We start from the raw sequence: 56,957 nt of genomic DNA, 5'->3' as shown, positions 1-56,957 counted from the left end.
CGGCCTGGCCGTGCTCGAGGGCATCGAGCGGCTGATGAGCGCGCTCGCGCGCAGCGGCGCCGTGGGTCCGCGGAGCGTCGAGCTGCGCGAGATCGTGCGCGAGTACGTGCGCCACGTGTCGAGCCGCCACTACGAGCGCGGCTTCCTCCAGGCCCTCGGCTTCAGCTCCAGCCGGGCCAAGCGCGAGGTCAAGGCGCGCCGCGAGCTCGAGACCCGCCCGCGCTGGCAGCTCGACGAGCCCGGGGCCCAGCCCCACCCGCTGGCGAGCGTCGGCCTGTTCCCGCGGGCCGTGGGCTCGCCGGCCTCGCTCCTCGACCTCCGGCGCGCGCACGCGGGCGGGGTCTTGCTCGCCTGGGTCGAGCCCGACGCCGGCCCGATGCCGACCGGCATCGAGCGCGAGCTCTACCTGCTCGGACGCAGCGACCGCGAGCTCGTGCGCGCGCTCGTCGGCCAGGACTGCCTCGAGAGCTTCGCCGAGGAGCTGGCCTGGCTGCGCCGCCGCGAGGCCTTCATGGCGCGGCCCGAGAGCCGCCCGAACTTCGGCGTGCCGACCCTCGCCCGCGCCTACTTTGGCGGCGGCGACGAGGCCGACGCGGGCAGCCGCGAGCCGCTGCGCGGTGGCCTCGGCCTGCGCGAGTTTCGGGCCGCCGAGATCAGCGATCTCTCGACCGCCGTGCGCGTCCACTACCACCGCCGCGAGCTGTGCGACCTCAGCCTCGCGCTCCCCCTCCCGGGCCTGGTCGCCTGGGTCGACGGCGAGGCCCTCGAGACGACCCGCGACTTTGGCGGGCTCGCCCACCCCGGAGCCCTGCGCGAGCCGCTGCTCGCGACGATCCCCGCGCTGATCGAGCGCGAGCTCGACGAGGCCCGCGAGGCCGCCGACGCGCTCATGGCCTGCGAGTGGTGGACGCTGATCTCGGTCCCCAAGCTGGTCTTTGGCGAGCGCGCCTTGGTCACCAATTTTTGCGAGCAGCTGCGCGAGCACGGCCAGGACGCGGCGCTCGAGACCCTCACCGGGTGGCTGGAGATCCTCGAGCGCTACCCACAGACCGACCTGACCCGCGCGATCGGGCGCCTGCGCAGCGCGGGCGAGCAGCCCTCGCCCGAGGCGATCCGCGCCCAGCTCGGCCGGGCCACCGCGCGGGTCAGCGAGGCTCGAGCTCAGCGCGCGCGCCTGCGCCAGGCCCTGGTCCCCAGCTTGGGCCGGCTGCTCACCCAGCCCTGCTTTCGCGCCTTCGCCACCGAGCGCGGCGAGGTCGATCCGCAGCGGCGCTGGAGCTTCGCCGAGCTGATCCTCCACCTCGACCAGGGCGAGCCCCTGGCCTGGGTGACCGACAGCTTCACGCTGGCCCAGACCGCCAAGGTCGAGTTTGGCGTCCTGGCCCTCGACGCCGTCGAGCTCGCCCTGCTCCGGGACCTGTTTGGCGTCGAGGCCCTCGAGGAGATCAGCGCCTGGCTGCGCGGCCGCGCCGACTTCGAGCGCCGCCGGCGGATCGACGAGCCCCGCCTGGCCCGCGGCTCCGTGCTCGCTCTCGCCCCGCTCTCGGCGCCAGGGATCCGCGGCGAGAGCGGCCTGGCGCGCTCGAGCGAGGCCTCCACCAACGTCGTCCGCGTGCTCACCGAGGGCCGCGAGGTCACCACGCTGCGCTTCCCCGCCGGCCCGATCGCCTCTCTCGCCGTGGTCGAGGTCGAGGACCTCGAGGTGACCACCAGCCACGACGACGTCTCGGCCAAGGAGCGCGCCCGCCTGCGCAAGCTGGTCCTGCGCCGCGCGAAGAAGCTGCTCGGCGACTACGCTCTGGGCTTCGAGGACCTCGAGGGCGAGGCCAGGGCCGAGGCCGCCGTGTTGATCCGCGCGGCGCTGCGCAAGTGGCCGCCGGGCAGCGGGGGCTACCGCGCCCGCAAGCTCCGGTCGACCTTCTCCAAGCTCGCCGCGGCCCCGGTCTTCCCCGGCGCGCGCAAGCCCTGGTCCGCCGAGGAGCTCGCCGAGGCCGCGGAGCGCGGGCCCCTGATCACCCTCCACGCGCGCGACGAGCTCGAGCTGCCCGAGGGCCCAGTTCTGATCCTCGAGCGCGGAGACATCGAGCCGTGCCTGCGCGCGCTCTTTGGTCCGCTGCGCGACTACGGGGCCGAGCGCGCCCGCGTCCAGCGGGTCGCCGCGCGCAAGGCCGACGCGGCGGCGCTCCCGACCCATCCGCCCGAGGGCCTGCTAGTCCACGTCATGCTGGCGGAGGACGGGCTCGAGGGCTGGCTGGGCATCAGCGTCGGCGGCGAGACCGACCTCACCCTCGGCAACGACGGCCGCGTGCTCGGCCAGCGCCCCAGCGCCGCGACCTTTCCCCACACCGGCGCGCTCTCGCTACCCGACGATCAGGTCGACCCCGAGTGGTCGCGCGCCTCGCTGACCCGCGCGCAAGAGCAGCTGCTCGAGCGCCACGCCAGCAAGCTGTGGATCGAGCTCGCGCGCAGCTTCGCCCTGCCCGAGCACGCCCTGGGCACCGCCGAAGGCCGGCGGCGCTTCACCGCCACCCGCGACGGCCTGCGCGGGCTGTTCATGCGCCTGCACGGGAAGATCGGCGAGGCCTACGCGCGTCGCCGTCGCCGTGGTCGCGCGCCCACCGACCGCAAGCAGCAGGCCTACGCGGCGCTCCTCGAGCTGCCCCTGCTCCAGCTCAGCAACGGGCGGTGGATCAGCCCCGCGGTCGCGGCCCGCGAGCGCCCGCTCGAGCTCGCCCACCTCCGGCTGTGGACGGGGCCCTCGGCCGAGGAGCTCCTCGCCCAGCGCGAAGCCGAGGTCCGCGAGCTCGAGCGACGCGAGCGCGAGCGCGAGCGCGAGGCCGAGCTGCGCGCGGCCAGGGAGCGCGAGGCCGAGCGCCGCCGCGAGCTCCTCCGCGAGGCCAAGCTGCGCGCCGAAGAGCAGCTTCGCCAGCAACGCGAGCGCGAGCGCCAGGCGCTCGCGGCCCGCGAGAAGGCCAGGCACGAGCAGGCCAAGGCCGAAGCCGCGGCCAAGGCCGAAGCCGCGGCCAAAGCCGCGCTCCCGACCCCGGCCGCGCTCCTGCTCGAAGCCCTGCGCGAGGAGCTGCGCCTGGTCCGAGGCCAGCGCGAGGGCCTGATCTCCGAGCGCCACCTCGAGTCCCTGCGCCTGCTCGAGGGCATCGACGCCCGCCGCCGCGACCCGCTCTTTGCGACCACCGCCGACGGCCCGCGCCTCAACACCGCCCACCCGATCTTCGCGTCCGTGCTCGAGCGCTACACCGAGGACCCCGGCTGGCTGACCCTGCTCGCGTCCTCGGCCTACAGCTTCCTCAACATCATCTACACCGAGGTCCGCGACGAGCACGAGGCCGAGTTCCTCGTCGCCCACGCGGCCTATGTCGCTAGCGCCGTCGAGGCCGAGCCCTGAGCCGCGCCGAGCCGAGCCCTGACATGGCCCGCCCCGAGCACCCGATCACCATGGCGATCCGCTTCCTGCGCGAGCGCGAGGTCCCGTTCACGCCGCACCTCTACCGCTACACCGGCGGCGGCGCCCGGGGCTCGTCCGAGGCCCTCGACGTCCCGCTGATGCGCGTGGCCAAGACCTTGATCTTCGAGACCGGCGACGGGGATCCGCTGTGCGTGGTCATGAACGGACCCTTCGAGGTCGCCACCGGGGTCCTGGCCAAGACCATCGGCACCAAGAAGGTCACGCCCTGCGCCCAAAAGCGGGCCGAGGCGCTGACCGGCTACCGCGTCGGGGGGATCAGCCCCTTCGGCCAGCGCACGGCCATGCCGATCTATCTCCAGCTCGACCTCTTCGAGTTCGAGGCCGTGTTCGTCAACGGCGGCCAGCGCGGCTTCCTGGTCGAGGTCGCGCCGGCGCAGCTCGAGCAGCAGCTCGGGGCCGAGGTCATCGACGTCGCGACGACCCGCTCCTAGCTAGGAGCCCAGCAGGCCGCGGATCCGCGCCTGGGCGCTGAGCGAGGCGCTGTGCATCTGATCCAGGATGCCCGGAGCGTAGGCCGAGGGCAGCCGCGCCGAGGCGGCGTCGACCTTGCAAAACTCGGCGAGCACCCCGTCGAGGTCCATGGCCGGCAGGCGCCCGAGCAGCTCGCGCCCGCGCGGGCCGAGCAGGCCACGGGCGCCGCACAGCGCCAGGGCGATCCGGCTCTCCTCGATCTGACCGATGCACTCGAAGGGCGTGTGCTCCCCGAGGCCGACCATGTCGTGGAAGAAGGCGTAGTTGTCCGGGACCTCGAGCAGCGCCTCGGGGAAGATCGCCTCGACGACCTCGCGCGAGAGGTGGGCGCGGTAGCCCAGCCACACGTAGGCGCACTTGGGGCAGCGCCGGCACCACGGCTTGGCCACGTTGCAGGAGTGCGTGGCGAACAGCGAGTCCTCGTCGCGGCGCAGGAGCTCGAAGATCACCACGTCGTGGATCGGCATCAGCGCGCTGAACAGGCCGATGTCGGCGACCAGCTCCGCGCGCACGTAGTCGTCGAGCAGGGCCTCGGCCTCGGCGGACTTGCCCCACTGGTGGTTGACGTCCTCGCCGGTCGCCGCCCAGATCAGGTTGCCCTGGTTGGCGCTGGCCTCGTGACCGAGGACCGCGTAGCCGTAGCCGTGGGCGAGCATCAGCGGCAAGGCGGCGAAGATCGAGCTCGGGGTCTCGGCGGCGGTGATCGTGCGCACCCCGAGCTCTTGGCCGTAGAGCTCGAGCACCGGGGCGTCGAAGAAGTCGTCGAGGATGATCTGGCGGTGGCGCCTGGTCGCGGCCCCGCGCGCGACCAGGCCGTCGATCAGCGCGAGCTGGGGCGCGGCCTGGCCGTAGATGCTCGCGGCGTAGGCCAGGGTCGCAAAGGGGATCCCCGCGCCCTCGAGCAGCTTCATGTTGACGAGGCTGTCCTTGCCGCCGCCGCAGAACATCAGCAGCTCCTCGCGCTGACGATCCCGGCGCACCGGCGCGCCCCCGGGCGAGCGCGGCGTGTCGATCCAGCGCACCGGCGGCTCCTCGGGCAGGTCGTTCTCGTAGCGCCACTGGGCCCAGACCTTGTGGAAGATCGTCGACCACAGGCGCTCGAGGGCCTCGCTGTGGTGGCGCGCGTAGGGGCCGAGGCTCAAGGTCCGCGGGCGCAAGCTCGCTATCTTGTTGATCTCGAACAGCGCCACGTGCACGAAGAGGCGCTCGACCAGGTCGTGGCCAAAGCGCCCCTCGAGCTCGAGCAGGTCCGTGTCCGGGTACCAGTAGACGGTGGAGAACTCGAGCTCGTCGAAGCGAAAGCGCATCACCAGCTGGTGAGCGCTCCACGACAGCTGGGACAAGGACAGCTCACGCGCGCGCATCGGCACGCCTTATCCCATCAATGGCCGGGTTGAGGAAGGCCGGCGGGACCGACAGGGCCGCCGGGCCCGCCGAGCTGCCCCGGTGTCGGCCCCAGTGTCGGCCCCAGGCGCAGGCCCTGCGGCGGCTCGAGGCGCGTCGGCCCGGCCCCGCGCTCGACCTCGACGTTCCAGTGCACGTCCATGGGCAGCGCGAGCACGATCCCCGCGGCCTCGAAGCGGCGCAGGAGCTCGAGGTTGACCGCGGTCTTGGCCATGCACTGCTTTTGGTACTCGTTGGGGAAGCGCTCGCGCTCGTCCGGCGACCACTTGGAGACCGCGTACCAAAACTCGACCTCGATGTAGCCGTGGCCGATCTTGTCGACCGCCTCCCACGAGATCTCGTCGAGCATGTCCTGGTGATCGAGGACGACCTGGCGGCAGATCTTCAGGGCCTCGACGAGCTGCGCGGGCGTGGTCCGCGGGTCGAGGCGCGGACGGACCTCGAAGTAGTAGCAGCTCTGGCTGTCGATGTTCGTGACCATGCTGTTGGTGAACTGGGTATTGGGGACGGTGATGTCGCGTCCGTACCAGTTCTTGATGATCGTCGTCCGAAAGCCCAGGTGCTGGACCCAGCCGTCGACCCCCGCCACGGCGATGCGGTCGCCGACCTTGAAGGGCCGCTGAGTGAGGACGATCAACCCGCCAAAGAAGTTGGACACCGTGTCCTGAGAGGCCAGGGCGATCGCCACGCCGCCGATGCCCAGGCCCGCGAGCACGGCCGTGACCTCGAAGCCGATGCTCGCCAGCGCGCTCGCCAGGCCGATGGCCCACAGCAGCACGCTGACGACCGTCTGGAGCACCGAGAACACGTGCAGGTCGATGGCGGTCTCGGGGCGCCTCGCGTAGGGCAAGAACAGGCCCTGGTGCACGGCGTCGTAGGCCCGGACCAGCAGCCACGTGAGGATCACCCCCACGAAGAAGGTGGTGCCCTTCATCAGCAGCTCGCGGGTACTGGCCTGGAAGGTCAGGGACTCGAAGGCCACCCGCAGGCCGAAGACCATCACGAAGACCATCACCGGCGCGCCGATGCTGTCGGCGATGAAATTCGCGATCTCCCACTTGGTCCGCTTGGCCAAGCTGCGCATCAGCGCGCTCACCAGGCGGCCGAGGATCAGCGCGCCCACGACGATCCCCAGCGCGATCAGCCAGCGCTGCACGGTATTTCCCCAAATCAGGGTTTCCAGCCAAGACACGTCTGTTTCGGGCATCGAAGTCTATCCCTTGGTGTTTTCATATGACGCGAGCCCCTCGAGGCCTCGAGGAGCTCGCGTCACGACGGGCCAGACATTGCCATTTGTCCTCGAGATTGTCACGCGAAACACACCACAAAAAAATGTCGACGATATGTCGATGTGTCGATGTGTCGATGTGTCGATGTGCCGATGTACCAATGTCGCGCCTCGCCCTGGCGACACGAGTACCGACATCCCAGGAGCGCCGGCTTCGAACGGCCGCCTCGCTAGTGTGCGCGGCAGAGGACTTGAAGGGTCCCAGGCGCCGGACCGCCGGTTGCTGACGAGGCGCGAGGAGGGAGTTTGTCGGGCACAAATGACTGACGAGCAACGAAGTCAGCGGCCGGTGCTCCAAGCCTGGGGCCCTTCAAGTCCTCTGCCGCGCACACTAGCGTCCGCGGCGGCCGGCCCGCCGGCCTGCGATGCGCTCCCCACCCGTCCCCGCCCCACTTTCGAGATCGGTGTTTCGTGTTAGCTTGTCGCCCGCGGAGGAGCCCATGCCCAGCAAAATCCCCCCACGCTCTCGCTACGACGCCGTGCGGGCGCAGACGCTGGCCTTGTGTGAGCCGCTCGAGGTCGAGGACCACGTCGTGCAGACCATGCCCGACGTCAGCCCGCCCAAGTGGCACCTCGCACACACCACGTGGTTCTTCGAGGCCATGGTGCTCGAGCGCTTCGTGCCCGGCTACGCGGTCCACGACCCGGCCTACGGCTACCTCTTCAACAGCTACTACGAGAGCGTGGGCCCGCGCTGGAACCGTCCCCAGCGGGGGGTGCTCAGCCGGCCCACGGTCGCGCAGGTCCGCGACTATCGCCTCGCCGTCGACGCGGCCATGCGCGCCTTCCTCGAGCGCGGCGACGCCCCCGCCGAGGCCGGGCCGATCATCGAGATTGGCCTGCACCACGAGCAGCAGCACCAAGAGCTGCTCGTCACCGACACCAAGCACATCTTCGCCCAAAACCCGCTGCGTCCGCGCTACCACCAGCTTCCTGGCTCGGGCTCGGGCTCGGGCTCGGGCTCGGGCTCGGGCTCGGGCTCGGGCGAGACCCCGCGGGCCTGCGCCCAGACCTGGCGCGCCTTCGAGGGCGGCCGCCGCGAGCTCGGCTGGGACGCGCCCGAGTTTTGCTTCGACAACGAGCGCCCCCGCCACAGCGCCTGGCTCGAGCCCTTCGAGCTCGCCGGGCGCTGCGTGACCAACGGCGAGTACCTCGAGTTCATGGCCGACGGCGGCTACACCTCGCCGGGCCTGTGGCTCAGCGATGGCTGCGAGGTCCTGCGCTGCGAGGGCTGGGAGGCGCCGCTCTACTGGGAGCAGCGCGACGGCCAGTGGTGGCAGATGACCATGCACGGCTTGCAGGCCGTGGTCGCCGACGAGCCGGTCTGCCACCTGAGCTTCTACGAGGCCGACGCCTACGCGCGCTGGGCCGGGGCGCGCCTGCCCACCGAAGAAGAATGGGAGATCGCCGCCCAGGACCTCGGCCCGCGCGAGCCCCTGGCCACCCTCGACGGCGGCCGCCTCCACCCCCAGGTCGAGGGCGAGCCCTTCCGCCTGCTCGGCAACCTGTGGGAGTGGACCGCCAGCCCCTACCGCCCCTACCCGGGCTTTCGCGCCTTCGACGGCTCCCTCGCCGAGTACAACGGCAAATTCATGATGAACCAGATGGTGCTCCGCGGGGGCTCGTGCGCGAGCCCTGCCAACCACCTGCGGATCACCTATCGCAACTTCTTTCAGCCCGAGAAGCGCTGGCAGTTCACCGGCCTGCGCCTCGCTCGCTGAACCGGACGAGCCTCATGTCTGCAATCACGACCCTCGACCCCAGCAAACTCGAGAGCAACGAGCGCGAGCAGTTCGCCCTCGACGTGCTCATGGGCCTGAGCACCGAGCGCCGCTCCTTGCCCAGCAAGTACTTCTACGACGCCGAAGGCAGCCGCCTGTTCCAGAAGATCACCAGCCTCGCGGAGTACTACCCCACGCGCTGCGAGGCCGAGATCCTCCGCCAGCACCGCGACGAGATGGTCGAGCTGCTCAGCAGCCGACCCACGACCATCGTCGAGCTCGGCGCCGGCGACGGGACCAAGACCCGGATCCTGCTCGAGGCCTGCGCCAAGCGGAAGCTCGACATCGAGTACGTGCCCGTGGACATCTCCCGCGACGCGCTCGAGTGGCTGGTCGACGCCCTGCAAGACGAGCTCCCCGAGATCCCGACCCGCGGCATCGTCAGCGAGTACTTCGACGCGCTGCGCTGGCTCAACGTCGAGAACTCCGAGCGCCGCAAGCTCGTACTGATGCTCGGCTCGAACATCGGCAACTTCAACCCGGCTCAGACCCGGGTGTTCATGCGCACGCTGTGGAATTCCTGCAACCCCGGCGACCTCGTGCTCACGGGCTTCGACCTCAAAAAAGACATCGACGTGATGCTCGCGGCCTACAACGACCGCGAGGGCGTGACCCGCGACTTCAACCTCAACTTGCTGCGGCGGATCAACACCGAGCTCGACGGCGACTTCAACCTCGCCAGCTTCCAGCACTTCGGGACCTACAACGTGTTCTCCGGGGCGATGGAGAGCTACCTCGTCAGCCTCCGCCGGCAGGAGGTCTCGATCGGCGCGCTCAACAAGAGCTTCACCTTCGATCCCTGGGAGCCGATCTTCGTCGAGTACAGCTTCAAGTTCCTGACCTCCGACGTCGAGGACCTCGCGCGCGAGACGGGCTTTCGACCCGTGGGCGCCTGGCAAGACGAGCGCGGGTGGTTCACCGACGCGCTGTGGCGCGTGCACAAAGAGCTGGTCTGACGCGTCACCAGGCTCCGCCGAGCGCCTGATTCCGCGGCGCCGCGGCGCGCCATGGAATCAGGCGCCATTCTTGGTACCCTGGCCGCTCATGCATCCGATCCAGCGCGCGATCGAGTCGCTCCACGAAAACGAGCGCTGCCCCCGTCTGCACGTCGACGTGACCCACGCCCAGGCGGTCTGCCCCGACTTCGTGCGCGAGCAGTGGAAGCAGCAGCTGGTCATCGACCTCGACCCCAGCTACCCCCTCGAGCTCGCCTTCACCGAGGTCGGCGTCGAGGCAGACCTTTCTTTTGGCGGCTACGTCACCCGCTGCGTGTTCCCCTGGGACGCGATCTACGTGGTCGTCGACCGCGAGACCGGGCGCGGCCTGGTGTTCGAGGAGCGCATGCCCCAGGCCGTGCGCGAGCAACGGGGCAAGACAAAGGCCAAGCCAAAGCCAAAGCCAAAGCCCGGCCCCAAGCTCGTGGTCGAGGGCGCCGGCGAAGATAGCGGTGCAGACACCGACGCCGACGCCAACACGGAGGCCGCGACCCCGGCGGCCGAGGACCCCACGCTCACCAAGGTCCGCGCGGACACGAGCGCGCGCCGGCCTCGGAGGCGCAAGCGCAAGAAGACCGAGGACGACGCGGCCGCCAGCTCGACCAGCGGCACGAGCCTCGAGGCCGCCGAGGACTCTGGCGACGACGCCGCCCCGAGCGATGTCGAGGACCCGAAGGCCGACGCCGACGCCGACGCCGACGTGACCGCAGCCGCGGCCGACACCGACGAGCAGCCCGAGATCGACGCCAGCGAGCGCGAGGCCAGGAGCCGGCGCGCGGCCTTCAAGGTCATCGGCGGCGGCGGCGGCGACGACTGAGAGTCTGTGACTCTTTCCCCCAGGCGACGCACCTGAGGACGCGCGGGAAAGATTTACAGACTCGGAGCCGCCAGCACTGAGCGGAGCCGAGCCCGCTCAGCCGTGGCGCGGGACCAGCCAGTCGACCAGGCCCTGGGCGCCGGGTACGGCCTGCTCGCTCAGGTAGGCCTCGGCGCTGGCCTGGTACTCGGCGGACTCTCGCCCGCTGGTGAGCTCGGACAGGCGCAGGCGCACCACGGCGAGCATCGCCAGCTGACCGCGCTCGAGGAACTCGAGCTCCGCCGCTCGCCAGCTGCGGCGCGTGGCCTCGCGGTCGTTCATCAGCGAGTGCTGCGCGGCCTCGTGGATGTGCGCCTGTCCGCGAAAGAAGGGGTCTCGGTAGCGGTGGTGGCGCTTGCAGCTCGCGCGCACGCGGTCGAGGAGCTCGCGCCTCGCCGGCGCCTGCAAGGCCGCCCGGACGACGCAGCGATCTTCGGCCTGGGCGATGTAGTCGCGGACCGAACGCAGCCGGTGCAGCCCGTTGTCGCGCGCGCGCGCGGCGATGACCTCGACCTGGGCGAAGCCGGCCTCGAGCTCGCCCGCGAAGAGGTGCACGTCGAGGGCGGCGAGGTCCAAGGTCAGCCCGGGGAGCGTGAAGCGATCCGAGCGCCACAGCTCGCGCCCGAGCGCGAGCTGCCGCCGCGCGCCCTCGAGGTCGTTGTCGTAGAGCGAGGCGATCGCCGCCAGGCCGTGCAGCGAGGCGAGCTCGTGCAGGTTGCCGCGGGTCCGCGCCGCGCTCAGCCAGCCCGTCATCTCGCGGCGGAGCTCGGCCAGGTAGCCGCCAAGGATGCAGGTCTCGGCGTAGCGAATGGTCGAGAACACGCGCACCCAGTCGGCCCCGGGCACGCTCTCGAGGCGCGCGAGCAGCTGCGCGAAGCGGTCGCGGGCGAGGTTGAGCTTGGCCGAGAACCAGTCGGCCGTGGCCGCGGACAGCTCGATGGTCAGGTCGAGCTGGAGCTCGTCGGCGTGCGCGGCGATCTCTCGACACTGGATCTCGCAGGCCTTGGCGGCCTCGCTGCGCCCGAGCGCGGCCTTGGCCGTGCACGCGTAAGCGAGCATCAGCGCCAGACGCCTGGGCTCGCCGGCCTCCTGGGCGAGGACCAGGGCCCGCGCGTGCAGGGCCTGGGTCGTGACGAGCTCGGTCATCGAGATGCTCGACGCGACCATGGCGACCATGTCGAGGCGAGTGAGCAGCGCCTCGGGGACCTCCGCCTCGCTGCGCAGCGCGGGCGCGCGCCCAAACGAGCGCAGCCACAGCCGCGCGCGCTGACTGATGAACATCCACGCCGCGCCCCAAAAGCTGCGCGGCATGGACTCCCCGAGGGCCGCGAGCAGCTCGCGGCTGAGCGCGAGCCCCTCGTCGAGGCGACCCGAGCGCAGCAGCTGCTCGGCGGCCAGGCGCCGGAGCTCCCGGGCCTCGTCCCGCCCCACACCGACGGCCAGCTCGAGCAAGAGGTCGGCGGCCTCGGACCCGTGGCCGAGGTAGATCAGCTGATGCGCCAGGCCCAGCTGCAAGGACCGGCGACGCAGCTCGGAGGCGCCCTTGGGCAGCAGCTCGAGGGTCCAGCGATAGAGCTCGACGGCGCGGGCGAAGGCCAGGGCCCCGGCGGCCGCCTCCGCCGCCTGCTCGGCGTACTCGGCCGCTCGCTCGGTGTTGCCGCCCAGGGCAAAGTGCTCGGCGAGGGTCTCGAGGTCGGCCCCGGGGCCCGAGAGCGCCCCCGCCAGCTGAAGGTGAAGCCCACGCAGCTCGACGAGCTCGAGCTCGCCAACGACGAGCTTGCGGATCCGGCCGTGGGCCGTGTTCACCGCCAGCTTCGCCAGCCCGAGCAGCCCCGACTGCGAGGACTGATAGGCGTCTCGTGACGATGACGATGACGATGACGATGATGCTGATGACGCTGATGACGCTGACGCTGACGTGACGCCTCGGGCCTCGCCCTCTTCGAGGCAGGCGCGGACGAGCAGGCCGAGCCTGCACAGCTCGTCGATGAGCGCCTCGACTTGCGCCTGGGGCGTGGGGGCGAAGATCTCGACGAGCACCGCCACTGGCAGCGGCCCGCCGGCGATCGCCACCGCCGCGAGCAGCCGGCGGCTCTCGGCGTCGAGGCCGACCACCCGCCGGGTGACGAGCTGATCGATGTCGTCCTCGTCGACGTCGGAGCTCACGGCGCCGAGAACGAGCTGCTCGAGGTGAAAGGGGTTGCCGCGCGCCCGCTCGACGAAGGCGTGGGCGAGGTCGAGATCCACCGCCTCGCCCATGAGCCGCTCGGCCAGCGCGAGCCCCTCTTGGGTGGTCATGGGCGCGAGCTCGAGCATCTGCCCGTCGACACCCGCGAGAGACTCGGCCAGGCCCAAGCTCGCGAGGGTGGCCCCGCACGACCTCGGCTCGGCGCCCCCCTCGCTCACCCCCTGACACGCACCGAGCAAGACCAACACCCTCGGCGAATTCGGCGGACGCATCAGCGCCCCGAGCAGGTCCCCGCTGTCGCGCTTGGCCCACTGGAAGTCGTCGATGCACAAGACCACGGGCTTGCGCGCGCTCAGCCGCCCAAGCAGCTCGCGCAGCGCGATCGTGCCCAGCCGGCGCAGCTCCGTCAGCGCGCCGCCGCGACCCTCGAGCGCGGCGCCCTGCGCTGGCCACACCGCCCCGAGCACCGGAAAGATCCGGATCAGCGCGGCCACATTGCGCGGCCGGAGAGCCTCGCGCTCGATCTCCGAGAGCCGACACAGCTGGACCGAGAGCGCGTCGACGATCGCGTCGACCCCCTTGTAGGGGACGGACTCGCGCTCGAAGCAGCGCCCCGAGAGGATCAGCGCCCCGCGCTCGCGCCGGGCCCGAGCCAGGAAGCGGCGCAGCAGGGATGACTTGCCCATGCCCGGGGCACCTTTGACGAGCACGGCCTGGGCCGCGTGGGTCTGCGCGACGTCGCGCAAGGCCGCGTCGAGGACCTCGAGCTCGCGCTCGCGCCCCACGAAGGTCTCCCTGGCCCTGGCCCGCGCCATCACGCCCCGGCTCTGCTCGCGCTCGCGCGTGCGCGTCGGGGCGACGCCCGCGACCGAGTCTTCGATGTCCTCGAGGCGAGCGAGGAGCTCGAGCCCCGAGGGCCGCTGCGCCGGATCCCAGGCCATCAGCTGCATGCACAGCGCCCCGAGCTCCTCGGGGATCGCGGGGACCTTGGCGCGCGGATCCGGGAGCTTGCCCTCTTGCTTTTGCAGCATGATCTGCAGGGCCGAGCCCTTATAGGGCAGCTCACCGGTCAGGCACTCGTAGAGCATCACGCCCACGGCGTAGTAGTCGGCGGGCGTCCCGACCTTGCCGGCGACGGCCTGCTCCGGCGCCATATAGGCCGGCGTGCCGATCAGCGCGCCGTCGTGGGTCAGGCCGGCGTCGACGTTCGAGGGCTCCGAGACCAGGCCAAAGTCGAGGATCACCACCCGACCTTCGCGGGTGACCAGGACGTTCGAAGGCTTGACGTCGCGATGCAGACGCTGGGAGAGGTGCAGGTGCTGCAGCCCGGCGAGCAGCTGGCGGACGGCCCGGTTGAGCCGCACGAGGTTGGGGAGGTGCCGCTGGGGAGCCCGACCGCGGACGTAGCGGGTGAATTCGGAGCCGTCGATCAGCTCCATGGTGAAGAAGGGCTGCGTCCCCCGGAGCACGACCAGCTCGTGAAGGCTGATCAAGTTGGGGTGGGTGACGTCGGCGAGGGCTCGAAACTCGCGCTTGAAGCGATAGAGCGCCGTGGGGCTGACGCGACCGAGGACCTTGAGCGCGTAGATCTCTTCGCTCGGCAGGTGTAAGGCTGCAAACACCTCTCCCATGCCACCAATGCCCAAACGCTGCTCGAGGCGATATTCGCCGAGCTCCTGTCCAGGGGCGACGTCGGCGTCGATCCGCTCCGTGTCTCGCGTCCCGAGCTCGACGACCTCGGTCAGCAGCGGACCCGTCGATCGCGCCTTCGCGTAGCCGACGGTATCCAAGAGCAGATTTGAACTCTCCACAGTCACGATGTTTGCCAGCTACGAAGGCGGGTGATGCCCTCCCTTTCCAAGCTGGCACGAGTACATGGAGCGCGCGAGCCCCAACCTGCTCTTTGTCGATCTACACGCGCGAACGCGGCTCTACCTGCGCGTTCGAGGAGCCGCGGCGAGTCGCCACGCGCTCAGAGCAAGTCGACCGCTCCGGCCGCCGTGGGGCTCTCGTCGTCGCCGATGGTCTGCGTGTTGGCGTAGCCGAGGCGCCCGTCGCTGTTTCGCCCCCAGCACAGCAGCTCGTAGCCCTCGAGCAGCGCGCAGCTGTGCTCTTGGCCGGCGGTGATCATGATCGCGTGATCCCCCAGCTCGACCGTAGCGACGGCCGTCGGGAGCTCGTCGTCCCCCACGTTGCCGGCCATCCCCAGGCCTAGCTGGCCATAGTTGTTGGCGCCCCAACAACGCACGTCACCCGTGCCGAGCAGCGCACAATTGTGGCGGTCCCCCGCGGCGATGGCCACCGCCGGCCCACCCAGGGCGATCGGCTCGAGGCCCGCAGGGTGCTCGCCTTCGCCGTCTCCCCAATCCTCGCCATGGCCCTGACCAAGTTGGCCACGGTTGTTTCGACCCCAGCACACGACCTCCCCGGAGGAGAAGAGCGCGCAGCTGTGCTCGCCGCCGAGGGCGAGCTGGCTGACCGTCCCGGCGACCGTCGGCGGGTAGAGGTCGATGTCGCCGGCGTCCGAGGGCGGCTCGTTGTCGCCGATCTGATCCGTGCCGCCGTAGCCCAGCTGGCCGCGGGAGGCCGCCCCCCAGCAGCGCGCCTGACCGTCGCTGGTCAGGGCGCAGCTGTGCCTGCGCCCGGCGACCGCCGCGGTCGGCGTGGCGCCCACGAACACCAGGGGCGCGGCGGAGGGCAGCTCGTCGTCGCCCACGTAGTTCCCGAGGCCGCCGGCCCCTCCCAGGCCCAGGCGACCGTTGAAGCCGACGCCCCAGCAGCGCAGCTTGGCGCCCTCGAGGCGCGCGCAGGCGTGATACTCGTCGACGCTCACCGCCAGGGGCGTGCCGCCGAGCTCGACGGCCGCGAGCTCGGCGAGGGTCTCGTCGTCGCCGACGCTCTCGGTGTCGCCGTAGCCCAGCTGACCAAAGTCGTTTTGACCCCAGCAGCGGACCTGGCCGTCGACGAAGCGGCCGCAGCTGTGAAAGCCGCCGAGGGCGATGGACTCGATCGCCAGGGGCAAGACCAGGTCGCCGGCGCTCGCGGGGGTCTCGTTGTCCCCGATGTTTTCGGTGTTGCCGTAGCCGAGCTTGCCGTAGCTCCCGCCGCCCCAGCAGCGCAGCCGCCCGCCCTCGATCAGCGCACAGGTGTGCTCGGCCCCGGCGTCGATCTGGAGGATCTCGGTGCGCGTGCAGTCGTTGTCGCAGCCGTTGCCGTCGATCCCGTCGGCGTCGTCGCACTGCTCACCGGCGTCGAGGGCCCCGTTGCCGCACAGCGCCACGCACACCCCCGCGCTGCACATGAAGCCCGAGTCACAGCTGCCGGGGGTACACGCGCAGCCCTCGGTTCCACAGTCCTCGCCGCTGCCCTCGTCGCCGGACTCCGCCCCCTCGGTCGCGCAGATCCCGTGTTCACAGACGAGCCCGGGATCGCAGGCGCCCCCGGGAGTGCACGCGCAGTCGAGCGCGCCGAGGTTGCAGGCCCCGTCCGCGGACGACTCCGTGTCGCCCGAGTCGACGGCGCTGCCCTCCACCACGGGGCCGCAGCCGAGCGCGAGCATGACGGCGAAGAGCGCGAGGTGCCTGCGTGCCATGGCAGGCAGGATATATCAGCTCAGCCCCACTTGACCGGCACGCCGTCGGTCAACACGGCCTCGGCGAAGTGCTTTTGCGCGGCGACCATGACCATGACCACGTCGCCCACCGTGCCCTCGCCCACGTCGATGATGATCGCCCCCTTGTTGGGGTAGCGCTTCTTGACCTTGGCCAGCTCCGCGGCCAGATCTTTCCAGCCCGTGCCGGTGATCTTGGGCGTGAAGCGCGGGTGCGCGGCGCTGATCTCGAAGCTCTCGCCGGCGCCCAAGGTCACGCGTAGGCCCAGGGCGCTATCGCCAGGCGCCACGCGAACCCCGCCAGGCGGGAGCAGATAAAAGGGTCGCGCGCGCAGACCCGCGTTGCCGCCGTTGACCAGCAAGCTGAAGTTCGGCGGCACCCCAGGGCGGGTCTCCGCCGCCGCGTAGGCGAGCTCGACCAGGGTCTTGCCCGGCACGCTCGCCTCGAGGCCAAAGACCACGCGCGAGGGCACCTCGACCGCGAGCAGCTGGGCCTCCTCGAGGGTGGTCAGCCACACCCGGCGAAAGCCCGCCCAGAGCACGGCCTTGCAGCCGCTCTTGCACTCGCGCGAGGCCGGTCCCGGGGGGACCACGCCGTCTTGGAGGTCGAGCAGCTTTTGATCGAAGAGCTGGAGCTCCTGGGGCGAGGCCGTCACGTAGAGCCCGGGCTCGACGGTCGCGCCGTTGGCCGTGGGCAGGTTCTCCGAGCCGAAGAGCGCGTTGATCTGCGTGAGCAAGACCGTGTCGAAGCCCTGCAGGACCTCCGGCGTGGCCTGAGCCATGAGCAGCTCTCGCAGCGGCGGCGCGGGCAGGTCGACGCGGCTCGACTCGAGCGCGACGAGCGAGCGCCGGGCGTCGATCAGCGGCGCCCCGAGCTCCCCGCTCAGCGCGGCCGCGGCCACCGCTTCGGCCTCGGCCTCGGCCTGTATCGCGGCCTGATGCGTCTGGATCTGAATCTGGGTCTGCGCGGCGAGCAAGGCCGCGGTCACGAGTGCGAGCTTGGCCATGATCAAAACTCCTCGACGGCGAGCGGCAGCCAGTTACTGTCGATGGTCCCCTCGCGGACCACGCCCAAGGTGGTCGAGCTGCTCGGGGTGCGCGTCCGCAGCCGACCTTCGACCACTTCCTCGCTGGGTTGGTGGCCGCCGAGCCAGGGCGGCAGCATGGTCAACATGCCGACGACCACCTGGCGCTCCTCCTCGAGCGCCGTCGCCACCCAGATCTCGTAGGGGTCGCCGTAGCAGGTCATGTGCACGAGCCAGCCGTCGCTGAGGCCATCTTCGACCTCGCCCTTCAGGGCGTCGACGACGGCCGCCAGATCGTTGCGCCACAGCCCCAACCCCTCCATGCGGGTCTGCACGCGCGCGACCAGCTTGGGCAGCACCTCGGTCATCGGCGCGGCCGACTCGGGCTTGCACTCGGCCCCGCGCAGGGGCTCGCGGAAGCGCCCGGCCTGGACGACCAGGCGATCCTGGATCGACAACGGGTCGCGGTGGTGCTCGAGCTCGCGCTGGAGCGAGCGCAGGATCGAGGTCGGCGAGCCGGCGCCCAGCCAGTTGAGCAGCGAGAAGGCGTCCCAGGAGCCCTGCTTGGGGTCCCGGCGCACGCAGCCTCCGCCCTCGCTCTCGACGCAGTGCACGAAGGACTGCGCCGCGCGGCGAGCGGGCTCTGCTGGCCCCACGGTCTCGCTCGTTGTCGTGGTCGTCTTGCAGGCGCTCAGCGCCAGCAGGGCCAGGGCCGCCGCGAGGGGCCCGAGCGGTCGAGATCGCGACGCAAGGCTGGTCATAGCTGGCCGAGCAGTAGCAGGGCCGACGCGCACACGGCAACAAAAGGGGGGATCGGGCACCTCGCCGGGCCCAAAGCGGCCGTCACTCGGCCCCATCTCGCCCGCACCTCGCCCGCACCTCGGTCGTCATCGGCCGCCACCCCCGCCATCTCTGCCCTCATCCCATCCCTGCCAGCCATCCCGTGGCCGGGGATCCCGCGGGCGCCTCAGCGAAGCTCACTCGGACCCCGCGGCCGGCGGCGCGAGGCGAGACGCAGGTGGCGGTGGCGCGCCATCACCACGCAGCCAGCGGATCTCACTCGCCGCGCGCCCTTCGACGGGCGCCTCTCCCTGCGCCCCGGGCTCGCGCGGCGCCCCTTCTTTCGCCGTCGTCGTCATCGTCGTCGTCGTCATCGTCTGCTCCCCCATCTCGGGCAGCCGCGCCGGGCCGTCCCCGAGCACGTCGACGTCCTCGAGCGCCCCGGCCTCCCCGGCGAGACCCTCCAGCTCGAAGGTCGAGATCTCGAGCGCCGGATCCACCGGCACCACCCGCAGGTGTCCCTCCGCCCCCACGAACCACCCGCGCCCGCGGTCGTCGAAGTCGCTCAGACGCAGCGCCTCGCAGTCGGGGAACTCCCGGGTCTGCTCGCTCGGCGCCCACGCCTGGCCCGGCCGATCGAGCGCGAGCACGCTCAGCTCGCAGCGAGCGCGCGCGAAAATCGCGACGCCGCCGCGGCCATCGAAGGCCATCGCGCGCTCGTCCAGGGGCTCGTCGAAGCGCAGTCGCGCCCTGACGCCCTGCGCGTCGACGTGCAGCAGCGCCCGGGCCGTGAGCAGATAGAGCTCGCCGGTGGGCGACACCCCCCAGTCGCGGATCCTGGGCACGGCCAGCTCGCCCGCGCCGCGCAGGGCCCAGCTCTGGATCCGCGACCACGATCCACTGGGCTCGCGCCGGACCAGCCCAAAGGGCGCCCTGTGGATCAGCCAGGTCCGCCCCTTGGCGTCCACGGACATGCCGAGCAGCGCCTCGACCTCGATGCCGGCCGCAGCCGCGGTCCAGCTGCGGCCCTGCGTCATCTCGGGCGCCTCGATCGTCCACAGCTGCCCCGGCGCGTCGTGATCCAGCAGCCACAGCCCGCCCTCGGGGCCCAGGTCGAGCTCGTCGGCCTCGGCCAGCGCCGAGTCGAAGCGCAGGCGGGTCACGAAGGCCCCCGTCTCGTGCTCGTGCCCGTGCTCGTGCTCGAGGCGGTGCACGCCGAGCGCGTCGATCATCACCAGGGCCTCGTCCGGCGCGGTCACGATCTGGCGCAGCGGCGCGTCCCAGACCAGCGCCCAGCCGCGCTCGTCGAGGTGAAGGAGGCGTCGATCTCCGAATTCGAGGTAGGCCACGCCGCCGACCGGCGGCGGCGCGAGCGAGCGACGACTGCTCCCCGCAGACCGAGCTCGCTCCCGCGTGCGCGGCTGCGCCTGCTCGCCCGGCTCGATCTTCCCGCCCGGCTGCGCCTGCTCGAGCCGCGCTGCGCCCTCGATCGACGCCACCTCCTCGGCCTGCTGCGCCTGCTCGGCGCGACAGCCCAGGGCGAGCACCCCGAGCAGACAAAGAGCATCTCGCGCGGGCCTGCGCTGCATCACTGCGCACCTCAACACCTGTACGTCTCCACCGGTGAACGAGCGTATCGAAGCGGCGGCCCATCGCACGAGGGGATCGTTCCTGCAACAAAGCGGCGCATGTGATCCCCGAGGATCGATGTGTCGAAAAATCGCTGATGATCGATCCAGCCCCCAGCATCGACGCGTGGCGACGAAAAAGCGCAGCTCGAAGAAGACGACCTCGACCAAGCGCGTGCGCGCGAGCAAGACCAGCGCGGCCAAGCGCAGCAGCTTGCCCCCCGGCCGCGTTCGAATCAGCGCCCTACCTTCGTCCACCGACGCCGAGGCGGAGGCCGAGGCCAGCCACGCCCACCCCGGCGAGTACTGGAGCTCCCCCGACGGCCGCGCGCGGCTGATCTCCGGCGACAGCCTGGAGGTCCTCGCGGCCCTGCCCGAGCGCAGCGTCGACGTGATCTTCGCGGACCCGCCCTACTTCTTGAGCAACGGCGGGACCACCTGCCAGGCCGGCAAGCGCGTCAGCGTCAACAAGGGCAAGTGGGACGCGAGCATGGGCGCCGAGGACAACCACGGCTTCAACCTGCGCTGGCTCGAGGCCTGCCAGCGCCTGCTCACCGACGACGGCACGATCTGGGTCTCGGGCACCTCGCACGTGATCTACTCCGTGGGCTACGCCATGCAGAAGCTCGGCTTCAAGATGCTCAACGACGTGGTCTGGGAGAAGCCCAACCCGCCGCCCAACCTCTCGTGCCGCTACTTCACCCACAGCACCGAGCTCGTGCTGTGGGCGGCCAAGACCCGCAAGAGCAAGCACTACTACGACTACCCCGAGATGAAGCAGCGCAACGGGAACAAGCAGATGAAGAACGTCTGGCGCTTCCCGGCCCCGGGCAAGTCGGAGAAGAGCCACGGCCGCCACCCCACGCAAAAGCCGCTCGCGCTCCTCGACCGCCTACTGGTCGCGAGCTGCCCCGAGGGCGGGCGCGTGCTCGATCCCTTCAACGGCAGCGGGACCACCGGCGTGGCCGCCGTCCGCCTCGGACACAGCTACACCGGCATCGAGCGCGAGTCCGAGTACCTCGAGCTCTCGCGCTCGCGGCTGCTCGCCGAGGTCCCCGAGTGGGGCGTCGAGCCGGCCCGCGCGGTCGGCTGAGCCCCGCGCAGGCCGCTGCGCCGCCTCACTCGTCGCTGGGCTGCGCCTCCTGCTGAGCCTGCGCCTCTTGCCTGGCCTGCTCCTCCATCAGGGCCTGCGTCGCGGCGAGGTCCTCGAGCTGGCGCTCGTACGCCTCGGCTTCGGCCTCGGCCTGCCTCTGCTTGTCCGCGATCGCCTCGAGCTCGCGCTCGACCTCGTCCTCTTCGAGCCCGAGCGCGAAGGCGCGGCCGCTTTCGAGGTCGAGCACCCCGTCGACGATCTCCTCGGTCGCGTCGGGGCCCGTGGACTCGGTGTCCACGATCGCCACGCCCTTGCCGCGGGTACCGACGACTTTGTAGTGAAAGTACTCCGGCCGCTCGTCCTCGGCCGTCGCCTCCCAGTCGAGGTCACACTCGAGGTCCTCGCCGAGCTGCCTGACGACGATGGGGTCCTCGGAGAGCGCGTCGCAGACCTCGCTTTGGAGCATCGAGGTGCCCAAGGCCACGCAGCTACCCACCAGGCCCACGCAGCCGACGACGACCACGAGGATGATCGTCAGCGTGCGCTTGCCCGAGTCGCGGCCCTGCGGCGGCTGGCCAAAGCTTTGCGGCGGCTGCCCGTACCCCTGTGGCGGCTGACCGTAACCCTGCGGCGGCTGGCCGTAGCCCTGCGGCGGCTGTCCGTAACCCTGCGGCGGCTGACCGTAGCCCTGCGGCGGCGGCTGCCCATGACCCTGGGGTCCGTTCGGAGGTGATCCTGGCGGTGGGTAGCTCATCCCCGAGATGATATCAGCCCGCTGACAGCTGCACCCCCGACCGCGGCAGCCTTCGCCAGGTGACAAGCTCGCCTCGCACCGCCAACATCGCCGGTCATGACGAACACCACCGAGCCACGCGACCCCATCACCGGCTCGTGCGCCTGCGGGGGGATCCGCTACCGCATCGACGGCGCCCTGAAGAACGCCCGCTCTTGTCACTGCTCGCGCTGTCGCAAAACCTTCAGCGGACAAGCCTCTGCCTACGCCGAGGTCGATCCCGAGGCGACCTTCACCTGGACCCAGGGCGAGGCCCTGCTCACTCGCTTCGAGACCATGCCGGAGTTTGGGTTGGCCTTTTGCAGCCGCTGCGGCTCGACACTGTGCGGCACCCACCGCGGGCGCGTCCACGGCGTGACCTTGGGCTGCGTCGACGGAGATCCGGGGGTCGTCATCGAGATGCACATCTTCGTGGACTCGAAGGCCCCCTGGGAGGTCATGCCCGAGGGCGTGGTCAGCTACCCCGAGGGGCCCCCCTCGCGCGTCCACGCCAGTCGCGCGCCCACCTGAAATGCGAGACGCCCCAGCGCCAGCTCGACGATCGAGCGCGGCCCTGGGGCGTCCGAGCGTCCGGCTACGGACGCGGGGCTGTGACGGACTAGCCGGGAGGGGGAACGGGGGCGACGTCGCTGGGGATCGGGACCTCGACGTCACCGTAGACCGTCTTGTCCTGCGAGACGATCTCGTGGTCGAGGTCGATCAGCGTGCTGTTCTCGATGCCGCCGCCGCCCAGGGGCGTGCCCTGGAGGCCGTAGACCACGTTGGGCGTGTAGAAGTCGAGGGCGTCGCCGGTCATCCACACGTAGCCGTCCTCGTCCGAGGTGTAGTCGTGGTCGACCCCGCCGGCGGCGCTATAGGGCAGCAGCTCGCCGACGACGTAGTTGGTGCCCTGCGAGACCCACACGCCGTCCTCGTAGTCGTAGTCGAAGGTCGTCGACTGGTGGGCGCTGGTCTGCATGTCGCCGTACATGGTCCGCTGGGCGATCAGCATCCAGCCGTCGTGGGCGAAGCTGATGTCCGAGACCGGCTGCGAGGTGTTGCTGACCGGCGGGACGTCGATCTCCTTCTTGGCCGTGGCCGCGTCCGGGACCCCGTCGTCATCGACGTAGGCGACGGACCAGATCTCGTTGTTGTGCTCGGCGTTGGAGGTCTGCGAGTGCTCCCACCACACGCTGTAGTAGAGCCGCCCGGCGTGGGACTGGACCGCCCACACGCGCTCGCCGAGGGGCGCGAAGGTCCCGTTGGGCTCGTTCGCGTCGTTGGCCGCGCCCATGGTCACGTCGCCGGTGGCGTGGTGGTAGGTGCTGATCACCTCGCCGTTGTTGATGTTGACCTGGTAGATGCGCCCGTCCTCGTGGTTCGCGACGTAGAGGCTCTCGCTGACGCAGTCGTAGTTGATGTTGCCGAAGGCCGGCCCGTTGTTGGGCAGGGTCACGAAGTCGCTGATCTCGCCGGTCTCGGCGTCGATGCGCTTGATCGTGTTGGTGTTGGCCGTCGACCCGTAGACCGTCGAGGGCGCGACGTACATGTTGCCGTAGGAGTCGAGGGTCAGGCCAAAGACCTTGCCGAGGTTGGCCTCGGTCCACTGCGAGTTGTAGTAGAGCGGCGCGAGGTAGTTTTGGTTGGGCGGCGGCGGATCGCCGTCGATGTCGACGATGGTGATCACGTTGGGGGCGCCGCCGCTGTGCGCACGGTGGGTGACGATCGCGATCTTCCGGTCCAGGAAGTCGGCGAAGGCGGGGTCGTCGTAGACCGGGAAGCCACCGGAGGCGCCGTAGGCCTCGGACGCGCGGCACGAGCCGGTCACCGAGTAGCCGGCGTCGCCGATCGGCTCGAGGTCGAACTTCACGCCGCCCTCGTCGTCGTCATCGTCATCGTCGTCGATGTCGTCGTCCGTGGTCTGCCCGTCCGCGCCGTCGGCCGTGCCGTCGGTGGTCGTCCCGCTGGTCCCGGCGTCGCTGCTCGAGCTCTCGTCGTCGCTGCTCCCGCTGCTCTCACCGCTGTCGGAGTCGATCCCCACGCTGGAGGCTTCGTCGCCGCTATCGCTGGCGCCGTCGTCGGAGCAGGCGGTGGTCGACAGGGGTGAGAATGCGAGCGCGAGACAAAGAGGAAACGTGAAACCAGGCTTGACTACGGACATATCGAACTCCTCGAAGGGAGGTCGCAGTCTACCTAGGTCGCTCGGCGCGGAAAACCCGGAATCAGCCCCGTCTTCGAGCACGGGCCTAATTCCGGGTCAGCGCTGTGACACAGCGAAGTCCGGGATCAGCGCCTACAGGAAGCCGTAGCGGTCACCGTACTCGAGCATCTGCGCCGCGAAGTCCGTGGGGTACTCCACGCGGACATCCACGATCTCGTCGCCCTCCATCTGTGGGACGAGCTTGGGCTGGATGAACCCGGCGTAGGGCGCGATGTCGAGGCTCTCGTAGCGGCGCAGGACCTCGGCGTGGAGCTCGGGATCCACGGCGACACCGTAGGTCTCGATCAGCGCCTTGCCCGCGGCGTAGTCTCCCTGCGACTTCACGCGCTGGATCTCACGCAAGAGCTGGGCGAAGAGCTCGCGCAGGGCGTCGTAGTCGCGGATCACAAAATAGGTTTTCCCGTCCTTGGTGACCTTCTCGATCACCCCCGCGGCCTCGCCCTGGGCGTAGGCCCAACCCGCGACCAGCTGACGGTTGCGCATGTGTGACTCTTCGAGCTGCTCGCCGAGCTCGAGGCGCGAGAGCTGGACCATCAAGCCACCACGGATGTAGGCGTCGTAAGCGGCCTTGCCGACCTCGAGGCTCGGCATCAGCCCGAGCTCGACGAGCTTGGGGTCCATCACGTAGTAGAGCCCGACGAGGTCAGCGCGTGCCTCTTCGAGGGCGCTGGCGTAGCTCTTGAGCGTCTCCTTGGGCGTCCCGACGCCCTCCTCGAGCTGCCCGGAGGCGTGGCCGATCACCTCGTGCATGTCGACGTGGAGCTTGTGGGCCAGGGCCCCGTGGGCCTTGGCGCGCTCGACCTCCTCGGGCGAAGCACAAAATTCCTCGAGGCTGCCGTCGCCCGCCGCGACCTGGTCGTAGGCCTCCACGATGTTGCCGAGGTTGACGGACTTGCTGCCGTGGTTGGCGCGGATCCAGTTGGCGTTGGGCAGGTTGATGCCGATCGGCGTGGTCGGGGCGGCGTCGCCGGCCTCGACGACCACGGTGATGACCTTGGCCGAGACCCCGACGACGTTCTTCTTCTTGTGGGCCGGGAGCAGCGGCGAGTTGTCCTCGAACCACTGCGCCTGGCTCGAGATCGCCGAGATCCGCTCGCTGGCCTCCGGGTCCTCGAAGGAGACCACGGACTCCCAGGTCCCGCGGTAGCCGATCGCGTCGTCGTAGACCTCGATGAAGCCGTTGACCGTGTCGACCAAAGACTCGGTGTCCGCGACCCAGGCGATGTTGTAGGCGTCGAACTGGCGCAGGTCGCCGGACTGGTAGTAGGCGATCAGCAGCTCGAGGGCCTTGCGCTGCTGGTCGTTCTCGGCCACGGCGCGGGCCTTGACCAGCCAGCCGACGATCTCCTGGATCGCCGGCCCGTACATGCCCTCGGCGTACCAGACCTGCTCGGAGAGCGTCCCGTCGGCGGCCTCGACCAGCTTGGAGTTGAGGCCCCAGGAGATCGGCTTCTTGTCGTTGGGGTCGACCCTGGCCGCGTAGAAAGCCTCGACCTCCTCGGCGGTCACGCCCTCGCCATAAAAATTGTTGGCCGAGTCGGCCACGGGGTCAGCCGCCTCGTCGCGGTTGGTCCGCTTGGCCGCCACGGCCGGGTCGAAGAGGATCGGCCCGAGGTAGGCCAGCAGCTCGTCGACGCTCTCGAGCTCGGTCTCGCCGCCGCCTTGCTTGGGCCGCAGGGGCAGGCTCTGCAGCGGCAAGCTGCGCACGCTCGCCTCGAACCACTCGCGCGAGAAGCCCGGCTCGAACTTGCGCCCGGAGTAGTGGTGGTGGATGCCGTTGCTGAACCACACTCGCTTGGTGTAGGTCAGCAGCGCCTGGAACTCGGCGCCCTCGCGCTCACCCTCCCAGCCCTCGAGGATCGCCTCGAGGGTCTTGCGGACCGGCAGGTTGCCCGCGAACTTCTGGTCGTAGGTGATGTCGCGGCCGGACAGGGCGGCCTCGTAGAGGTAGTAGAGCAGCTGCTTGCGCTGGAGATCCAGGGTCTCGAAGTTGGGGACCTCGTAGCGCAGGACCTGGGCGTCCGCGAAGCGGTCGACGATCCAGCCCTCACCGGCGTCAGCGGCGTCGGCGTCGGCCTCGCCCACGGCGTCCTCGGGCGCGGACGGGGACGCCAGCTTGCAGGCGAGCAGGCTCAAGGGCAGACACAGGGCGAGGCGGCCGAGGCGATGACGCATGGGGTATCGGTGCCATCAGCCCCCTTCGGCGTCCAGCCTGGGCCCCCGCGCTCGACGCGGGCTGTCTCACGCCATGAAACTCCCCCTGCGGGGGCGGAATCAATGCCCTGGGGCCACGCCAGGCGCCCCGGTAGCCCAAAATGTCGAACATGCCGCACCACGCCAAGCCCGCCCTGACCATCGCTCGCGCTCGCCTCATGGTCCTGACTGCCTCGACCGCCCTGGCGGCCGTGACCGGCTGCACGCTCCGGGGCAGCGGCAGCGCTGGCAGCGAGCTGCGCGAGCTCGACGACTTCGACCGCATCGACATCGGCGGCGCCTTCACGCTCACCGTCCACGTCGACCCCGACGCCGCCCCCAAGGTCGAGCTGCGCGGCGACGACAACATCCTGCCCTCGATCCTGACCAAGGTCCAAGGTAGCGAGCTCGACATCGGCTTCGAGAACATGATCGTCAACCCCAAGCTCCCCCTCGAGGTCGAGGTCTGGGTCCCCGCGCTCCAGGCCATCGACGCCAGCGGCGCGAGCACGATCCACGTCGAGGGCATCGCCGGGGAGCGCTTCGACCTCGACCTGTCCGGCTCCGCCGAGGTCGCGCTCGCCGGCGCCGTCGAGCGCCTCGATGTCGACATCTCAGGCTCCGCCGAGCTCGCCGCACGCACCCTCGTGGCCGAGCGGGTCGAGGTCGAGCTGTCCGGCTCGGGCGAGGCCGAGGTCTTCGCCAGCGAGCGCCTCGACGCCGACATCTCGGGCTCCGCCGAGGTCACCTACTGGGGCGATCCCGAGGTCGAAAAAGACATCTCGGGCTCCGGCAAGGTCGAGCCCGGCGCGTGAGCGCGTTGCTGACTCGTGTCAGCAAATCGCCCTGTGATCCACGCCAATCCTCAGCCTCGCGCAGATGTGCGAGTCAACCTTCGCCATGAGCTACCTCTTCGATCCAGAAGTCCTCGGTCGCATCGCCCGCGCCGCCATCGGCCAGCCCCTCGAGGACATGGTCGAGCAGATCGCCGCCGAGCTCGAGCGCGAGTACCCCGGACACATCCGCCAAGATCGTCGCTGGGTGCTCAACAACGCCGGCGGTGCCATGGGCATGATGACCGTGCTCCACGCCTCGGTCACCGAGTACGTGATCATCTTCGGCTCGCCGATCGGGACCGAGGGTCACACCGGGCGCTTTTGGGCCGAGGACTACTTCTACATCCTCGAGGGCGAGCAGTGGGGCTACTCCGAGACCGACCCCCACAAGCGCGTCTACAAGCCCGGCGACTGCCACATCCTCGAGCAGGGCGTGGCCGAGGGTTACCGCATGCCCGACCGCTGCTTCGCCCTGGAGTACGCCCGCGGCTTCATCCCGGCGATGCTGCCCTTCGGCCTGGCGGACACCGTGTTTGGGACCTTGGACTGGCGCTCCTTCGCGCGGACCTTGCAGCTCTATGGGAAGAGCACGGTCAAGGAGCTGGCGCAGGGCAAGGTCTGAGCTAGCTAGGAGCCCGTGGTGAAACCCAACACGACACCTCGCTTGGTCCTTCCGCCGATGGCGTTGTCGCCAAAACTTGCGGTACGCCCGGTACAGCGGCGTTTTGGCTTCGCGCCCTCGACGAAAACCCCGGCGCGAGGAGCCGCGCTGGGTTCCACCACGGGCTCCTAGCCAACGAACACGCCGAAGTCGTGTGGCTCGAGCGCGAGCGAGCGACATAGCCACACGACGACCTCGGAGCCCAGCGGAGTATCTCTCGGGAGGTGCTCGACGTTGACGCGGCGGCGCTCGCCATTCTCGAGCGGACGAAAGAGGATGACGAGTTCAACGCCTTCGGAGAGCAAAGACATTCTCCTCACGCCCATGTCCCGGGCGCGCTCGATGAACTCGTCCAATGAAGGACTTTGCAATTCCATCATGCTGCGATGCGTGCTCGCGTATCGAGCTCCTCCGCTCCTGCGTAGCGTTCGAAATACAAAGACGGCGCCTGCGGGACCTCCCCGAGGGGGTCCATCCCGAGCGTCGCGTCCAAGAGCGCGCGCCCAAAGACGACCTGCCTCAGCCGCTGTAGCGCGTCTTTGATGTCCGTCCCTCGAGCACAGAGATCAAACTCCAGCGCCTGCGCAACCCAAAAACCTTCATCTTTCATCAGCAGCACACGGTGCTCCGCGATCTCTCGCGGCAACGCATCGAACGACCATATGGCTAGCACCGAGAGCTCGGTCGCAACGACGCTGAGGTCTTGCTCACCAGCGTAGATGTCTGCGAGCTCGACCCTGCTTCCGCCAGCGACGAGCACCTTCCACTCCTCGAGCAGCACGGGAGGTATCACCCGTCCGGGGAGGTCCCCCTGAGCCAGAGCGGCTTGCGCCGCTTGATACGCGCTCCCGAGAAGCGCGCTGACGGCGTCTCGAAGTGATGCAGAGGAACCGTGCGCATCGAGCTCCAGCGCCTCTCCACGCCAATACGCCCCATCGCGGCGGAACACGACGCGGAAGTCGAGCTTCAGTTGGGCGCGAGGCATGTTGGAGTCTCTAGCACATATGCCTCGGGACAGGCGGATTTAGAGCTGGCCACCCCACCGGTCGTGCTCAGCGCCGTCCTCGTGTACAGGAGCGAACTCGAAATCATGCATCCAGAGAGAATCGCAGTCATGGCCGACAGACCGGCCGGAGTAGGCGGCCAGCAGGCGGGACAGGGGCCCGCAGGCTGGCCGCTTTGCGGATCCATGATTTCATCCAAATGACTGGAATCATTGATCTTCACCTTTTGGATCGCCCCCTGCTCTCTAGTCCTGCGTCGCCGCGATGACAGCGGTGACGTCAACAACCTCAAACCAAAAGGACACGAGATCATGAACACCTTCCGCAAGCTCACCACCGCCGCCGCCCTCACCTTCGCCATGCTCGCCGGCGCCTCCTCGGCATCGGCCGCGGCCATCACCGAGGGCGACACCTTCACCGACGACAGCGCCCGCTTCGACGCCGCCGCGGCCGAGCTCGACGGTCAGATCAACATCAACACCGCCAGCGCGGCCGAGCTCGAGCAGCTCCCCGGCATCGGTCCCTCGATCGCCGAGCGCATCGTCAGCTACCGCGCCGAGCACCCCTTCAAGCAGCCCAACCACCTGATGCGGGTCAAGGGCGTGGGCAAGAAGACCTACGCCAAGGTCAAGGCCTACATCGTCATCGAGGGCGAGACCAACCTGCGCTGACCGCCTTCCCCCCCAAAAAAAATCCAAACCCAAACTCAAACCCAAACATCAGACGAAAGAGCGAACGAGACCCTCGATAGACAGTGATGCTCAGCATGGCCGAACGCCCGCGAGGAATGGTCCTCGCGGGCGTTCTTTTTTGTCGCGCGTCTCCTCGACGCGGCGACGCGGCGACGCGGCGCGCTCAGCTGCGCCGGCGAGCGTCGCGGGCGGCCTTGGCCCGGCGGGCCTCTTCGATCAGCTGCTCGACCTCCTTGGCCGAGACCGTCTGTGTGGTCGTCATCCTCGCCTGGACCAGCGCCTCCTCGTCGGGGTACTTGGCCTTGCCCTCGGGCGACTCGAGCCAGCGACCAAAGGTGGCCTCGACCTGGTGCCAGTGGGCGCCGTCGCGCAGGCCGTACTCGGCGTAGAGCCGCTTGCGCCGCGGGAAGTCGAGGGCCGCCTGCTCCATGCGGAACTCGGCGGTGAAAAAGCGCGCGATGTCGTTGGCGAAGTCGAAGCTGGCGACGTCGTCCTCGGCCTCGATGGCCGGGTCGCGCTCTTCCTCGAGGGTCGGGCCGTGGCCCGGCGCCTCCTCGTCTTGCTCTGCGCCAGCCCCGGCGGCTTCGCCGGCCCCAGCGGCCGCGCTCGCTCCGGCAGCCTCGCCCTTCGCGGCGTCGCCAGAGGCCTCGCTGGAGTCGGGCTCGCTGGAGTCGGGCTCGCTGGAGTCGGGCTCGCTGGAGTCGGGCTCGCTGGCCGCGTCCTCGCTGGAGTCGGGCTCGCGCAAGCCCAGGGCGATCAGCATCCTGTCCAAGAGTCCCATCGCGTCGCAAGCCTATCGAGCCGCTCATGCCTTGCCCACCCCGGGCGCGCGGCCGGGTCGTGAGTCAGGGGGTGCTCTACGCGGAGCCCGCGAAGATCTGCATCATCGGCTCGATGAACGAGGGCGAGGTCAGCAGCAGCCAGGCCAAGGTCCACGCGCGCTGCTCCAACGCCGGCCAGCTGCGCACGCCCAGGCCGCGCTCGGCCAACATCAGCGCGCCGTGGACCACGAAGAAGCTCGCCATGGTCACGCCGCCGCAGAGCCCGAGCGGCACCCAGGCGACCCACAAATGTAGCAGCGCGCTGGCGACGAAGGTGAGGGCGACAGCGGCCGCCGCTCGCGGCGGTGTCCGCTCTGCGCCGGTGATCGGCTCGAAGATCCCCGCGCGCAGCCAGCCCGAGACCACCCGGTTCCAGCGTCGACCCCAAAACTCCGCCAGCGTGCGCGAGAGGATCGGGCGCTCGTTGATCCGCGGCAGCGCGACGCCCAGGCGGGCGTAGCCGAGCAGCATCGACGACTGCAGGACCTCGATCAGGCCGTACAAAAAGCCCAGGCCGCCGAGCCAGCGCGCGGCCCAGTATGTCCAGCCCGCGCCGCTGGCCCCGAACCCGAGCCACGCGCCGAGGCCCATGACCACGAGGTGCCCCGCGAGCCAGACGCGCTCGCGGGCCGCGAACGCCGGCTCGCAAGCCTTGGCCTCGCGCACGTCGAAGAAGGCCACGAGCAGCCACAGGCGCCTGGCCGCGCTCGGGTCCACCGCGGCCCCGCGACCGCGCAGCAGGTCCACGCTGCGCCCGGTGACGAGCACCGCCAGGCAGGCGAACAAGAAGCGCACGAAGACCAGACCGGCCGGAACGGCGAGGGCCGCCACGAAGCACAGGCCGACCGCGAGCACGGCCAGGGCCCGGCGCGGCCGCGACGGATCGCTGAACCGGCTGATCCCGAGGACCGCCGCGAGCCACAGCGCGAGCGCGAAGACCAGCGACATCGCTCTCGGCTCCCGGTCTTCAGCGAGGGATCGCGTCGTCGCCCACGGCCTCGTCGACGATGCTGCGGGGGATCAGCGGGCTGGGGTCCCCGGCGCAGACCAGCCACAGCTGGTAGGCCGTGCGCGTGGCCGCGATGTGCAGCAGGTGCCGCGACGGGTCACGCTCGGGATAATTTTGGCGCGTGGGGTCGAGCAGGACCACGTAGTCGAACTCGAGGCCCTTGACCTGGCGGACGTCGGTGACGTCGATGCCCGGCAAGAAGCTGAAGTCCTGGCGGGCGACCAGGCGCAGGCGCGGGACCTCGGCGATGTAGAGCGCCTCATAGTAGGCCTGGGCCTGCTGCGGGTAGCGGGAGATCAGCGCGACCGAGGCCGAGGGCTCCCGGGCCATGAGGTTGCGCAGGGCCTCGCCCAGGAAGGCCACGGCCTCGCCCATGTCGGAGAAGCCGAAGTAGCTGACCGGGGCGCCGTCGCGGGCGATCAGGTCGTCGCTGGGGTCGTGGAGCGGGCCGAGCACGTGCTGGGCCAGGGCCATGACCTGGCGCGTGGACCGGTAGGTGATCTTCAGCGGCTGGATGGCCACGTGGGGCAGGCCGGCGTCGTCGAGCAGCTGCGGCCAGTCGACGAAGCCGTTGTCGAAGATCATCTTCTGGGCCCGGTCGCCGGCGATCGTCACGCTGCGCCCGGCCGAGGCCGTGTCGAGCAGCACGCGGACCTCGAGCGGGCACAGGTCCTGGGCCTCGTCGATCACGATGTGCTCGTACTCGAAGCGCTTGCCCTTGATGAAGATGCCGCCGCGCTTGGCCTGGCTCAGGCGCAGGAGCACGGCGTCGTCCTCTCCGTCGAGGCGCGGAGCCTTGGCCCGCGGGGCGGCGGCGATGTCCTCGTCCTCGTCCTCGAGCTTGGCGAGGTCGTCGTCTTGGCTCTCGCGCCAGTCGATCAGCGCGGCGGCCTTCTTGGTGCACCAGCGCACGATCGAGGTGAGCTCGTTGTCGGAGAAGGCCTCCGGCGCGTGGCGGGCGATGGCGTCGCGGATCCGCTCGGCGTCGCCAAAGAGCTCGGCCCAGTCACCGAGCACGTCGTCGGCCCCCTCTCGGAAGGCGCGCAGGCTGGTCTCGGCGGCGGCGCGGGTCTTGGCCGGGAGGCGCTGGCCCTCGCCCTCGAGCAGCCAGTTGAGCGCCCGGCGCCCGCGGACCACCGGCGGGAGCTTGGCCAGGCTGCGCCAGTGCTCGATCACCGCCTCGCCGCCCTCGCGCCCGTCGAGGCGCTCGCGCAAGCTGACCTCGACGTCGGCGAGGTCCTCGGCGACGAGCTCCTCGATCATCGCGAGGATCATCGGGTGCTTCTTGAAGCGGACCACGGCCTCGGGGGTCGAGTCCGTGCGCCGCGGGGGTAAGCCGAGCTTGAGCCGACCGAGCAGCGCGGCGCTCCAGCGCCGGTAGGTGGTCACCATGACCCCCTCGACCCCGAGGGCCGGGAGCACGTAGCGGATGTACTCGACCAGGGCCTCGTTGAAGACCACGATCAGCATGCGGTCCGCGGCGAAGCGGCGGTGGTCCTGGAAGGCCAGGTAGGCCACGCGGTGCAGGGCCACGGTGGTCTTGCCCGAGCCGGCGCCACCTTGGATCAGGACCACGCCCGAGTCCGGGCGGGTGATCAGCTCGAACTGCTGCTTGTCGATCAGCGCGGTGATCTCTTGCAGGCGCTTGTCGGCGTGGCCGAGGTCCTCGTCGTTGACGCCCAGGCGACCCCGGGGCACGCGCGAGGCCTTGCCCGTGCCGCCCTCGAGGGTGGGCCGCGACTCGGCGCCCAGGCCCCGCCAGCGCCCGCTCGGCGCCCGCACCCAGCTGCCCTGGGGCGAGTCGACCCGGCGCAAGGTCGCGTCCGAGACCATCACCGAGCGGCGGACCAGCACCTTGCCCTCGATGCTGCGATCGTCGAACTCCTCCTCGTACTCGTCCTCTTCGTCGTAGCGGTAGTAGAGCCGCGAGACCGGGGCGTTGCGCCAGTCGACGATCGACACGCCCTCGCCGGAGCCGAGCATGGTCCGCTTGCCGATCAGCACGTCGCGGCGCTTGCCGGCGCGGGCCTCCTCGAGGCGCAGGTGACCAAAGTAGGGGTTCTTGGCGTCGACCGGCGCGCTGCGCCCGGAGCCGCGCTTGGCGTTGAGCGCGGCGAGCTGGTGCATCTGATCCAGGAGCGCCGGGAGGTCCTCCTCCTTGGCGCTCGCGATCTCGTCGCGCAGCTCGATCATCGCGCCGTCGAGGTCCTCGAACTGATGCGCCTCGGTCGCGAGCTGCTCGGCGACGCGCGCCTGCACGCGCTCGAGGATCTTCAGCTCTTCATCGACGATCCGCCGACCCTGCTCGTCGAGAGCAGCCAACGGCGCTGGCTCGGAGGCCGGCGCGTCGCTCGAGACACCTTGGACCTGCTCGGACACAATCGCCGTGATTAGCAAAAGCAGCCGTTCTTGACACCCCTCTACGTCGCCTGGGCAAACCGGAGGGCGCCATGGACGCGCGCCCCAAAGCTCCCTCGCTCCCGCCGGGTCCAGGGCGTGCGCGCCATGCTATTGCGTCCTCACATGATCGGCCCTCGTCCCTGGACCCTCTGTTCGTCTGCCTTCATACTGGGCGGCTGGCTCGCGCTCGCAGGCTGTCAGCCGCGCGCGCGCACGGGCCCGGAGGCCGCCGCGCCAGCGCAGACCAGCGCGCCCGCCGAGGGCGAGCGGCCCAAGCTCGACGCCGAGGCCATGCTCGCCTCGATCGCCTGGCTGGCCGACGACGCTCGCCAGGGCCGCTACACCCTGTCCCCGCAGATCGAAGAGGTCGCGACCTGGCTCGGCGAGCGCTACGCCGCCCTCGGCCTCGAGCCCGTGGGCGAGAGCTGGCGCGTGCCCTACAGCCTGCGCACCAAGGTCGAGGCCGGCGAGGGCAGCCGCCTGGCGATCACCGACGCCCGCGGGCGCACGACCTCGGTCGGCGCCGCCGAGTTCACCCCGCGCGCCGAGGGCCGCGCCGGGATGGCCGCCGGCGAGCTGGTCTTCGTCGGCTACGCCGCGCAGTGGGATCCCAGCCAGCAGCCCACGTGGGACCCCGCGCCCGCCGAGGTCGCCCTGCCCATCGACAGCTACGACGACCTCGCGGGCGTCGAGCTCGAGGGCAAGGTCGCCCTGGTCCTCGACCGCGCCCCCAACAACCCCGACCCCATGGCGCTCTACGCCGCCATGCACGACGTGGTCGCGCAATTCGATGTGGACGCCGCCCCCGCCCGCGAGGCCGGCGACACGGCCGAGCTGCTCGCCTTGCACGAGCGGGCCCGCGAGCAATTCGTCGCGCTGCTCGACCCCTTCATCGCGCTCGAAGACCCCCGCGAGCTCGGCGACGCGTTTTGGAAGGTCGAGGATCCCGAGGCGAGCATCGACCTCATGGCGATCAGCGCGGCCCTCATCCCGCCCTTCGCCAACCAGCCCAATTTTTCCCTCGCCGAAAACGCCCTCGCCAAGAAGATCGAGCGCCTGGCCGCGGCCGGGGCGGTGGGCGTGATCCTCGTCGAGGGCCCGCGCTCCCCCGTGGGCGAGCAGGCCCGCGCCGCCGACGAGCTCTTTGGCGTCGCCGGTCGCCCCGGCCCCTTCGACCGCCACCGCGCGGTCCTCGACGAGCCCGGGCCGCTGCCCGTGGTCCAGCTGCGCTGGCACGAGGCCGACGCGCTGCTGCGCATCGGCGGCGCCAAGCTGTCCAAGGTCCAGGCGGCGATCGACGGCGACTACCGGCCGCGCTCCCAGGCCCTCGGCGTCCGCGTCGAGCTCGACAGCCGCCTGAGCGAGACCCGCGCAGAGGTCCCCAACGTGATCGCCAAGCTCCCCGGCCGCAGCGACGAGATCATCGTGCTCGGCGCCCACTTCGATCACATCGGCGACGAGCAGCGCGGCGACTGCCGCCCGAGCGAGCCCAGCGAGGGCGAGCGCGACGGGATCTGCAACGGCGCCGACGACAACGCCTCGGGCACGGCGATGCTCCTCGACATCGCCCGGGCCTGGCGCGCGTCCGGCCTGACCCCGCAGCGGACCTTGATCTTCGCCCACTTCTCCGGCGAGGAGCTCGGCCTGCTCGGCTCCGAGGCCCTGGCCAACGACCCCCCCTTCGACATGAGCGAGGTCGTGGCCATGGTCAACCTCGACATGGTCGGCCGGCTCGGCCCCGCCGGCCTCGCGATCGGCGGGATCTACAGCAGCGAGGGCTGGATGCCCCTGCTCGACGAGCTCGGCAACTACGGCATGAAGATCCTCTACGAGGGCAGCACGACCACGCGCAGCGACCACGCGCACTGGTTTCGCCGCCAGATCCCCGTGCTCTTCTTCTTCACCGGGGTGCACGGCGACTACCACCGCCCCGGCGACGAGCTCGACGCGATCGAGGTCGAGGGCCTGGCGAGCATCGGCCAGCTGGTCAGCGATGTCGTCTGGGAGCTGGCCGGCGGCTACGAGCTGCGCTGGGGCACACTCGAGCCCGGCGAGGGAGTGGGTCGCGGGCTACCGGGTGTCAACCCGGACACGGTGGTCAAGCGCGTGGGCAAGGACGGCGCCACGCTCGAGTAGACGCGCGCGTGTGTTTCTCGTGATCGATTCATCCCCGCGGTGGCACCTTCAAGGCATGCGCGCGTTCCCCTCTCCGTCCCTGGAGTCGCTCCCGCTGCGGCTCTCCCTGCTGTCCCCACTGCTGGTCTCGCTGCTGAGTTGGGGCTCCGCGTGCACCAGCGCGGACGACGACGAGGTGTTCGACGAGCCGAACTGGCCGATGGCCGAGTCGAACCTCTCTCGAGATCAAGACCCGGAGCTCGACGATGTCGAGATCGCCCAGCTGCGCGCCAACCAGGAGGCGCTCGGCCTCGACATCTACCACCAGCTGCGTCAGACCCCCGATCTCGCCGAGGAGAACTTCTCCTTGTCCCCCTACAGCCTCGCCGCGGCCATGGGCATGGTCTACGGCGGGACGGTGGGTCAGGCCCGGGAGGAGATGGAGGCCGTGCTCCACTTCAACCTCGGTGACGAGCGCCAACACGTCGCGCACAACTGGATCGACCAACAGCTCCTGGCTCGCAACCTCGAGGCCGACGAGAATCACGACGCGGTGATCATCGCCCCAGCCAACGGCGTCTGGGTCGAGCAGAGCATCGCGTCGGGGGTCGAGAGCGACTTCCTCGACCTGCTGGCCGTGCACTACGGCGCGGGCCTGCGCCTGGCCGACTTCTTCGGCGACTCCGAGGGCGAGCGCCTGCGCATCAACGCCTGGGTCGAGGCGCGCACCCACGGACTGATCCCCGAGCTCCTGCCAGCCAACACCCTGGAGGGCACGCTGATGGCCATCATCAACGCGCTCTACCTGGCCGCGCCCTGGCAGACGCCCTTCGAGACCACCTTGCCCGAGGACTTCACCCTCGCGGACGGCAGCCAGGTCTCCGTCGACACCTTGTCCAACACGCAGGTGGATCAGTCGCTGGGCTACAGCCTGACCGAGGACTACGAGATCTGCACAATCGACCTGCGCGGCGGCGCGCTCGAGTTCGTGGTCATCGAGCCCCAGGGCGACTTCGCCACCTTCGAGGCGGCCCTCGACCAGCCCACCTTCGCCTCGCTCATCGACGAAGCCCACGCACAGATCGACGGGGGCTCACTCTTCCTCCCCCGCTTCTCCGTCGACGCCAAGTTCTCCTTGAGGGAAGCTCTGATCAGCCTCGGCATGCCGACCCCCTTCGCCAGCGGAGAGCACTTCACCGGCATCTCGCCGGCGCTGACGCAGATCAGCGACATCATTCAACAGACCACCGTGAAGGTCGATGAAGGCGGCATCGAGGCCGCAGCGACCACCGTGGTGCTCTTCGGCGACGAAGTTGGTAGTGGCGGCGGCGGAGGCGTCGAATGCCGCATCGACAAGCCGTTCATCTTTGCCATCCGCGACAGCTCCAGCGACACGCTGCTCTTCCTCGGGCGCGTCCTCGATCCGCGCTGAGCGAGGCCCCGACTCGGCCACGCCCGTGCCCGTGACGACCCGGCCAACGAGCCGCCGTGCCCACGCGCCCGAGCGCCGCGGCCAAACCCCACGCGCGCATCGACGTAGCGCGCAGCCCCTGGACATGGCAACCTAGACCGGCCCATGCCCGACGCCGATATCCACGCCATCCTCGCGGAGCTCGACGATGCCTACGTGGAGCTCAGAGCTGCCCGCAAGCGCCTGACGGAGCTCCTGCCCCTGTCGGCGACGGAGCCCGGCGAGAGCGGCCAGCGGCGCATCGACTTCGTCACCGACCTCGACGCCGACACCGAAGAAGAGGACGAGCTGCGGCGGATCAACGCCGAAGCCTGGCAGCACGCCCAGCAGGCCCTGGTCCGCGCCCAAGAGAAGGTCGAGACGGCGCACAAAGAGCTGGCCGTCCGCGTCCGCGAAGACAGCTGAGGCGGCCCACAAAGAGCTGGCCCACAAAGAGCTGGCCCAGACCCGGCTCAGCTGCTCAGCCCGAGCTCGGCACGCAGCAGCGGGTGCGGCGTGTACCACTCGTCGCCGTTGTGGCAGATGAGCACCTGCTTGTTCTGTAGCATCCGCGCGAACTCGAGCAGCTCGTTGCGCCGGGGTGTCTCCGCCCGCGAGCTGTTGCCGATGCGCCGCAGCCAGGCCCGCTCGTCGTTGGTCAGAGGCAGCATGTCGCGGCGCACCGCCCCCTCGGCCGCGGCGAAGATCGTGTCCGAGGTCGGCAGGCCGCCGCGCGCGGCGTGGCTGACCGCGAGGCGGAGCAGGCGGAAGAAGTCGCGCAGATCCGCGCCGCTGTACACCGCCAGCCGGCGCAGCTGACCCGCGGTGAAGAAGCCCCCGTGCCAGTTGTAGCGGCGCTCGACCACGGCCAGGAGCTTGGCGATGCCCCGCTCCGAGGGCTCCGGTGCCTCGCCGGCCCGCGGACGATGCTCGTAGATCTGCACGCTGGGCAGGGTGAACACCCGGCCGCCGGCGTAGAGCCCAGCCAGGCTCGGCGCGAGCATCGGCAGGGAGGGCGGCACCGTATAGATCGCGCTGAGCCCCGGCAGGCGCAGGACGTCGGCGTGGCGCACGAAGAGCGCCTCCATGCTGACGAACACCTTCTGCGCCTCCTCGGGGCCCCCCGCGCCGCGCAGGTGCTCGAGCGAGTCGGTGATCAGCACGACCTTCCTGTAGGGGTCGCCGCGGTGGATCCGGACCAGGTTGACGACCTCGACCACGAACTGCTGGGCGAGCTCGATCAGCTTGTGGAGCTTGCCCCGCAGCCGGCGCTGAAGCTCCACGCGGAAGGCCGGCGTCCGCAGCAGCGCCGCCTTGAGCTCGGCGGGGCCGCCCGGCACGGCCAGGGGCGCGAGCTCGGGCTCGGCCTGAAAGAAGCTCCACACCCGCTCGAGGAAGCCAGGCTTGCCCAGGGAGCCAAAGCGCGCCTCGATGTTGCCGCCGATGGCGCCGAGCTGAGCGATGAGCAGATCCGAGAGCTCCACCGGCCCCGAGCCCGGCAGGTGCTCGGCCAGGTCGACGTAGAGGATCTCGTGACCGGTCGCCCGCAAGGTCTTGGCCAGGCGCATCAGCTCCGTGGTCTTGCCCGACCCCCGGTTGCCCGTGAACAAGTAGGCGCCGTTGGTCTGCGAGTACTCGATCTGATCGACGAGCTCGAGGACGGGATCGCTGCTCTCGTCGACGCCGTGGATCCGCTCGACATAGACCGCCTCCGGCTTGGCCATGTCGCTGGCGATGAGCTCGTCGAGGCCGAAGTTGATCGGTCGGTCGACGTCGAAGGCGGCGTAGAAAGCCTTGGCTCGAGATCTCAGATCAGCCATGTGCGCCGAGATCCTAGCAGCTTTGCCCGTCCCGTAGGTGTGCCGCTGTGGCCCGGAGAGCGACCGCGCAGGGTCTACACAGGCCACCATGCACATGTGCCTGGTGCATGCCGAAACGCGCCAGAGACACCAATTGAAAACGCCGCCTCGTGGATCACGAGGCGGCGCGCGCTCGGAGCGGGCGGCTCAGCCGGCCTTGCTCTTCTTGGCCAGGGACTCGACGCGGTCGACCAGCCAGCCGAGGCTGCGCTTGCCGAGCGACGCGAGGTAGTCCGCGTCCTTGGTCTTGCCCTCGGCCTCGCTCAGCGCCTTGACCAGGCCCTCGCGTCCGCCGTGGCCCTCCACCTTCGCGGCGAGGCCGTGGAGGTGCAGCAGCTTGGCGTTGGCGACGTGGACGAGACGCTCGGCGAGCTCCTCTTTGGACTCACCCTCGGCGGGCTCGAGGATCCCGGCGAGCTTGCTGGCGAGCTCCTTCTTGGAGCCGAACTTGTCTTTGACGATCTGTAGCGGAGATTGCTTGTTGCTCATGACCTGCTCCCTGATGGACCGCCAACAGCAGCTGGCGGGAGTGGTGGCGGCGCATTAAAAGGGAGAGGCCGGCCCCTGTCCAGGTGGGAGCCGGCCTCTGAAGCCCGAATTTGCGAAGCCCGGCGTGAGCCGGGCCTCGTGGAGAGCAAATCGCGCTCCAGGAGCGGCCTAGGGGGCCATCTCCTTCATCTTGTTGATGTCGTCCATGCTGGCGGAGGCGGCGAACTTCACGTTGGCGCCGTCGGCCTCGACCTTCACGCTGTTCATCATGTCGGCGAAGTCCTTGGCCTGCTCGTCCTTCTTGACCTCCTCGAGCATGCCGTTGACCTTCTCGGACACGGCCGTGGCCTTGGCCTCCTCGCCGAGACCGGCGACGAAGTTGATGGCGACGCCCTTGGAGAGGTCCAGGTTGCCGGCGGCGGTGGTCACGTCGCCGAGCTCGGGGGCGCCGAACATGGCGGCCATGCCCTTGACCTCGTCGGGGACGTTGGCGATGAACCACAGCGCGGACTTGGCGTCGACCTGGCCGTAGAGGTCCTTCTTGCTGTTGTCCACGGCGGGGGTGCCCTCGCCGTCGATCAGCTTGCCGATCTTGTCCTCCCACGAGGTGGTGGCGACGGCGAGCATGTCGTCGTTGACAAGGTAGGCGCGGCCATCCGTGAACTGGATGATCTTCTTGCCCTCGGCCTTGGTGACCTCGGCGCCCTCTTCATCGCCGGCGGCCTTCTGGACGCCCTTGATGATGCAGGTGGCCTTCTCGTCGGTGCCGATGCCCTTGGCGGCGACGACGAACACGCCGTCTTCCTTGGCGGTCGCGCCGACGATCACGGCCTCGAAGTCGGTGACGGCCATGCCGCAGTCCTCGACGACCTTGACGGCGTCCTTGTAATCGGACTCCCCTTCAATGTCGCCCTTGAAGGTCTTGTAGACCTCGGACTCCATGATGTCCTTGGGGTGCATGCCGACGAGGAACTCGGCTTCGTCAGGTACAAGCTTGACCGCATCGGCGCTCGCGCCACCCTTGCAGGCGGGAAGCACGAAGAGGGAGGCAGCCAGCGGGAGGGTCCAGCAGATCCGCTTCATAGTCTCGGGCTTATAAACGGGCGCATCTCTCGCGGTCAAGCGCGCAGCGCATGGAAATTCACGGCGCCAAGTCACGATTCATGGCGAAACCCAACCTAAGCGTTGGACTGCCATTTTGTCCGCTTCCAGCTGGCGACGCGTGAATCGAGTGTGCCTCCAGTTGGCCGCGAGATGTATGCCAGCGTGCATCGAACCGTGAAAAGGAGCGAGCCCTGCGCCGCCGAGACGTGGGCTCCCGGTCGTGGCACCATCGCGCGCCCATGCCCTGGAAGACCTTTGATTACCGCGGGGACAAGGTCTGGGTGCGCGTGCTCGAGGGCGGAAAGCCCATCGTTCGGCGTGGCCTGGTCGAGCTTCGCTACAAGCGTGGCGCCATCAAGTCCTACAAGACCTCGCGGGAGAACATCGAAGACCTCGACGACGAGGCAGAGATCGAGCTGCTCTCGGACGAGGACTTCGGCGGGCGCAGCACCACCAACGCCACGCAGATCCGCGAGCAGCCCAAGCAGGCCGCGGACGCCCAGACGATCGTGATCCACACCGACGGCGCCTGCTCCGGAAACCCCGGCCCGGCCGGCCTGGGCGTGCACATCGTCCGCCCCGACTCGATCACCGAGATCAGCGAGTACATCGGCGAGGCGACCAACAACGTCGCCGAGCTGCGCGCGATCCTCCGGGCCATCGAGGCCCTCGAGGAGAGCGAGCGCGAGCAGAAGATCCACCTCTATACCGACAGCGGCTGGTCGCTCGGCGTGCTCATCGGCGGCTGGAAGGCCAAGAAGAACGTCGCGCTGATCGACAAGATCAAGGTCCGGCTGCCGGAGTTCCCCAACCTCGAGCTGCTCAAGGTCCGCGGTCACGCCGGCCAGGAGGGCAACGAAGAGGCCGACGCCCTCGCGACCCGAGCGGTGCGCGTCGAAGGTGACAGCGTCCGCGAGCGCAAGCGCTGAGCCGGCGCCCGACCGGCGCTGCGCGCAGTCCTGGACGCTGCGCTCAGTCCTGGATGCTGCGCTCGAGCCAGCCGGCGACCCAGTGCCACAGCATCTTGCTGCCCAGGTCCGTGACCAAGCCCATGTGCCCGGGGCGTAGCTCGGCGAGCTCGCCCGGGGCATCGCTGCGTCCGGTCACCAGCAGCTCGCGGCTGACCACGCCGGCCGTGGTCAAGCTCGCCGCCGGCGGCCGGGCGTAGAGGCGATCGCCCTCGGAGAGCACGTGCAAGAAGGGCACGCGGATGCCCTCGAGGCCCGCCCAGTAGTCGACGCTGCCATCGAGCGAGCACCAGCGATTGCGACGCATCCACGCCCAGGCCTGGCGCCAGTAGCTCGCGGCCTCGTCGGCGCTGCCCAGGCGCAGCGCTCGGCCCGGCATGTAGCCGACCAGCGCCACGATCAGCATGGTCACGAGATAGATCGCCAGCTTCAGCCACCAGATCGCCAGCGAGGGCTCGAAGCGCCGGTTCCAGACCCCCGTGCCCAGGGTCGCCACGCTGCGCACGCGCGGGTCCGGGTTTTGGCCGAGCCAGGCGAGCGCGGCCTGGCCAAAGAGGCTGTGACCCACGAGCACCACCGGGGCCTCGGGCGCCACGGCCACGGCCAGGTCGACGTAGCTCCCGACGTCGGCGACGAGCTCGTCGAGGGACCAGTCGCCCCCGGCCGCCGCCGACGGCCCGCTCTCGCCGTGGCCGCGCAGATCCGGCACGAGCACGCGAAAGCCCGCGTCGACGAGCACCGAGGCCAGCGTCGGGCGGTCCGGGCGGCACAAGGTCCGGCTGTCGGCGAGCATCGCGTGGCCGAGGACGACCACCGCCTTGGGCCGAGCTGCCACGTCGAGCCCCCCGCCAAAGTCCCAGACGCGCAGCAGCCAGCCGTCGCTGGCGCTCACCGAGTGGAGCACGGGAGAGGGCAGGTGGGCCGCGGCGTCGGACATCGCCGCGGTTTTACGCCCCGAAGCGCGCCCCGGCCAGCGCGCGCCGGCTCTCCATCTCGCCACGTCCCCCCGCGGGGCGCCTGATCGCGCCGATGACCTACACCCCGAGTAATCGTGTTATGCGAGGGCCGTGCGACCTTTCGTCCGTGGTGACGTCGACGGCTTCTTTGGCCTCGCCCTCGACAACCTCGTGCAGCTGCTCTTGATTGACGCGCTGTGCCGCTCGCCCTACGTGCTCGGCTTCTCCGACGAGCTCGTGCGCGGGACGATCCTCCCCGGGGCCGCGGTCTCGATGGTCGTCGGCAACATCTTCTACGCGCGCCAGGCCCTCGAGCTCGCCAAGCAGACCGGCCGCGAAGACATCTGCGCCCTGCCCTACGGCATCAACACGGTCTCGCTCTTCGCCCACGTGTTCCTGGTCATGCTCCCGGCCAAGCTCGCCGCCGAGGCGGCCGGCGTCGACGACCCCTCGCGGGTCGCCTGGCAGGCCGGCCTGCTCGCCTGCCTGGGCTCGGGGATCATCGAGCTCGGCGGCGCCTTCGTGGCCGAGAAGCTGCGCCGCATCACCCCGCGCGCCGCCCTGCTCTCGACCCTCGCCGGCATCGCCTTGGGCTTCATCTCGCTGGGCTTTTTGTTCCGCACCTTCGCCCACCCGATCGTCGGCCTCTCGACCCTGGGCATCGTGCTGCTGACCTACTTTGGCCGCGTCAAGTTCAAGGGCCGGCTGCCCGGCGGCTTCGTGGCCGTGGCCCTGGGCACCGCGCTGGCGTGGATCATCGGCCTGGCCCCGGCCGGCGAGGCGCCCACGGGCAGCGTCGGCCTGATGCTGCCCGTGCCGGTGATCGGCGACGTGCTCGCGGCCCTGTCCGAGCCCGGCATGCTCGCCGCCTACTTCGCGGTCATCGTGCCCATGGGCCTGTTCAACGTCGTCGGCTCGCTCCAGAACATCGAGTCGGCCGAGGCCGCCGGGGACAGCTTCCCCGTGGTCCCCTCGCTCGCGGTCAACGGCGCCGGCAGCATCGTCGCCGCGCTCTTCGGGTCCTGCTTCCCGACCACGATCTACATCGGCCACCCGGGCTGGAAGGCCATGGGCGCCCGCGCCGGCTACTCCGTGGCCAACGCGGTGTTCGTGACCCTGATCTGCCTGAGCGGGACCTTGGCGTGGATCACCTGGGCCGTGCCCGTGGACGCCGGCATGGCGATCGTCTTGTGGATCGGCGTGGTCATCACCGCCCAGGCCTTCCAGGTCACCCCCAAGCCCCACGCCCCCGCCGTGGTCATCGGCATCCTCCCCGGGGTCGCGGCCTGGGGCGCCGGCATGGCCAAGAACGGCCTGCGCGCCGCCGGCCTCGGCAACCCCACCGCGCCCTTCGGCGAGGGCCTGGTCGCCAGCTTCCAGGCCAACGACCTGTGGATCGACGGCGCCTTCGCCCTCGAGCAGGGCTTCATCTTCACGGCGATGATCCTCGCCACGGTCACCGTGCTGATCATCGAGCGCAAGTTCACCATCGCCGGCCTGTGGCTGCTCGCCGCCGCCGCGCTGTCGAGCGTCGGCCTGATGCACGGCTACCGCTGGACCGTGGGCGACACCGTGCTCGAGGTCTTCTCGCCCTGGCACCACCCCGAGCGCCTGAGCTGGACCCTGGGCTACCTGGCCATGGCCGCCGTGCTCTTCTTGGCGCCCACGGTCACCGTGCCCGACGACGTCGACCACAGCGCCTGAGCTGGCTCTCGGGCCGCGGGCGGCCGACTCAGCGCGTCCCGCCGCGGCCCGGGTCGATCAGCCGCAGGCCCACATCCTCCACGAAGGACGCCGGCGTCGCCTGGCCCTCGCCCGGCAGGGCCCACCAGTGCCCGCGCAGGCTCTCGAGCAGGTTCGTGCGCTGCTCCTCGCTCATGTCGGGCAGGCGCTCGAACCAGTAGCGGATCTTCTTGGTGTCGAGCTGCGGCGAGCGGCGCAGGGCCTCGACCAGGGCCGGGAAGCGCTCGCGCAGCTCCTCGGGGACCGCGAGCGAGGCCGCCGCGTCGGACACCGGCGGCGTGAAGGCGGTCAGCAGCGCCTCGAAGTCCTCGAGCTCGCCGGCGCTCATCAGCGAGAGCGCCGGGAGCCAGCGCGCCGCGTCCTCGCCCTGGAGCTCGAGCACGCCCACCAGGTCGACCCAGCGCGAGCGCTCCTCGCTGACGATCATCGCCGCCCGGCCGCCGGGCAGCGCCTCGCAGCGCCGCTCGCAGCGAGCCCCTCGCCCAGCCGCGCAGGCGGCCGCGAGGCGCTCGTTGGCCGCCTCCACCTGGCCGAGCTCACAGCGCAGCGCCGGCCCGAGCTCGACCAGCGCTGGATCCGGGACCAGCAGCGCCGCGTCGTCCGCCGCCGCGAGGGCGCCCTCGTCACAGCCCTCACCCAGGCCCACGCAGCGCGCCCAGGCCGAGGCCGCGCAGGCCCGCGCGTCGTGCTGATCACAGCCCGCCGCCCCGGCCTCGGCCACCGCCGACCACAGCTCGGCCAGGGAGCCCTCCGCCTCGACCTCCAGCCGCGTCGTGCAGGCGAGCAGCGCCCGCTGCTCCACGCACACCTGCGTGGCCGCGCTGCCCTCGAGGACGCAGGCCTCGACCTCTCCGCCAGCGCAGGCCCGCTCGCGCAGGCGCGCAGACTCGCTCGGCTCCCAGCTCAGGCGCGCGAGCTCGAGGCAAGCCGGCGCGCAGCCGACCTCGCAGCCAGCGTCGAGCTCGGCCCGGCGCGACTCGAAGTCCTCGCCGCTCATCCGCGCCGCGCGATCATCCGCGACCAGGCGCCGACCCTCGTCCAACGCCCCCTCCGCGCAGGCCTTCCACGGCGTCGAGGCGGCGTCATCCTTGCCGGGCGCCGCCGTCGAAGCGCGCGCCTTGTCGCAGCCAGCGAGCGCGGCCCAAGTAGCGATCAAGAGGCCCAGCGAGCGCCGCGTCGACATGGGTACAACTGTACACCCAAGCCGCGCGCGCAGGTGCGCCCCGACAAAGGTCAGCCCTCAGCCCTCAGCCTCGGGCATCGAGCATCGAGCATCGAGCATCGAACCACTCGACCAGCGCCTCGGCACAGGTCTCGACCGCGCTCGACCCGTGCCCGCCCTCTGCGGCCACGAGCCGCGACTTGTGAGCGAGCTCCGCGGCCGCGAAGATCTCCTCGCTGCCCCTGGGATCGACCAGGCGATCGTGCGCGCCCTCGACCAGCAGCAGCGGGCAGCCGCACCTCGCTGCATTTCGGACGCTGCGCTTCATGACCCGCCTTTGAGCCATCAGGTAGCGCAGGCTGAAATAGCGGACCACCAGGGGGTCGCGCTGCATCGCCTCGGCCTCGCGGCGATCGGGCTCGAAGGTGGACACCGAAGGGTCCCGGTTCATGTCGACCGTCAGGGCCGCGCGCCGAAACACGAGATCGAGCGCGTAGCGCAGCACATCTCCAGCCCGCGGCCCCGCCCCCTCGAGGTCGGCCAGTCGGTAGGCGGGGTTGATCAGCACCAGCCCCGCCGGCTCGCCAGCCAACCCCGCGGCCAACTCGAGGGCCAGGCAAGCGCCGACGCTGTGCCCGAGCATGAAGCGCGGCAACCCAGCGAAGCGCTCGCCCGCCCAGGCCCAGCCTCGACCCAGGTCATCGATCACCAGGCCGTGATCATCGATGTCGCCGCGGACCCCTGGCGAGTAGCCGCAGCCGCGCGGGTGCACGGCCACGAGCGCATAGCCAGCCGCGAGGGCCGAGGCACAAAAGCGCGGGTAGAGCTGCGCTGCGGAGATCTCCGGGCCGAGGATCAGATCGATCACCCCGCGCGGCCTGCCCTCGGGCTCGCGCAGCCACAGATAGAGCGAGAGGCCTCTGGCGCCGGCGACCCACGGCGCGCCCGCGGGCGGATCGAGGGGCGGGCGATCCAGGCGCGGGTGCGCGGGCATGCGCGCAGGCTACCAGGCAATTAGACCCGAGGGAGACGAAGGCGAGCGCAGCCCTGCTCGCCTTCGTCTCCCTCGGGTCTCCCCCCCAAGCGCGCGTCGGTGTCGGTGTCGATCCTGGCGCGCGCTTCGAGTGGCAACGTGGTCCAGAGGAGACCGCGACCTCCCCCTCGGGATCAAAGCCCGAAGTAGCATGCCGCGCCCGCATCGATGGTGCACCCCGCGAAGTCGCCACAGGCCTCCGTCGCGCACTCGTCAATCTGGTCGAGGGCCTCTTCTTGCTCGTCGGCCATGCAGTCGTCGATCGTGTCGACACAGTTGTCGATGCAGTCCTGCTCGTCGAGGTCCTCGTCGCAGCTCTTGGCCTGAGCGCAGTAGTCCTCGCAGCTGATCTGCGTGCGCAGGTCTCCGGTGCCGTCGAGGTCCCCCGCGCACGCGCCGAGCACGAGGCCGAAGCCGAGGCCAGCGACGAGGAGGAGGGGGCGGTACATCGAGACGGTGAAGTTCTTCATGCTGCCCTGACTAAGCAAGGGACATGCCACCTGCATCTCCTCGGACCTCACGCCGGCGTCCTCCTATAGAGGAGCATGAGAAGAGCACCGATCCACAGGTGTGCGTGTCGGCCCGAGGCGACTGTGCCAGCCCGAGTCACTTCGAAGGCCATCCCCACGCAAAACCCCCCTGCGACCGCCTGCCAGACCTTGGCATCGCTCCTGCACTACTCCTCGGCGTGGCCCACGGGCCCGGAAAGAGAACCACCGCCATGCTGAAATTCGCCGTCATCTTCCTCGTCATCGCCCTCGTCGCCGCCGTCTTCGGTTTTGGTGGCATCGCCGCAAGCGCCGCTGGCATCGCGCAGATCCTGTTTTGGGTGTTCCTCGCCGTCGCCCTCGTCAGCCTCATCGCCAACTTCGCCAACAAGGCCAGCGCGACCTGATCCACGCGCAGATCACCAACCACCACCTACCCACGCACAGAGCACCCTTCCAACGCTTTCGAGTGATTCCCTGAAGATTTGGTGCTCCCGCTCAACCTCCTTGCTCTGCTGACCACACCCCACCCATGAGCAAGCACGACACCACGCTCGAGCGAGACGAGCACCCCACTACCTTGCACGGTTTTTCTTAGACACCCTGCGACATGCACGAGGCGGCGCCCCCTCATCACCCTCACCGGTGAAGAGGGGGCGCCGCCTCGTTTGTGCTCGGGAGTTGGACGCGGTCTGTCACAGGCGTTTGGCGCGGGATCTGTCAGGGGCTCGGCGCGAAGCGCTGTCGCAGGCCTCCGACGCGGGCGTGTCAAAGCTTCGCTATCGTGCCAGATCGCAGCGCACGTGCGCGCCCGTCGAGGGGTGTGTCAGCCTGGCTCGGTCGGCCCGTGGCACGAAGATCGCATCGTCTCGGGGCATGACGCACTGGAACACCATCACCAAGCTGAGCCTGATCTCCCTGACCTTCGCCACCCTCGCCGCCTGCAAGCCCAGCGAAGCCGAGCTCGACTGGCCCGAGCCCATCCCCGCCGCGACCGCACAGATCTTCGACGCCGAGGGCGAGCTCGTCGGCGACGCAGCCTTCACCACCCTCGACAACGGCACCGCCATCGACGTCGAGGTCTACAACCTCCCGCCCGGCGTGCACGGCTTCCACATCCACGAGGTCGGCAGCTGCGAGGGCCCCGACTTCAAATCCGCCGGCGGCCACTTCAACCCCATGCACACAAACCACGGCCTCGAGGATGACGATGGCGCCCACGCGGGCGACCTGCCCAACTTGCCCGTGGGTGACGACGGCACCGCCGAGGGTCACTTCGTCGTCGAGGGCGTGCTGCTCTCCCGGCAAAGCGAGCGCTCGCTGCTCACGGGGGAAGGGACGGCGCTGGTGATCCACGCGGAGGCGGACGACTACCGCAGTGAGCCGGCAGGGGACGCGGGGGCGCGGATTGCTTGTGGGGTGATCGAGCTCGGGGACGAGGCGTGAGCGCGCGCGGGCTGGGCTGGGAGCGGCGGGCCTTGGGGTGACGCGGAATTTGCGCGAGGTGCCTGGGCGAGGTCTGGGTGGAGGGTTGTGAACTAGGTTCACGGGTTCGGGAGGGCGTGCGAGGCGGCCTGTGAGGCGTGTTTCGCCCGGCGCTTGACGCCCGCGGCTGGCTCGGCTAGATACCGCAGCCCAAACCATTCCGGCATAGCTCAGTTGGTAGAGCAGTCGGCTGTTAACCGACTTGTCACAGGTTCGAGTCCTGTTGCCGGAGCTTCATAGGGCCCAGGCTAGTTAGCCTGGGCCTTTATCTTATCAGGACCCTCGTCGGCATCGCCGGCGGAGGTCTTGTCGTATCTGCCCTGCTGGCGCGGGTTTGCGGGCGGTGGCTGGTCGACGCGGGTGCTCTCTGCTCGGGCGGCGCCAGAGTACTTCGCCTCGTCGCCGGACCGAGAGCGGTGCTCTCTGAGTGCTCTGGGGCCTCAGAGACGCCTCCAGACGCCGAAAAGCCGGTTCACACCAGAGAGCCGATGGTTAGGCCGGTGAGAGTGGGACAGCCACTGGGCTTTTTCGTGGGCTGGGGTTCACCGGGAGAGACGGTGGTTCGCGACAACATCTCGCGAAAACTACGGCGCATGGTCCCCTGTCGGAACACGGACGGGTTCTCTGGCGTCTGTGGTGCGGGCGCAGAGACGCATCCGAGAGGCGGAGCGCTCGTGGAAGCACACCCGTAGTCCATGGCTTCTGGCGCTGAGCAGAACGCAAGCCGGACAGGTTGGCTGACCAGTGGATGGGAATCTGCGCGCACGTCCCCCATACGATCGGCATCAGAACCGAGATTTCCGTCAAGTCTCGGCAAGCAGCGCGTCAGGTGGGAAGCCCGTGACGTGCATCTCGCCGTCTGGGCCGAGGTGCACCTCGCAGATCGTGTTGTCCCCAGCCGACGACGCGTACCGGTTGGTACGGTAGTGCACAACCTGGTTTGATGACCCCCGCCACGGCTGGTTCAGGACGCGGCGTGCCTGAAGGTACCGGCCGGCCACGACGATGTCGCAGAGGTCGAGCAAGGCCTTCTGGTCTGGGGTGACGAGCTCGCGGAGTCGGTACCCTGTGAAGGCCATCACCGAGAGACCGTGCGCTCGCAGGCGGGCACACAGCGAGGCGAGGCTCGCCGCCTGCTCGAACGGCTCACCGCCGGTGAGGGTCACGCCCTCGATGCCGCGGGTGCCCAGAACCTCGGCAACCAGGTCGTCGACCGACATCTGAAGCCGCGGTTCGAGACTCCACGTGTCGGGGTTCCAGCAGCCCGGGCACCGAAGTGAGCACCCCTGGACCCAGACCACGAACCGCTCGCCGGGACCGTTGGCCGCGCTGCGTGGCAGAAGGTGGGCGAGGTTCAGCTGCATGATCAGTACGTCCGCTTGACGAGCTCGAGGCGGATGGTGTCGCCCTGCTTGGTCTCCTTGACGCGGTAGCCCATTTTCTTCGCCCGCTCGTACACGGACTGCCGTTGGGCTTCCACAAGGCGCCGTCGCTCCTCCTCGACCCGGCGGCGTTCCTCTTCGGCCAGGCGCTCCTGCTTCGCGGTCCAGTGACCGTCGTAGCGGCCCTTGAGCTGGCCTATCCATCCAGTCCCGTAGCGAGGATGGTCGTAGCCGCTCACATAGGCCTGGTAGCCGGTGGGCGTGTGCAGGAAGCCCACGTCGTTCGATGCAGAACCGACGTGCTGTCGGCGGATCACGATGTTCGCGGCCTGCGTCCGGCGGTCACCGCGATAGCCGACGAGGTTCACCGGCGTTTCGTGAACCTCAACCCTGGTGTGGTCGAAGCCAAGGTCCGCGAGGGCGGCGAGCAGGCACTCCCGGTCGACCATCGGCGTCATCAGCGTGATGTAGGCGCTCATGACTTCTTTCCCAGGGTCTGGCGTGCCCGTCGCGATGTACGCACTGCTCCCCGATCGGGCTTGCGCTCCACCGAAGCGGTCCCAGCCCCAAGCCCCTCGAGGAGCTTCTCCAGGTCGCGCAGACAGGCGTCGCCCGTGAACCCCTCGGCGTCCGCGGTGATGCCGCCCTCGCGGTCGATCTCGACGATGATCTTCTGCTCCCTCATGTCCCTTCCTTCGCTACCAGCTTCGCCCCGAGCCGCCTCGCCTCCGCCTCTCCGATGTCCAGTTCGCTCCAATCCTCGATGACGACGTAGCGCTTGCCCTTGTGCTTCTTCAGCACTCCGACCGACGGCAGGGCATCGTCGGGGATCGCCTTGATCGTCTTCTTCGGCGCCGACGGCACGAACCGGCGCCCCTTGTCCTTCTTCTTCGACGGTGGGGTCGGGCGCGGTTTGTAGACGAAGGGCTCTGCCACACGGACCTCGAGGGCTTCAATCTCCTGCTCGAGGCCCCGAACCCGCTGAGCAGCCCGGTTCCGCTGGTCCGTCAGCTTGTGCTTCCGTGCTCTGAGGTCCTTCTTCTTCTTCTTGTCCTGCTCCTCGGCGAGAGCGGCCTCGACCTCATCGAACTGCACACCGACCGCCCCTTGCTCATCTCGGGCCGCCTCGAGTTCGGCCTTCTTCGATGGGAGCTCGCCCCGGGCCGCCGACACCGAGCTGGCCCACGCCTCCTGCTGACGTGCACGTTCCTCGTCTTCGCGGGCCTTCTTCTCGGCCTGCTCGAGGTCGACGTGGAGCTTCCCGATCTCTTCCTCGAGCTTGCCTAGTCGCCCGAGGAGATCTTCGGCCCCCTCAGGCCCATGGCCCGAAGGCTGCTCGGCGGCCAGTGCAGCGAGCTCTTCCTGGAGCTTCGTCTCGTCGCGCTCGAACCCCATGATTGAGCTCATCAGGCGCTTGAAGGTCTTGCCGATGCTCGCCCGGAGCCCACCCGCGGTCTCGAGCGCACCCCGAACTACTGCGAGGCGCTTGTCCCAGTCGCGGTCGACGTTGCGCCACTGACCGACGAGCGGATCGTCCTGCGCGCCGTTGGGTACCGTCGGAGGGAGAACCTCCCACGCGTAGACGACTCCCAGCGCGAGCGGTGGTGGCGGCGACCATTGGGCGGGTGCTGCCTCGAGCACCTCGCGGAGTTCCTCGGGCTGGACCGTCGGCATGTCGAGTCGGACCTCTCTGGACAGCTCCATCGCGCCGTCAGCCCCGGGGAGCCAGAACTCCACCGGTTGGTCCGCGAAGGCGCCGAGCTCTAGCCCTGCCTGGAAGGACCAGGCCGCGGGACCATCGAGGACTTCGAGAAGGGCCGACGCTTGCTCCGGGGATAGCTCGACCCGGAGCCTGGCCTCGTCGCCAGGTAGCAGCAGGCGGCCCTTCCGTCCGTCGGTAGACGCGTCCGGCAGTCCGACCTTGTCCCAGGTCACGCTGCAGCCCGCCTGTAGCATCGTGAGCAGCGGCCCCTTCTGGCCCCCGCTCGGTGCCGTCCACAGCCTGCGGCAGCTGAGGTCGGTCGGAGGTGCGTGGTTCAGCAGGGTGTGCGTAGCCCGCTCATCTGCCACGCTCCCGTCGCTGCTGGAGGTGAGGCGAACGGACGCGTCGCCCGTGACTTCGGGAACATCGAACGGGCGCTCACTCGCCGGACGGAACTGGAAGGCGCCGCCAGATGACCAGGCCTCATCAACGGCTCGGTGCCAGAAGCAGCGCAGGAACAACTGCCGGAGAGCATCGCGCTGGCGCACCGTCAACACGAGGCGCCAGGTCGGGCCCGTGCCGAACCAGAGCACCGCGGCAGTCCCTGCCACCAGGCCAGTCGCTGGGACTTCTGCAACTCGTCGGACCAGGACCCGCGGCACGTGCTCCAACGGTGTCCCTGTCGGGGTCCATCCCTGCTCGGCCAGGACGTAGACGCGAGCGCCTCCGCGGCCGATGCCCGCTGCGTGCTCAAGGGCCGCGCCACCCCCTGGTTTGGTCATCACGAGCACCACATCGCCGTCAGCCGATTGGTCAAGCGGCTGCCCGGACTCCACGCTGAGCACGCCTGCCGGGGACTCCCAGGATGGCGCATCCAGGCGATGCAGCCAGGCCGACTCCAACACGGCCTCTCGCCGGTCGACCGACCGGGTCCGCCGCACGCCGACGATCGAACCGCGGCTCATGGTGCACCTCCCGTGAGCCATTCGCGCAGCGCCGGCTCCAGTGACTCCGGCACCACTCGAGAGCCGGCGAGGTCCTTCCACCGCAGCGGCGTCTCCGGGCTCGGGTCCTGGATGTCCGCTCTCGCGTGCAGCGGGCTATTCGTGAGGTGCCAGCCGAAGGCCTTGCCGGACTCTGGGCGGACAAGGACGTACCGGTCATGCGGGTGGGCCCGGCCGAACAGGTCACCGTACGCCCGGGGCGCACGGCTCGTGAGTGCGCCAATCTTGTCGAAGTCGGCTCCATTCGCCCGGGTCCACACATCGAGGCGCGCCCCGGGGGCCGCGGCCCGCAAGGCGTCGACGAACAAGCCCAACGCGATGAGGTTCTGGCGGCCCCGCACGTAGCGATCGCAGAGCAGGACATCCTTGGGGACCTCGCCCGCGACCAGGGCGTCGACCAGCTTTCGCATCGACCAGCCGCCTCGATACGGCACACGCACCGTGCCGGCGGCCTGTCGAGGCTGCGACTTCGCGGAGGACCCGAGCTGGAGCGCACCAAGGTCGTCGACATCCGCCGAGAACGGGGACAGGTCGACCGGTGCCACGAGGCTCCAGAAGAGCTCGTCGTCGTTGCTGACCTGCTTGTCGGCAACCAGGTCGCCGTGACTCGGCAGCACCGGGCAGTGTTGTTCCAATGGAGTGCCCTCGGTCAGGCCCGCGAAGAGCTGCCGGACTTCACTCCGACTCCGGTACCGCCTCGAGTTGGACAGCTTGCTGCGCAGCCTCGCCATGGCCCACTCTTGCGCGTCCTCGGCGGACCGGGGGCAGATGGCCACGTCTTCCAGACTCACCTGCTGGTACGTGCCCTTGCCCGGCACCTCCGCCTCGGCAAGCTCGAGCGACTTCCGAAACGTCTCCTGTTCCTTGGACGAGATGTCGCTGAAGGCGACCGCGAGTTGCCGATCCTGGGGCAGCCAACGGCCATACTGCGCTAGGCGACCGCGCCCCCAGACATCCGCGACGGCCCAGACATCGAGCCCATCCGCTTCGGCGCCGTGCTCTATCGGAACCATGCCGCCTTGCGTCGACTCGATCGTCCCGTCGAGACGCCAGCTGTCCTGCTCCGCGGCGAAGTCGAGGGTCCAGCGGAACCGACATGTAGCCCGCGTACTCTGTCGCAGGACCCCAACCTCCTGATGGTTGGTCGGGAGTGCCCGGACGATGAACCGCTGGGCCGGATCTCGTACTGAGGAGAAGGTCACGCCCGGGTCCGGCGGAAGACGCAGCGGCTTGATGAGGTCGAAGCGCTGATCGCGGCTCGGCGCCAGACGATCGACGGCCAGCAGCCGTCGGCCAAGGACCGGGTGGGAGACCATCCAGCAGTCGTAGACACCTTGTTCGGGCACGGGCGCTTCGTCGGTGTCGGCGACATCCTCGCCGAGCGCCGTCAACCCGCCGCGACGGTCGCAGAGCTCTAGCTGCCGGCACCACTGGATGATGTTGTGGGCGCCAGCCTCGGCAACGCCGGGCAGGACGGACTGGACAACCGCCGCGGTGATCTCGTTGCCGTTGTCGCGAGCCGCCCGGCACAGCATCCCGAGCTCGGGCCGCCGTTCCAGCCACGCCATCTCGGCGAAGACCGCGAACCGCTCGACTGGGATCGAAGATGTGAGAACTGCCTTCACGCTTCCCCCCGCCTCCACTTCCTGACCACGCCGTCAGCCACGCGGGGCGTCCTTCGTGCGAGTTCCTGGAGCTCGTTGATCCCGCACCGGCCGAAGTAGTCGGCGTTCCCCACCACGACGAGCTGCTGCCGCGCCCGGGTGATCGCTACGTTGAGCCGGTTGGGGCTGTCCAGGAAGCCGACCCGCCCGATGTTCCTCATGGAGATCATCACGAGGTCGGCCTCGCGGCCCTGGAACCGGTCGACCGTGCCGCAGACGATCTCCACGAGGCCATCGCCCGCGGAGAACCTCGTATTGCGGTCATCGCCCGTGACCTGCTGCAGCATCCGGGACAAGGCCCGTTCCTGCTTCACGTAGAAGCTCAAGCAGGCCACCTCCCACACGCCCGGCGAGCCTCGTCGCGGCGGGCCCGTACGCTTCGCCCACTTCACGAACTCGCGCACGAGCGAGGCGATGACGTTGATCTCGTCCTGGTTCTCGCCGTTGGTTTCTCGGCCGGCCACGGATGCCCACGCACGTCGCGACCTGAAGCGGCCGAAGTCCCAGCCGATGGTGTCGTCCCGCAGGGCGATGGTGTTCGCGTCCTTGAGCGCCTCACCGCCGTAGATCACCTCGCGGGAGAACGCGGCGATGTCCGGGTGCATTCGGTGCTGGTACGTCAAGCTCTCGAACCTCTCGGCGAACTCCTGCGGGCGGCTGGTCCGAAAGCCCGCCGTCAGGGCGCTGGGGCGGTTGGTCCGCTCGGTGCCGATGCCTTCCTGGAGGACCTCGAGGATGCTGGGCAGGCCGATGTCCTCGATCTCCGCGAGCTGCTCGGAGATGTCGACCGCGTACGGCACCAGGCGACTCAGGTCCCGCTTCAGGCGCTTTCGTTCGCGGTCACTGCGGCTCTGGCGGAGCTCGTGGATACGCGTGATCCGCCAAGCCAGTTCCTGCCCCAGATCGTTCCTCGACAGCCATGCGGCCTCGCACTGCTGGCTCTGCTCGAAGGTCTCGATTCCGTCGCGTCGGAAGCGCTTATCCTTGTAGGGCTGGGGGAGCCGCCCGGCACGATTCAACCAATGGCTGTGCCGACAGGCCAGGGCATGCGTCTCCGCGTCGAGGAAGTGCCCCGCGGCGACCAGGTTCCCGGGAAGATGCCTCGCTACGCGATCGAAGATGTCGTTCCCGACCATCACCCAGTCGGCGGCGGCCAGGTGCAAGGCGTCGGGGTGCCCGCCTTCCAGGTCATCGACGGTCACGAGCTGGACGGGACCATGGCTTCGGTGGCGACGACCGACCACGCGGACGACCGTGAACTCGCCCGACGGTGGCTCTGAGGCCAGCTCCTTCTCGATCCAGTTCAAGACCCCGGGCGGCTCGACGAGCAGCCACCGCAACCCCTGCTGGCGCACCGGCGGTCGTAGAAGACGGAACAGCAGTAGGCAAGCTCGCTGGTGGTCCCGCGGGAAGACGGGCCTATCCTTCTCGTCGACCAGGTCCCGCAGGTTCGCGACGATGTCTGCTCGATCCGCAAACGGCGGAAGCTGTCGCACGTCTCCCACGACCATCCGGCGCTTCGCCATCAAAGCCGGGACCAGGAACTCCTGGATGAGGGTCTTGGAGGCTTCGTCGACGATGAGCACGTCCCAGTGGGGCATGGTGCTGATCGGCCGGTCCCAGATGTTGAGATCCTCGTCGCGGCCCCGGAAGAGGGGGTGGTTCACGATGCCCATCGTGGTGCCACAGGTCAGGTTGGCCGCCATGACGACGACCCGCTCGGCCATCTGCTGGAGCTCGTCGTCACCGCACTTGGCCATCGAAGGGAGTCGTCGCCACTGGTCGACCAGGGCCGAGACCTTCGTGTCGAGCTGGGTGCGTTGGACGTTGTCGTCGACGCGGTCCAGCCGGCCGATCCGCACCGCGTCGATGGGCGACTCGGTGTCCAGGAGCCGCTCGAGAACGTTGTCGATGGCCACGTGCGTCGACGCGCACAGCAGCACCCGCTGTCCGTCCTCGACCAGCTGCTGGACGATCTCGCAGATTGCTGTGGTCTTCCCCGAGCCAGGTGGTCCTTCGAGGAAGGCGAAGTCGGGCGTGCCCAGGGCCCGCTCTACAAACCTGCGTTGCTCGGGTGTTCCGCTGCGGGTCTCGTCCGTGAGGGCTCGCCAGTTGTCATCGCCGATTCGGACAGGCCGTACATCGGGCCACCTCGTGTGCTTCGGGTCTTCGCATAGCCGGAGCAACCCCTGATGATGAGGCAGCGGGGCGTTCGCCAGCTGCTTGAGAGCCCGCTGCTGCAGGTACAGGTTTCGCAGGTCGACGGGCAGGTAGAGCTTGGAGTCGTCGGGCGGCAGGCGATCTAGGCGGAGCTGGTACCGGTCCGCGTCGACGCGCCTGACCTTGTAGATCGTGTCCTTCCGGTGCCGCGCTTGGGTCCACACCTCGCGCACGTCCCCCTCGCAGAACGCTGCACGGGGGTCGATGAACTCTTCCGAGTCGGACTCATCTGGGGGCAAGAGTCGAACCCAGTTGCCCGAGCGCCCCTTCTTGCCCCGGTAGTGCCAGCGGTACCGGAGGCCGTTGTCGCCGAGCAGGGGTCCGTCTGCAGGCGGGTCCTCGACTCGCATCACGGAGCCGGCGACTTCGAACGACCTTCCATCGGCATCTCGGACTCGTCGTAGTCCCTGGAAAGGCGGCATCACGTCCGCCTCGACCTCCTCGCCGTCGACGTAGAGGTCGCAGTCATCCCGAGCGCCCTCGATGACGAGGGTCCAGTGACGGTCGCCTTCGGGGCTCGGGTCGGCACGCAAGGTGATCGGGCGCCCGTTGAGGTCGACAACCTGCCGCGGCGGCGCCGCCTGTGCCTCCAACTCGACCGTGGACTCGCGGCCGCACCACATCAGTCGGTCGCCCGTCTCCACCGGCGGCGAGGTCTCGATGACCAGCCCGCCCGACGAACGCGACACGGTATCGACCTGGACGGGGACTCCTCGATTCACCACGAAGGCGAACTGGTTTCGGTCCGGTTCCAGGTCCTCCGGCCAACCGGCCAGCAGCACCCCGGGCTGCCGTCGAGGTACCCGCAGTCGGGTGTCGAGCGGCTCCAGTCCGATGGTCACCAGGTTGCGCACCCGCTCCCACGGCAACTGATAGCGGAACTGCCGCTTCTTGGCCGTGTGGATGGCCTGGCGCAGGAAG

At 69.7% G+C, this 56,957-nt stretch carries 45 protein-coding genes and 1 tRNA gene (2 of these 46 running past the window's edge); 18 read left to right on the top strand and 28 right to left on the bottom strand.

Annotation, left to right across the window (positions count from 1 at the left end; translation table 11 throughout):
• Together G6O69_RS12410 and G6O69_RS12405 are read left to right on the top strand one after the other, a co-directional pair.
• Positions 1-3,403, top strand: partial view of a hypothetical protein gene (locus G6O69_RS12410; RefSeq protein WP_172303720.1) — the 3' portion only. The gene continues 1,634 nt to the left of window position 1, outside the view; the window shows 3,403 of its 5,037 coding nt (coding positions 1,635-5,037); its start codon lies beyond the left edge, outside the window; the stop codon is at positions 3,401-3,403.
• Positions 3,404-3,426: 23 nt separating this feature from the next.
• On the top strand, positions 3,427-3,915 hold the full coding sequence (locus G6O69_RS12405) for a YbaK/EbsC family protein (protein ID WP_172303719.1): 489 nt from the start codon (positions 3,427-3,429) through the stop codon (positions 3,913-3,915).
• Here G6O69_RS12405 and G6O69_RS12400 read toward each other — a convergent pair whose 3' ends face one another.
• Together G6O69_RS12400 and G6O69_RS12395 are read right to left on the bottom strand one after the other, a co-directional pair.
• Positions 3,916-5,319, bottom strand: a complete 1,404-nt coding sequence (locus tag G6O69_RS12400; RefSeq protein ID WP_172303718.1) for a hypothetical protein — start codon at positions 5,317-5,319, stop codon at positions 3,916-3,918.
• 17 nt (positions 5,320-5,336) lie between these two features.
• On the bottom strand, positions 5,337-6,515 hold the full coding sequence (locus tag G6O69_RS12395; protein ID WP_172303717.1) for a mechanosensitive ion channel family protein: 1,179 nt from the start codon (positions 6,513-6,515) through the stop codon (positions 5,337-5,339).
• 572 nt (positions 6,516-7,087) lie between these two features.
• Here G6O69_RS12395 and egtB point away from each other — a divergent pair.
• The 3 genes from egtB to G6O69_RS12380 all read left to right on the top strand — a co-directional run bounded on the left by egtB (position 7,088) and on the right by G6O69_RS12380 (position 10,240).
• Complete coding sequence (gene egtB / locus G6O69_RS12390; RefSeq protein WP_172303716.1) at positions 7,088-8,368, top strand: ergothioneine biosynthesis protein EgtB; 1,281 nt, start codon at positions 7,088-7,090, stop codon at positions 8,366-8,368.
• Positions 8,369-8,382: 14 nt separating this feature from the next.
• Complete coding sequence (gene egtD / locus G6O69_RS12385) at positions 8,383-9,384, top strand: L-histidine N(alpha)-methyltransferase (RefSeq protein ID WP_172303715.1); 1,002 nt, start codon at positions 8,383-8,385, stop codon at positions 9,382-9,384.
• Positions 9,385-9,472: 88 nt separating this feature from the next.
• Positions 9,473-10,240 carry a ClpXP protease specificity-enhancing factor SspB gene (locus G6O69_RS12380; protein ID WP_172303714.1) on the top strand — a complete coding sequence of 256 codons (768 nt, stop codon included), beginning with the start codon at positions 9,473-9,475 and terminating at the stop codon, positions 10,238-10,240.
• Between the two features lie 96 nt (positions 10,241-10,336).
• On the opposite strand, the gene G6O69_RS12375 is transcribed toward G6O69_RS12380, so the two are convergent.
• From G6O69_RS12375 to G6O69_RS12355, 5 genes are all read right to left on the bottom strand, one after another.
• The gene (locus G6O69_RS12375; RefSeq protein WP_172303713.1) at positions 10,337-14,278 is read right to left on the bottom strand and encodes a serine/threonine-protein kinase; all 3,942 of its coding nucleotides are present in this window, start codon (positions 14,276-14,278) and stop codon (positions 10,337-10,339) included.
• A 161-nt stretch (positions 14,279-14,439) separates the two neighbouring features.
• Positions 14,440-16,059 (bottom strand): hypothetical protein, encoded by a 1,620-nt coding sequence (locus G6O69_RS12370; RefSeq protein WP_172303712.1) that lies wholly within the window; start codon positions 16,057-16,059, stop codon positions 14,440-14,442.
• 20 nt (positions 16,060-16,079) lie between these two features.
• Positions 16,080-17,084, bottom strand: a complete 1,005-nt coding sequence (locus tag G6O69_RS12365) for a hypothetical protein (RefSeq protein ID WP_172303711.1) — start codon at positions 17,082-17,084, stop codon at positions 16,080-16,082.
• A gap of 2 nt (positions 17,085-17,086) precedes the next feature.
• Entirely contained in the window at positions 17,087-17,863 is a 777-nt protein-coding gene (locus tag G6O69_RS12360) for a hypothetical protein (RefSeq protein WP_172303710.1), read from the bottom strand.
• Positions 17,864-18,079: 216 nt separating this feature from the next.
• Complete coding sequence (locus G6O69_RS12355; protein ID WP_172303709.1) at positions 18,080-19,471, bottom strand: hypothetical protein; 1,392 nt, start codon at positions 19,469-19,471, stop codon at positions 18,080-18,082.
• 166 nt (positions 19,472-19,637) lie between these two features.
• On the opposite strand from G6O69_RS12355, the gene G6O69_RS12350 reads away from it, so the two are divergent.
• Positions 19,638-20,603: a site-specific DNA-methyltransferase gene (locus G6O69_RS12350; RefSeq protein ID WP_346017034.1), complete on the top strand. Its 966-nt coding sequence runs from the start codon at positions 19,638-19,640 to the stop codon at positions 20,601-20,603.
• 25 nt (positions 20,604-20,628) lie between these two features.
• Here the strand turns inward: G6O69_RS12350 and G6O69_RS12345 are convergent, their stop codons facing one another.
• Positions 20,629-21,357, bottom strand: a complete 729-nt coding sequence (locus G6O69_RS12345) for a hypothetical protein (protein WP_172301240.1) — start codon at positions 21,355-21,357, stop codon at positions 20,629-20,631.
• 96 nt (positions 21,358-21,453) lie between these two features.
• On the opposite strand from G6O69_RS12345, the gene G6O69_RS12340 reads away from it, so the two are divergent.
• Entirely contained in the window at positions 21,454-21,906 is a 453-nt protein-coding gene (locus tag G6O69_RS12340; protein ID WP_172303707.1) for a GFA family protein, read from the top strand.
• A gap of 88 nt (positions 21,907-21,994) precedes the next feature.
• Here G6O69_RS12340 and G6O69_RS12335 read toward each other — a convergent pair whose 3' ends face one another.
• The gene (locus G6O69_RS12335) at positions 21,995-23,536 is read right to left on the bottom strand and encodes a hypothetical protein (protein WP_176396791.1); all 1,542 of its coding nucleotides are present in this window, start codon (positions 23,534-23,536) and stop codon (positions 21,995-21,997) included.
• 132 nt (positions 23,537-23,668) lie between these two features.
• Entirely contained in the window at positions 23,669-25,771 is a 2,103-nt protein-coding gene (locus G6O69_RS12330) for a dihydrofolate reductase (protein WP_172303705.1), read from the bottom strand.
• Positions 25,772-25,920: 149 nt separating this feature from the next.
• Here G6O69_RS12330 and G6O69_RS12325 point away from each other — a divergent pair, with 149 nt between their 5' ends.
• Both G6O69_RS12325 and G6O69_RS12320 read left to right on the top strand, forming a co-directional pair.
• Positions 25,921-26,604, top strand: a complete 684-nt coding sequence (locus tag G6O69_RS12325; RefSeq protein ID WP_172303704.1) for a head GIN domain-containing protein — start codon at positions 25,921-25,923, stop codon at positions 26,602-26,604.
• Positions 26,605-26,668: 64 nt separating this feature from the next.
• Entirely contained in the window at positions 26,669-27,247 is a 579-nt protein-coding gene (locus G6O69_RS12320) for an ERG2 family protein (RefSeq protein WP_172303703.1), read from the top strand.
• A 167-nt stretch (positions 27,248-27,414) separates the two neighbouring features.
• On the opposite strand, the gene G6O69_RS12315 is transcribed toward G6O69_RS12320, so the two are convergent.
• Together G6O69_RS12315 and G6O69_RS12310 are read right to left on the bottom strand one after the other, a co-directional pair.
• Positions 27,415-27,666 (bottom strand): hypothetical protein, encoded by a 252-nt coding sequence (locus G6O69_RS12315; protein ID WP_176396790.1) that lies wholly within the window; start codon positions 27,664-27,666, stop codon positions 27,415-27,417.
• Positions 27,663-28,271, bottom strand: coding sequence for a hypothetical protein (locus G6O69_RS12310; protein ID WP_172303701.1), 609 nt, complete (start codon positions 28,269-28,271; stop codon positions 27,663-27,665). Before G6O69_RS12310 ends, G6O69_RS12315 begins: the two co-directional genes overlap by 4 nt.
• A gap of 231 nt (positions 28,272-28,502) precedes the next feature.
• On the opposite strand from G6O69_RS12310, the gene G6O69_RS12305 reads away from it, so the two are divergent.
• Complete coding sequence (locus tag G6O69_RS12305; RefSeq protein WP_217909815.1) at positions 28,503-28,961, top strand: ComEA family DNA-binding protein; 459 nt, start codon at positions 28,503-28,505, stop codon at positions 28,959-28,961.
• A 184-nt stretch (positions 28,962-29,145) separates the two neighbouring features.
• On the opposite strand, the gene G6O69_RS12300 is transcribed toward G6O69_RS12305, so the two are convergent.
• The 3 genes from G6O69_RS12300 to G6O69_RS12290 form a co-directional block, all read right to left on the bottom strand.
• Positions 29,146-29,763: a hypothetical protein gene (locus G6O69_RS12300; RefSeq protein WP_172301238.1), complete on the bottom strand. Its 618-nt coding sequence runs from the start codon at positions 29,761-29,763 to the stop codon at positions 29,146-29,148.
• Between the two features lie 76 nt (positions 29,764-29,839).
• Complete coding sequence (locus G6O69_RS12295; protein WP_172303700.1) at positions 29,840-30,751, bottom strand: MBOAT family protein; 912 nt, start codon at positions 30,749-30,751, stop codon at positions 29,840-29,842.
• Positions 30,752-30,770: 19 nt separating this feature from the next.
• Complete coding sequence (locus tag G6O69_RS12290; RefSeq protein ID WP_172303699.1) at positions 30,771-33,191, bottom strand: ATP-binding domain-containing protein; 2,421 nt, start codon at positions 33,189-33,191, stop codon at positions 30,771-30,773.
• 144 nt (positions 33,192-33,335) lie between these two features.
• Between G6O69_RS12290 and G6O69_RS12285 the strand changes: the two genes are divergently transcribed.
• From G6O69_RS12285 to G6O69_RS12275, 3 genes are all read left to right on the top strand, one after another.
• Positions 33,336-35,348, top strand: coding sequence for a M20/M25/M40 family metallo-hydrolase (locus tag G6O69_RS12285; RefSeq protein WP_172303698.1), 2,013 nt, complete (start codon positions 33,336-33,338; stop codon positions 35,346-35,348).
• Positions 35,349-35,403: 55 nt separating this feature from the next.
• A complete protein-coding gene (locus G6O69_RS12280) occupies positions 35,404-36,759 on the top strand; it encodes a serpin family protein (protein WP_172303697.1) in 1,356 nt (451 codons plus the stop codon).
• A gap of 144 nt (positions 36,760-36,903) precedes the next feature.
• Positions 36,904-37,203: a hypothetical protein gene (locus tag G6O69_RS12275; RefSeq protein WP_172303696.1), complete on the top strand. Its 300-nt coding sequence runs from the start codon at positions 36,904-36,906 to the stop codon at positions 37,201-37,203.
• Between the two features lie 47 nt (positions 37,204-37,250).
• Here the strand turns inward: G6O69_RS12275 and G6O69_RS12270 are convergent, their stop codons facing one another.
• From G6O69_RS12270 to G6O69_RS12260, 3 genes are all read right to left on the bottom strand, one after another.
• Positions 37,251-38,597, bottom strand: coding sequence for an ATP-binding protein (locus G6O69_RS12270; protein ID WP_172303695.1), 1,347 nt, complete (start codon positions 38,595-38,597; stop codon positions 37,251-37,253).
• A gap of 186 nt (positions 38,598-38,783) precedes the next feature.
• On the bottom strand, positions 38,784-39,125 hold the full coding sequence (locus tag G6O69_RS12265) for a hypothetical protein (protein ID WP_172303694.1): 342 nt from the start codon (positions 39,123-39,125) through the stop codon (positions 38,784-38,786).
• Positions 39,126-39,293: 168 nt separating this feature from the next.
• Positions 39,294-40,208 carry a hypothetical protein gene (locus tag G6O69_RS12260; protein ID WP_172303693.1) on the bottom strand — a complete coding sequence of 305 codons (915 nt, stop codon included), beginning with the start codon at positions 40,206-40,208 and terminating at the stop codon, positions 39,294-39,296.
• Between the two features lie 260 nt (positions 40,209-40,468).
• Here G6O69_RS12260 and G6O69_RS12255 point away from each other — a divergent pair, with 260 nt between their 5' ends.
• Entirely contained in the window at positions 40,469-41,158 is a 690-nt protein-coding gene (locus tag G6O69_RS12255; protein WP_172303692.1) for a ribonuclease H, read from the top strand.
• Between the two features lie 43 nt (positions 41,159-41,201).
• On the opposite strand, the gene G6O69_RS12250 is transcribed toward G6O69_RS12255, so the two are convergent.
• The gene (locus G6O69_RS12250) at positions 41,202-42,134 is read right to left on the bottom strand and encodes an alpha/beta fold hydrolase (RefSeq protein WP_172303691.1); all 933 of its coding nucleotides are present in this window, start codon (positions 42,132-42,134) and stop codon (positions 41,202-41,204) included.
• Between the two features lie 130 nt (positions 42,135-42,264).
• Here G6O69_RS12250 and G6O69_RS12245 point away from each other — a divergent pair, with 130 nt between their 5' ends.
• On the top strand, positions 42,265-43,857 hold the full coding sequence (locus tag G6O69_RS12245; protein WP_172303690.1) for an NCS2 family permease: 1,593 nt from the start codon (positions 42,265-42,267) through the stop codon (positions 43,855-43,857).
• A 28-nt stretch (positions 43,858-43,885) separates the two neighbouring features.
• Here the strand turns inward: G6O69_RS12245 and G6O69_RS12240 are convergent, their stop codons facing one another.
• The 3 genes from G6O69_RS12240 to G6O69_RS12230 form a co-directional block, all read right to left on the bottom strand.
• Positions 43,886-45,079, bottom strand: coding sequence for a hypothetical protein (locus tag G6O69_RS12240; RefSeq protein ID WP_172303689.1), 1,194 nt, complete (start codon positions 45,077-45,079; stop codon positions 43,886-43,888).
• A gap of 64 nt (positions 45,080-45,143) precedes the next feature.
• The gene (locus tag G6O69_RS12235; protein ID WP_172303688.1) at positions 45,144-46,052 is read right to left on the bottom strand and encodes an alpha/beta fold hydrolase; all 909 of its coding nucleotides are present in this window, start codon (positions 46,050-46,052) and stop codon (positions 45,144-45,146) included.
• Between the two features lie 173 nt (positions 46,053-46,225).
• Positions 46,226-46,612 carry a hypothetical protein gene (locus tag G6O69_RS12230; RefSeq protein ID WP_176396789.1) on the bottom strand — a complete coding sequence of 129 codons (387 nt, stop codon included), beginning with the start codon at positions 46,610-46,612 and terminating at the stop codon, positions 46,226-46,228.
• A gap of 200 nt (positions 46,613-46,812) precedes the next feature.
• Here G6O69_RS12230 and G6O69_RS12225 point away from each other — a divergent pair, with 200 nt between their 5' ends.
• The 3 genes from G6O69_RS12225 (at position 46,813) to G6O69_RS12215 (ending at position 48,296) form a co-directional block, all read left to right on the top strand.
• Positions 46,813-46,986, top strand: coding sequence for a DUF1328 domain-containing protein (locus G6O69_RS12225; protein ID WP_172308209.1), 174 nt, complete (start codon positions 46,813-46,815; stop codon positions 46,984-46,986).
• A gap of 469 nt (positions 46,987-47,455) precedes the next feature.
• Complete coding sequence (locus tag G6O69_RS12220; protein ID WP_172303686.1) at positions 47,456-48,025, top strand: superoxide dismutase family protein; 570 nt, start codon at positions 47,456-47,458, stop codon at positions 48,023-48,025.
• Positions 48,026-48,223: 198 nt separating this feature from the next.
• Positions 48,224-48,296 (top strand) — tRNA-Asn (locus tag G6O69_RS12215).
• A gap of 571 nt (positions 48,297-48,867) precedes the next feature.
• Here G6O69_RS12215 and G6O69_RS12210 read toward each other — a convergent pair.
• The 6 genes in view from G6O69_RS12210 to G6O69_RS12185 are tightly spaced (at most 2 nt apart) and all read right to left on the bottom strand, a layout consistent with a single transcriptional unit that may run on beyond the window.
• On the bottom strand, positions 48,868-49,428 hold the full coding sequence (locus G6O69_RS12210; RefSeq protein ID WP_172303685.1) for a 4Fe-4S single cluster domain-containing protein: 561 nt from the start codon (positions 49,426-49,428) through the stop codon (positions 48,868-48,870).
• A gap of 2 nt (positions 49,429-49,430) precedes the next feature.
• Positions 49,431-49,925 carry a DUF1257 domain-containing protein gene (locus tag G6O69_RS12205; RefSeq protein ID WP_172303684.1) on the bottom strand — a complete coding sequence of 165 codons (495 nt, stop codon included), beginning with the start codon at positions 49,923-49,925 and terminating at the stop codon, positions 49,431-49,433.
• Positions 49,922-50,131: a hypothetical protein gene (locus tag G6O69_RS12200; protein ID WP_172303683.1), complete on the bottom strand. Its 210-nt coding sequence runs from the start codon at positions 50,129-50,131 to the stop codon at positions 49,922-49,924. The genes G6O69_RS12205 and G6O69_RS12200 overlap by 4 nt, the downstream gene beginning before the upstream one ends.
• On the bottom strand, positions 50,128-52,113 hold the full coding sequence (locus G6O69_RS12195) for a hypothetical protein (RefSeq protein ID WP_172303682.1): 1,986 nt from the start codon (positions 52,111-52,113) through the stop codon (positions 50,128-50,130). Before G6O69_RS12195 ends, G6O69_RS12200 begins: the two co-directional genes overlap by 4 nt.
• A complete protein-coding gene (locus tag G6O69_RS12190; RefSeq protein ID WP_172303681.1) occupies positions 52,110-53,777 on the bottom strand; it encodes a hypothetical protein in 1,668 nt (555 codons plus the stop codon). Before G6O69_RS12190 ends, G6O69_RS12195 begins: the two co-directional genes overlap by 4 nt.
• Positions 53,774-56,957, bottom strand: the 3' portion of a protein-coding gene (locus tag G6O69_RS12185) for an AAA domain-containing protein (protein WP_172303680.1). It continues 95 nt past the right edge of the window; 3,184 of the gene's 3,279 nt are visible here — the last part of the coding sequence; its start codon lies off the right edge, out of view; it ends in the stop codon at positions 53,774-53,776. The genes G6O69_RS12190 and G6O69_RS12185 overlap by 4 nt, the downstream gene beginning before the upstream one ends.

Source organism: Pseudenhygromyxa sp. WMMC2535, assembly GCF_011083025.2.
Note: the sequence above shows the minus strand (reverse complement) of the source record. Positions and strands in the feature narration are given on the sequence as shown.

Excerpts from the sequence above, each read along its gene's own strand:
- G6O69_RS12405 (WP_172303719.1), top strand. The coding sequence starts at position 3,427 with ATGGCCCGCCCCGAGCACCCGATCACCATGGCGATCCGCTTCCTGCGC.
- G6O69_RS12400 (WP_172303718.1), bottom strand. The coding sequence starts at position 5,319 with ATGCGCGCGCGTGAGCTGTCCTTGTCCCAGCTGTCGTGGAGCGCTCAC.
- egtB (WP_172303716.1), top strand. The coding sequence starts at position 7,088 with ATGCCCAGCAAAATCCCCCCACGCTCTCGCTACGACGCCGTGCGGGCG.
- egtD (WP_172303715.1), top strand. The coding sequence starts at position 8,383 with ATGTCTGCAATCACGACCCTCGACCCCAGCAAACTCGAGAGCAACGAG.
- G6O69_RS12380 (WP_172303714.1), top strand. The coding sequence starts at position 9,473 with ATGCATCCGATCCAGCGCGCGATCGAGTCGCTCCACGAAAACGAGCGC.
- G6O69_RS12370 (WP_172303712.1), bottom strand. The coding sequence starts at position 16,059 with ATGGCACGCAGGCACCTCGCGCTCTTCGCCGTCATGCTCGCGCTCGGC.
- G6O69_RS12365 (WP_172303711.1), bottom strand. The coding sequence starts at position 17,084 with ATGGCCAAGCTCGCACTCGTGACCGCGGCCTTGCTCGCCGCGCAGACC.
- G6O69_RS12360 (WP_172303710.1), bottom strand. The coding sequence starts at position 17,863 with ATGACCAGCCTTGCGTCGCGATCTCGACCGCTCGGGCCCCTCGCGGCG.
- G6O69_RS12355 (WP_172303709.1), bottom strand. The coding sequence starts at position 19,471 with ATGCAGCGCAGGCCCGCGCGAGATGCTCTTTGTCTGCTCGGGGTGCTC.
- G6O69_RS12345 (WP_172301240.1), bottom strand. The coding sequence starts at position 21,357 with ATGAGCTACCCACCGCCAGGATCACCTCCGAACGGACCCCAGGGTCAT.
- G6O69_RS12340 (WP_172303707.1), top strand. The coding sequence starts at position 21,454 with ATGACGAACACCACCGAGCCACGCGACCCCATCACCGGCTCGTGCGCC.
- G6O69_RS12335 (WP_176396791.1), bottom strand. The coding sequence starts at position 23,536 with ATGTCCGTAGTCAAGCCTGGTTTCACGTTTCCTCTTTGTCTCGCGCTC.
- G6O69_RS12330 (WP_172303705.1), bottom strand. The coding sequence starts at position 25,771 with ATGCGTCATCGCCTCGGCCGCCTCGCCCTGTGTCTGCCCTTGAGCCTG.
- G6O69_RS12325 (WP_172303704.1), top strand. The coding sequence starts at position 25,921 with ATGCCGCACCACGCCAAGCCCGCCCTGACCATCGCTCGCGCTCGCCTC.
- G6O69_RS12320 (WP_172303703.1), top strand. The coding sequence starts at position 26,669 with ATGTGCGAGTCAACCTTCGCCATGAGCTACCTCTTCGATCCAGAAGTC.
- G6O69_RS12315 (WP_176396790.1), bottom strand. The coding sequence starts at position 27,666 with ATGATGGAATTGCAAAGTCCTTCATTGGACGAGTTCATCGAGCGCGCC.
- G6O69_RS12310 (WP_172303701.1), bottom strand. The coding sequence starts at position 28,271 with ATGCCTCGCGCCCAACTGAAGCTCGACTTCCGCGTCGTGTTCCGCCGC.
- G6O69_RS12300 (WP_172301238.1), bottom strand. The coding sequence starts at position 29,763 with ATGGGACTCTTGGACAGGATGCTGATCGCCCTGGGCTTGCGCGAGCCC.
- G6O69_RS12295 (WP_172303700.1), bottom strand. The coding sequence starts at position 30,751 with ATGTCGCTGGTCTTCGCGCTCGCGCTGTGGCTCGCGGCGGTCCTCGGG.
- G6O69_RS12285 (WP_172303698.1), top strand. The coding sequence starts at position 33,336 with ATGATCGGCCCTCGTCCCTGGACCCTCTGTTCGTCTGCCTTCATACTG.
- G6O69_RS12280 (WP_172303697.1), top strand. The coding sequence starts at position 35,404 with ATGCGCGCGTTCCCCTCTCCGTCCCTGGAGTCGCTCCCGCTGCGGCTC.
- G6O69_RS12275 (WP_172303696.1), top strand. The coding sequence starts at position 36,904 with ATGCCCGACGCCGATATCCACGCCATCCTCGCGGAGCTCGACGATGCC.
- G6O69_RS12270 (WP_172303695.1), bottom strand. The coding sequence starts at position 38,597 with ATGGCTGATCTGAGATCTCGAGCCAAGGCTTTCTACGCCGCCTTCGAC.
- G6O69_RS12265 (WP_172303694.1), bottom strand. The coding sequence starts at position 39,125 with ATGAGCAACAAGCAATCTCCGCTACAGATCGTCAAAGACAAGTTCGGC.
- G6O69_RS12260 (WP_172303693.1), bottom strand. The coding sequence starts at position 40,208 with ATGAAGCGGATCTGCTGGACCCTCCCGCTGGCTGCCTCCCTCTTCGTG.
- G6O69_RS12255 (WP_172303692.1), top strand. The coding sequence starts at position 40,469 with ATGCCCTGGAAGACCTTTGATTACCGCGGGGACAAGGTCTGGGTGCGC.
- G6O69_RS12250 (WP_172303691.1), bottom strand. The coding sequence starts at position 42,134 with ATGTCCGACGCCGCGGCCCACCTGCCCTCTCCCGTGCTCCACTCGGTG.
- G6O69_RS12240 (WP_172303689.1), bottom strand. The coding sequence starts at position 45,079 with ATGTCGACGCGGCGCTCGCTGGGCCTCTTGATCGCTACTTGGGCCGCG.
- G6O69_RS12235 (WP_172303688.1), bottom strand. The coding sequence starts at position 46,052 with ATGCCCGCGCACCCGCGCCTGGATCGCCCGCCCCTCGATCCGCCCGCG.
- G6O69_RS12225 (WP_172308209.1), top strand. The coding sequence starts at position 46,813 with ATGCTGAAATTCGCCGTCATCTTCCTCGTCATCGCCCTCGTCGCCGCC.
- G6O69_RS12220 (WP_172303686.1), top strand. The coding sequence starts at position 47,456 with ATGACGCACTGGAACACCATCACCAAGCTGAGCCTGATCTCCCTGACC.
- G6O69_RS12210 (WP_172303685.1), bottom strand. The coding sequence starts at position 49,428 with ATGCAGCTGAACCTCGCCCACCTTCTGCCACGCAGCGCGGCCAACGGT.
- G6O69_RS12205 (WP_172303684.1), bottom strand. The coding sequence starts at position 49,925 with ATGAGCGCCTACATCACGCTGATGACGCCGATGGTCGACCGGGAGTGC.
- G6O69_RS12200 (WP_172303683.1), bottom strand. The coding sequence starts at position 50,131 with ATGAGGGAGCAGAAGATCATCGTCGAGATCGACCGCGAGGGCGGCATC.
- G6O69_RS12195 (WP_172303682.1), bottom strand. The coding sequence starts at position 52,113 with ATGAGCCGCGGTTCGATCGTCGGCGTGCGGCGGACCCGGTCGGTCGAC.